49 protein-coding genes and 8 pseudogenes (2 of these 57 cut by a window edge) are annotated in these 57,671 nt (G+C 41.0%); 11 read left to right on the forward strand and 46 right to left on the reverse strand.

The genetic code is table 11. The features are described from left to right. On the forward strand, positions 1–426 hold the 3' portion of the coding sequence (locus HFD99_RS15870; protein ID WP_016820902.1) for a TetR/AcrR family transcriptional regulator. The gene continues 90 nt to the left of window position 1, outside the view; only the last 426 of its 516 coding nucleotides appear in the window; the start codon falls outside the window, past its left edge; it ends in the stop codon at positions 424–426. An 87-nt stretch (positions 427–513) separates the two neighbouring features. Here HFD99_RS15870 and HFD99_RS15875 read toward each other — a convergent pair whose 3' ends face one another. Together HFD99_RS15875 and HFD99_RS15880 are read right to left on the reverse strand one after the other, a co-directional pair. Continuing rightward, positions 514–1,401 carry a HAMP domain-containing sensor histidine kinase gene (locus HFD99_RS15875; RefSeq protein ID WP_225164884.1) on the reverse strand — a complete coding sequence of 296 codons (888 nt, stop codon included), beginning with the start codon at positions 1,399–1,401 and terminating at the stop codon, positions 514–516. Between the two features lie 187 nt (positions 1,402–1,588). Further along, positions 1,589–2,266 (reverse strand): response regulator transcription factor, encoded by a 678-nt coding sequence (locus HFD99_RS15880; protein WP_016820900.1) that lies wholly within the window; start codon positions 2,264–2,266, stop codon positions 1,589–1,591. A gap of 316 nt (positions 2,267–2,582) precedes the next feature. On the opposite strand from HFD99_RS15880, the gene HFD99_RS15885 reads away from it, so the two are divergent. Together HFD99_RS15885 and HFD99_RS15890 are read left to right on the forward strand one after the other, a co-directional pair. Further along, entirely contained in the window at positions 2,583–3,575 is a 993-nt protein-coding gene (locus tag HFD99_RS15885; RefSeq protein WP_123797226.1) for a poly(ethylene terephthalate) hydrolase family protein, read from the forward strand. A 260-nt stretch (positions 3,576–3,835) separates the two neighbouring features. Next, the gene (locus HFD99_RS15890) at positions 3,836–5,194 is read left to right on the forward strand and encodes an alpha/beta hydrolase family protein (protein WP_225164885.1); all 1,359 of its coding nucleotides are present in this window, start codon (positions 3,836–3,838) and stop codon (positions 5,192–5,194) included. 297 nt (positions 5,195–5,491) lie between these two features. Here the strand turns inward: HFD99_RS15890 and HFD99_RS15895 are convergent, their stop codons facing one another. Continuing rightward, a complete protein-coding gene (locus tag HFD99_RS15895; RefSeq protein WP_225164886.1) occupies positions 5,492–6,253 on the reverse strand; it encodes an SDR family NAD(P)-dependent oxidoreductase in 762 nt (253 codons plus the stop codon). Positions 6,254–6,395: 142 nt separating this feature from the next. Here HFD99_RS15895 and HFD99_RS15900 point away from each other — a divergent pair. Further along, positions 6,396–6,863 (forward strand): annotated as a pseudogene (locus HFD99_RS15900) (tyrosine-type recombinase/integrase); the annotation flags it as partial. A 463-nt stretch (positions 6,864–7,326) separates the two neighbouring features. On the opposite strand, the pseudogene bluB reads toward HFD99_RS15900, so the two are convergent. The 9 genes and pseudogenes from bluB to HFD99_RS15945 all read right to left on the reverse strand — a co-directional run bounded on the left by bluB (position 7,327) and on the right by HFD99_RS15945 (position 14,257). Then, positions 7,327–7,961 (reverse strand): annotated as a pseudogene (gene bluB / locus HFD99_RS15905) (5,6-dimethylbenzimidazole synthase). A gap of 92 nt (positions 7,962–8,053) precedes the next feature. After that, positions 8,054–9,286 (reverse strand): MalY/PatB family protein, encoded by a 1,233-nt coding sequence (locus tag HFD99_RS15910; RefSeq protein ID WP_225164887.1) that lies wholly within the window; start codon positions 9,284–9,286, stop codon positions 8,054–8,056. Further along, positions 9,216–10,076 (reverse strand): DUF3737 family protein, encoded by an 861-nt coding sequence (locus HFD99_RS15915; protein WP_016820892.1) that lies wholly within the window; start codon positions 10,074–10,076, stop codon positions 9,216–9,218. Before HFD99_RS15915 ends, HFD99_RS15910 begins: the two co-directional genes overlap by 71 nt. A 146-nt stretch (positions 10,077–10,222) precedes the next feature. Then, a complete protein-coding gene (locus tag HFD99_RS15920) occupies positions 10,223–10,618 on the reverse strand; it encodes a cupin domain-containing protein (protein WP_016820891.1) in 396 nt (131 codons plus the stop codon). 31 nt (positions 10,619–10,649) lie between these two features. After that, positions 10,650–11,396, reverse strand: coding sequence for an SDR family oxidoreductase (locus tag HFD99_RS15925; protein ID WP_016820890.1), 747 nt, complete (start codon positions 11,394–11,396; stop codon positions 10,650–10,652). A gap of 78 nt (positions 11,397–11,474) precedes the next feature. Continuing rightward, entirely contained in the window at positions 11,475–12,227 is a 753-nt protein-coding gene (locus HFD99_RS15930) for a carboxymuconolactone decarboxylase family protein (protein WP_016820889.1), read from the reverse strand. A gap of 129 nt (positions 12,228–12,356) precedes the next feature. Continuing rightward, complete coding sequence (locus tag HFD99_RS15935) at positions 12,357–12,890, reverse strand: NAD(P)H-dependent oxidoreductase (RefSeq protein WP_017426962.1); 534 nt, start codon at positions 12,888–12,890, stop codon at positions 12,357–12,359. Positions 12,891–12,960: 70 nt separating this feature from the next. Then, entirely contained in the window at positions 12,961–13,173 is a 213-nt protein-coding gene (gene dmpI, locus HFD99_RS15940; RefSeq protein WP_016820887.1) for a 4-oxalocrotonate tautomerase DmpI, read from the reverse strand. A 109-nt stretch (positions 13,174–13,282) separates the two neighbouring features. Further along, entirely contained in the window at positions 13,283–14,257 is a 975-nt protein-coding gene (locus HFD99_RS15945) for an aldo/keto reductase (RefSeq protein WP_016820886.1), read from the reverse strand. Positions 14,258–14,494: 237 nt separating this feature from the next. Between HFD99_RS15945 and HFD99_RS15950 the strand changes: the two genes are divergently transcribed. After that, positions 14,495–15,040, forward strand: a complete 546-nt coding sequence (locus HFD99_RS15950) for a TetR/AcrR family transcriptional regulator (protein ID WP_016820885.1) — start codon at positions 14,495–14,497, stop codon at positions 15,038–15,040. A 400-nt stretch (positions 15,041–15,440) separates the two neighbouring features. On the opposite strand, the gene HFD99_RS15955 is transcribed toward HFD99_RS15950, so the two are convergent. The 6 genes and pseudogenes from HFD99_RS15955 to HFD99_RS15980 form a co-directional block, all read right to left on the reverse strand. Beyond that, positions 15,441–16,874: a 6-phospho-beta-glucosidase gene (locus HFD99_RS15955; protein ID WP_123797228.1), complete on the reverse strand. Its 1,434-nt coding sequence runs from the start codon at positions 16,872–16,874 to the stop codon at positions 15,441–15,443. Positions 16,875–16,904: 30 nt separating this feature from the next. Further along, on the reverse strand, positions 16,905–18,773 hold the full coding sequence (locus HFD99_RS15960) for a beta-glucoside-specific PTS transporter subunit IIABC (RefSeq protein ID WP_016820883.1): 1,869 nt from the start codon (positions 18,771–18,773) through the stop codon (positions 16,905–16,907). Positions 18,774–18,959: 186 nt separating this feature from the next. Then, positions 18,960–19,841 (reverse strand): LysR family transcriptional regulator, encoded by an 882-nt coding sequence (locus HFD99_RS15965; RefSeq protein ID WP_016820882.1) that lies wholly within the window; start codon positions 19,839–19,841, stop codon positions 18,960–18,962. 248 nt (positions 19,842–20,089) lie between these two features. Further along, a complete protein-coding gene (locus HFD99_RS15970) occupies positions 20,090–20,365 on the reverse strand; it encodes an aldo/keto reductase (protein WP_080582300.1) in 276 nt (91 codons plus the stop codon). A gap of 55 nt (positions 20,366–20,420) precedes the next feature. Further along, positions 20,421–21,644: a multidrug effflux MFS transporter gene (locus HFD99_RS15975; RefSeq protein ID WP_016820880.1), complete on the reverse strand. Its 1,224-nt coding sequence runs from the start codon at positions 21,642–21,644 to the stop codon at positions 20,421–20,423. Between the two features lie 72 nt (positions 21,645–21,716). Further along, positions 21,717–22,214, reverse strand: a pseudogene (locus HFD99_RS15980) (alcohol dehydrogenase catalytic domain-containing protein); the annotation flags it as partial. Positions 22,215–22,573: 359 nt separating this feature from the next. On the opposite strand from HFD99_RS15980, the gene HFD99_RS15985 reads away from it, so the two are divergent. Beyond that, a complete protein-coding gene (locus tag HFD99_RS15985) occupies positions 22,574–23,125 on the forward strand; it encodes a TetR/AcrR family transcriptional regulator (protein ID WP_016820879.1) in 552 nt (183 codons plus the stop codon). A gap of 303 nt (positions 23,126–23,428) precedes the next feature. Here the strand turns inward: HFD99_RS15985 and HFD99_RS25715 are convergent. The 4 genes and pseudogenes from HFD99_RS25715 to HFD99_RS16005 all read right to left on the reverse strand — a co-directional run. Next, positions 23,429–23,920, reverse strand: a pseudogene (locus HFD99_RS25715) (DUF1848 family protein); the annotation flags it as partial. A gap of 44 nt (positions 23,921–23,964) precedes the next feature. Next, positions 23,965–24,195, reverse strand: a complete 231-nt coding sequence (locus HFD99_RS26080) for a DUF1848 family protein (protein ID WP_123797229.1) — start codon at positions 24,193–24,195, stop codon at positions 23,965–23,967. A gap of 854 nt (positions 24,196–25,049) precedes the next feature. Beyond that, positions 25,050–25,373: pseudogene (locus HFD99_RS16000) on the reverse strand (MaoC/PaaZ C-terminal domain-containing protein); the annotation flags it as partial. Next, positions 25,330–26,166 (reverse strand): AraC family transcriptional regulator, encoded by an 837-nt coding sequence (locus HFD99_RS16005; RefSeq protein ID WP_123797230.1) that lies wholly within the window; start codon positions 26,164–26,166, stop codon positions 25,330–25,332. The pseudogene HFD99_RS16000 and the gene HFD99_RS16005, both read right to left, overlap by 44 nt. 148 nt (positions 26,167–26,314) lie before the next feature. Between HFD99_RS16005 and HFD99_RS16010 the strand changes: the two genes are divergently transcribed. The 3 genes and pseudogenes from HFD99_RS16010 to HFD99_RS25720 all read left to right on the forward strand — a co-directional run. After that, complete coding sequence (locus HFD99_RS16010; RefSeq protein WP_123797231.1) at positions 26,315–28,051, forward strand: glycoside hydrolase family 2 protein; 1,737 nt, start codon at positions 26,315–26,317, stop codon at positions 28,049–28,051. Positions 28,052–28,204: 153 nt separating this feature from the next. Next, the gene (locus HFD99_RS16015; protein ID WP_016820875.1) at positions 28,205–28,375 is read left to right on the forward strand and encodes a hypothetical protein; all 171 of its coding nucleotides are present in this window, start codon (positions 28,205–28,207) and stop codon (positions 28,373–28,375) included. A gap of 271 nt (positions 28,376–28,646) precedes the next feature. Continuing rightward, a pseudogene (locus HFD99_RS25720) lies at positions 28,647–28,820 on the forward strand (MBL fold metallo-hydrolase); the annotation flags it as partial. A 117-nt stretch (positions 28,821–28,937) separates the two neighbouring features. Here HFD99_RS25720 and HFD99_RS16025 read toward each other — a convergent pair. The 13 genes and pseudogenes from HFD99_RS16025 to HFD99_RS16080 form a co-directional block, all read right to left on the reverse strand. Beyond that, a pseudogene (locus HFD99_RS16025) lies at positions 28,938–29,141 on the reverse strand (ATP-binding cassette domain-containing protein); the annotation flags it as partial. 219 nt (positions 29,142–29,360) lie between these two features. After that, positions 29,361–30,521: an alpha/beta hydrolase family protein gene (locus tag HFD99_RS16030; protein WP_025364918.1), complete on the reverse strand. Its 1,161-nt coding sequence runs from the start codon at positions 30,519–30,521 to the stop codon at positions 29,361–29,363. 223 nt (positions 30,522–30,744) lie between these two features. Next, a complete protein-coding gene (locus tag HFD99_RS16035; protein ID WP_039276032.1) occupies positions 30,745–31,800 on the reverse strand; it encodes a HAMP domain-containing sensor histidine kinase in 1,056 nt (351 codons plus the stop codon). 1 nt (position 31,801) lies between these two features. Then, on the reverse strand, positions 31,802–32,497 hold the full coding sequence (locus HFD99_RS16040) for a response regulator transcription factor (protein ID WP_039276033.1): 696 nt from the start codon (positions 32,495–32,497) through the stop codon (positions 31,802–31,804). 435 nt (positions 32,498–32,932) lie between these two features. Beyond that, a complete protein-coding gene (locus tag HFD99_RS25945; protein ID WP_019687308.1) occupies positions 32,933–33,064 on the reverse strand; it encodes a hypothetical protein in 132 nt (43 codons plus the stop codon). A 23-nt stretch (positions 33,065–33,087) separates the two neighbouring features. Further along, positions 33,088–35,706: a phosphoenolpyruvate synthase gene (gene ppsA, locus HFD99_RS16045; protein ID WP_167440949.1), complete on the reverse strand. Its 2,619-nt coding sequence runs from the start codon at positions 35,704–35,706 to the stop codon at positions 33,088–33,090. Positions 35,707–36,632: 926 nt separating this feature from the next. After that, the gene (locus HFD99_RS16050; protein WP_031461486.1) at positions 36,633–38,270 is read right to left on the reverse strand and encodes a glycoside hydrolase family 13 protein; all 1,638 of its coding nucleotides are present in this window, start codon (positions 38,268–38,270) and stop codon (positions 36,633–36,635) included. Positions 38,271–38,334: 64 nt separating this feature from the next. Next, positions 38,335–39,228, reverse strand: a complete 894-nt coding sequence (locus tag HFD99_RS16055; protein ID WP_016820867.1) for a carbohydrate ABC transporter permease — start codon at positions 39,226–39,228, stop codon at positions 38,335–38,337. Between the two features lie 13 nt (positions 39,229–39,241). Beyond that, positions 39,242–40,156: an ABC transporter permease gene (locus HFD99_RS16060; protein ID WP_016820866.1), complete on the reverse strand. Its 915-nt coding sequence runs from the start codon at positions 40,154–40,156 to the stop codon at positions 39,242–39,244. 63 nt (positions 40,157–40,219) lie between these two features. Beyond that, positions 40,220–41,956, reverse strand: coding sequence for a sugar ABC transporter substrate-binding protein (locus tag HFD99_RS16065; protein ID WP_016820865.1), 1,737 nt, complete (start codon positions 41,954–41,956; stop codon positions 40,220–40,222). A 324-nt stretch (positions 41,957–42,280) separates the two neighbouring features. Beyond that, on the reverse strand, positions 42,281–43,939 hold the full coding sequence (locus HFD99_RS16070; protein ID WP_167440950.1) for an extracellular solute-binding protein: 1,659 nt from the start codon (positions 43,937–43,939) through the stop codon (positions 42,281–42,283). Between the two features lie 47 nt (positions 43,940–43,986). After that, on the reverse strand, positions 43,987–45,393 hold the full coding sequence (locus HFD99_RS16075) for a response regulator transcription factor (protein ID WP_167440951.1): 1,407 nt from the start codon (positions 45,391–45,393) through the stop codon (positions 43,987–43,989). 2 nt (positions 45,394–45,395) lie between these two features. Then, positions 45,396–47,102 (reverse strand): sensor histidine kinase, encoded by a 1,707-nt coding sequence (locus HFD99_RS16080; protein WP_045244559.1) that lies wholly within the window; start codon positions 47,100–47,102, stop codon positions 45,396–45,398. Between the two features lie 598 nt (positions 47,103–47,700). Between HFD99_RS16080 and HFD99_RS26085 the strand changes: the two are divergent. Then, positions 47,701–48,881, forward strand: a pseudogene (locus HFD99_RS26085) (IS110 family transposase). A gap of 2 nt (positions 48,882–48,883) precedes the next feature. Here HFD99_RS26085 and HFD99_RS16090 read toward each other — a convergent pair. Both HFD99_RS16090 and HFD99_RS16095 read right to left on the reverse strand, forming a co-directional pair. Further along, positions 48,884–49,510 (reverse strand): HAD family hydrolase, encoded by a 627-nt coding sequence (locus HFD99_RS16090; protein ID WP_123797236.1) that lies wholly within the window; start codon positions 49,508–49,510, stop codon positions 48,884–48,886. Positions 49,511–49,584: 74 nt separating this feature from the next. Beyond that, on the reverse strand, positions 49,585–50,535 hold the full coding sequence (locus tag HFD99_RS16095) for a LacI family DNA-binding transcriptional regulator (protein ID WP_123797237.1): 951 nt from the start codon (positions 50,533–50,535) through the stop codon (positions 49,585–49,587). Positions 50,536–51,184: 649 nt separating this feature from the next. Here HFD99_RS16095 and HFD99_RS16100 point away from each other — a divergent pair. Next, positions 51,185–51,847: an ArsR/SmtB family transcription factor gene (locus HFD99_RS16100; protein WP_019687315.1), complete on the forward strand. Its 663-nt coding sequence runs from the start codon at positions 51,185–51,187 to the stop codon at positions 51,845–51,847. A 143-nt stretch (positions 51,848–51,990) separates the two neighbouring features. On the opposite strand, the gene HFD99_RS16105 is transcribed toward HFD99_RS16100, so the two are convergent. The 9 genes from HFD99_RS16105 to HFD99_RS16140 all read right to left on the reverse strand — a co-directional run. Continuing rightward, a complete protein-coding gene (locus tag HFD99_RS16105; RefSeq protein ID WP_044785998.1) occupies positions 51,991–52,479 on the reverse strand; it encodes an OsmC family protein in 489 nt (162 codons plus the stop codon). Between the two features lie 194 nt (positions 52,480–52,673). After that, positions 52,674–52,934: a hypothetical protein gene (locus HFD99_RS16110; RefSeq protein WP_225164888.1), complete on the reverse strand. Its 261-nt coding sequence runs from the start codon at positions 52,932–52,934 to the stop codon at positions 52,674–52,676. A gap of 47 nt (positions 52,935–52,981) precedes the next feature. Beyond that, entirely contained in the window at positions 52,982–53,308 is a 327-nt protein-coding gene (locus tag HFD99_RS16115; RefSeq protein WP_016820858.1) for a thioredoxin family protein, read from the reverse strand. A gap of 28 nt (positions 53,309–53,336) precedes the next feature. Next, positions 53,337–53,588 (reverse strand): rhodanese-like domain-containing protein, encoded by a 252-nt coding sequence (locus HFD99_RS25725; RefSeq protein ID WP_225164905.1) that lies wholly within the window; start codon positions 53,586–53,588, stop codon positions 53,337–53,339. After that, positions 53,579–53,989, reverse strand: a complete 411-nt coding sequence (locus HFD99_RS25730) for an ArsR/SmtB family transcription factor (protein WP_225164757.1) — start codon at positions 53,987–53,989, stop codon at positions 53,579–53,581. The genes HFD99_RS25725 and HFD99_RS25730 overlap by 10 nt, the downstream gene beginning before the upstream one ends. A 90-nt stretch (positions 53,990–54,079) precedes the next feature. After that, on the reverse strand, positions 54,080–55,186 hold the full coding sequence (locus HFD99_RS16125) for a flavin monoamine oxidase family protein (protein ID WP_123797238.1): 1,107 nt from the start codon (positions 55,184–55,186) through the stop codon (positions 54,080–54,082). A 170-nt stretch (positions 55,187–55,356) separates the two neighbouring features. Then, the gene (gene trxA, locus HFD99_RS16130; RefSeq protein WP_123797239.1) at positions 55,357–55,674 is read right to left on the reverse strand and encodes a thioredoxin; all 318 of its coding nucleotides are present in this window, start codon (positions 55,672–55,674) and stop codon (positions 55,357–55,359) included. A gap of 114 nt (positions 55,675–55,788) precedes the next feature. Further along, positions 55,789–56,751: a zinc-binding dehydrogenase gene (locus HFD99_RS16135; RefSeq protein ID WP_025364932.1), complete on the reverse strand. Its 963-nt coding sequence runs from the start codon at positions 56,749–56,751 to the stop codon at positions 55,789–55,791. Between the two features lie 440 nt (positions 56,752–57,191). Beyond that, on the reverse strand, positions 57,192–57,671 hold the 3' portion of the coding sequence (locus HFD99_RS16140; protein WP_123797240.1) for a beta-galactosidase. The gene runs 1,581 nt beyond the window's last position; the window shows 480 of its 2,061 coding nt (coding positions 1,582–2,061); its start codon lies off the right edge, out of view — the gene reads right to left on this strand; the stop codon is at positions 57,192–57,194.

The raw sequence follows: 57,671 nt of genomic DNA on the forward strand, positions 1-57,671 counted from the left end.
ATTTCAATCAGTGATCTTACCTCAACAGCACAAGTAAGTCGCGTTTCGTTTTACAGGAATTATGATGAAAAAGAAGATGTGCTGAAAGAATATCTTTATAAATTAATAGACAGTTGGTATAAGGAATATCAAGATAGTGGTGGTACATCGGAAGATGAACTTTTGGGGAGTTTGTTTGGACACTTTAGTAAAAATAGAGATTTTTATCTGCTTCTTAGCCAAAGGAAATTGTTCTATCTGCTGAAGGAAATACTCAAAGAACTATTCGGACCAAAACCAGAATATCCAAACTTCGGTGCTTATGTAGCAGCTTATTTTTCATATGGATTGTTCGGATGGATTGAAGAATGGTTTGCTAGAGGTATGCAGGAAACTTCAGAAGAGATGACTTTACTTCTGAAAAATCGTGATTTAAATAAAAATTAATCTCCTGAGGTTGTTGGGGTTTGGACATTTTCCAGAAGTGAATAATCCCATTTTCTCAATTTAGATGCTGAGAAAATGGGATTATTTCTAGGGTGAAGGAAGAATCACTTCAAAAGTTGTACCTGTGTCATCTGAGCTTACAACCCGGATCGTCCCACCATGCAGCATAACAATCTTTTGCGCAATACTTAAACCCAATCCATTGCCAGGGGAGGCGTGAGAAGGATCTCCTTGATAGAATTTATCAAATATGTGTTTTTGCTGATAGGCATCAATCCCTGGACCGTTGTTGTGAATAGATATACTAACATGTTGAATCTTCGAATTCATATCGATTGTGATCTCGGAATTCGAAGGCGAATACTTAATGGCATTGTCCAGAAGATTGATCCAAACTTGACTAAGCATATCTTCATTTGCAGTAACCATCAGTTCAGACGAATCAAACTGAAAGCTTATATTTTTCGCCGACCATTTCGGCTCCAACAATACAATAACCGTTCGGATGTGTTCGGTTAAGTTAAAAGTCGTTTTCTCAGTGATGATGGCTTGGCTTTCGATCTTGGATAACTGAAGCACATTTGTAGCAAGTTCTGCCAAACGTTCCGATTCATTGATGATGATATCCAAATACTCATTGCGTTCCTCATCTGATAAGTTTTTTCTTTTCAAAACTTTCGCGTACCCTCGTAAGGAAACGATCGGTGTTTTAAATTCATGCGAAAAATTATTAATAAAATCGGACCGCAGCATTTCAAGACTACCGAGTTCTTCAGCCATGTGATTAAAACTTCTGTTCAACTTTCTTAACTCTTTTGGCCCCTTAAGGTGAATACGGACGGAAAAATTCCCTTTGGCCAGCTCTTCAGAAGCATGTATGACTTTTCGAATGGGAGAGAGCGGGATTCGGCTAAATATCAACGATGCAAGAATACTGACCAGAATACTCACTGTTACAAAATATGTAACAAGCACTAAGCCACCTCCTGAATTTGGATCTTCGGCTGGAGGGGAAGTGTAGAGTCCGATATACACGAAAAACACGACAATGACCAACGAAAGAAAAATGGATATGAGCAAAATAAACAACACAATGAACGTAAACATAAAAGTTAGTCCAAATCCACGTAAAGATCTCTCTCTGATAAAGTTTATTATCCTTCTACTCACTATGTTTTACCGCCTTATAGCCAATTCCTCGGATGGATATGATTTCAAATTCTGGATAATCGCCAAATCGCTTTCTTAAACGGTTGATGTGAACATTTAACGTGATATCACTTGTTTCAGAGTCCATGCCCCAAATTTCATCCATTAACTGAATACGGGTAAAAATTTTATCTGGGTACGACAGCAATTTGTACAATAAATAAAATTCCTTCTGCGGCAGTGTCTGCACTTCATTCTCTCTTGACACCGATAATTCATCGTATTGCAGCGTGATTTTTCCTATTTGAAGCTTCCGTTCATTCTGGATCTTGGCTCGCCGAAGCAAAGCCTTAATCCGAAGTAGCATTTCGTCTTCGTCCACAGGTTTGACCATGTAATCGTCTGTTCCTGCCATAAAGCCTTTACGTTTGTCTGCCGGTAAATGTTTGGCACTAACCATCAGAATAGGAATATCATTTTTGCTCTCGCGGATCGTTTGAGTCAACTCGAATCCATCCATTTGAGGCATCATGATATCAAGAACAATTAAATCAATATGCTGCTTGTCTAATAATTCTAATGCCACGATGCCATTCTCCGTCAAAAACACCTCGTATCCTGCAGACCCAATGATAGTTTTCATTAATTTGGCCGTATTTTTATCGTCTTCTACAACGAGAATTTGAAACATTCCCCTCAATCCTTTCCGTTACTCTTTAGTAACTGAACTGGCATTCTATCACAATATCTGTTTGGAATGAACAACGGGCATTGTGCTTCTTGTTTATTTTCAGTTTATATAATCATGTTAGTGTAATTCTAGTAATAACGATTCATCAAACTCCCGGATGTTCTGTTGTTCCAATATTCTCATCTGCATGCTCAGTCAGTTTAAACAATCATGGAGGTGTTGGGTTATATCAAAGTGATCAATTGCTTTAAACTTAGTTTTTCAAAATCATACGCATGTTATTCTGCCCATGATTTAAGTAGTTAAGTGTTAAATAATGAAAGAAAATGAAAAGCTTAATGAGGTGGAGTTTATGAAAATAATAAAAAGAATTTTATTGATTTTAGTTGCTATCGTAATTGTTGTTATTGTTGGAGTTCTTGCGATTCTATGGTATCGTAATGCATATTATTATAAATTAGTTGAGACTGACAAGCCAATTGAAACACAGTATACTGCAATGGGGCCATATAAGGTTTCCTATCAGGAATTTGATTCAGAAAATGCTACCTTTAAGAAGAATGAGATTTGGTACCCATCCGACATGAAAGATAGTGCATCTGCACTGCCTCTCGTAATCATGGCTAACGGTACAGGCACCACTGCTTCAAAATACACAGCTGTTTTTAAACACCTCGCTTCATGGGGGTTTATTGTGGTAGGTAATGAGGATGAAAATTCAAGAACGGGGGCATCTTCATCAGCCAGTCTTAATTTTATGTTAAGTTTGAATAAAGATAGTTCTAGTGATTTTTATGGGAAGATTGATGTAAACAATATTGGAATTGGGGGACATTCGCAAGGCGGCGTAGGAGCAATTAATGCTGTAACCAAGCAGGACAACGGTAGTTTTTACAAAGCTATGTATACAGCAAGTGCCACATCAAGTTTCTGGGGACAACAAAGCGAATTGGGAACCGATTGGAGTTACGATATATCAAAGGTTGACATTCCTTACTTCATGGTTGCAGGTACAGGATATTTTGATGCGGGAGCTGCCGAAGACATAACGGCAACAGAAGGGCAAGGAATTACTCCGCTTTGGTCACTTAATACGAATTATTCCAATATTCCCGATACGGTAACCAAAGTTATGGCAAGGCGTGTCAACACGGACCACGGTGATATGCTCACCCATGCTGACGGATATATGACAGCCTGGTTTATGTATTGGCTGAAAGGTGATGTTCAAGCGGGTAACGCATTCTTTGGTGACGATGCAGAGTTACTTGAAAATGCGAACTGGCAAGATGTTATTAGAAGTCAATGAATTATTTTTATATAAAATTACAACAATGTTATATACCTGATTAAGGACTGGATTCCAGTCCTTTTTTAGTTGAGTTGGAATTACTTCGTAAGATTGCTACAGAACAGAAATATTAAGTTAAAAATATCCGTTTGTGTTTTATTTGGTTATAGGCATCATCATATCAGTTTATTTTCAGTTTATTCAGATCAGGTATATTACTTCAAGGAAAATAAGACACAAGACAGTAGACATCCTCAACAAATATCAAGGAGAATTCAATGAGAAAAATGATTAAAATAATAGGCTTGTGTATATTGATATTCATTCTTTTGATCGTGGGACTGAGAATTAAAAATATGTTATTCCCTCCAAAAGTTGATAGCAGTGAACTAGATATTGATAAGATATTTGCACAACAGGCGCAATCCCAAGAAGGATTTCATCCTCTTGAAAATATTGAGCAGAGAACCATTGATATAAAATACATCAGCAAGGACAATATAGTGGACACCCGACAAATGAGGCTCTATATTCCGAAGGATGCGGAGCAGCCGATCCCCGTCATCTATATTCCTCACTATGAAATGACCGAGGATGCTGTGGAATTGCGCAAGTATCTAGCTGAAGGGTGGATGGTTGCTTCACCGACGAAATTTGATAATAAATACAACGGTCAGCTGACCGATGATGATCTGGTTTTCAATAATGCCGCCTTATATACGCTTCGTCATATGGAAGAAGTCGATCATCAAAGAATCGCCCTCGTTGGGGGCAGCGCAGGTGGATACACGACACTGATGCTTAACGCTTTGCAAATGGGGATTAATGCTTCGATCGCGAATTCACCGATTGCTAATGTGTACTTTAATTTTTATCAGTATTTTCCCGAAGGAAACCAATTGAACAACAACAAGATGGGCTGGGTTATGCTTAAAGGATTGTTTAAAATGATCACTGCGGAGATAACGGCGAAAGAAATGCTGAAAACGATGATGGACTTACCGATTCCGTTTCTAGGTATGGTATCTGGTATGTTTGAGCCGATCTTAGATAATTTTCCGGATAAAGAAGACATCGCAAGATGGGAAGCATTCTCCCCGGTTGCACTGGCAAATCATTTTAGTAGTCCTCTGGTCATCAATCATGTTACGTCTGATGTTTTGGTTCCAATCGATCAGATTTCAAGACGATTCACCTATGAAGAAAACGGAAGTTCAATGCTGGAGGGGTTTTCGACAAGACTGAATAACAGCTATCCGGGAGTTCTCGGACATACTTTGGAAGAAGAACTGCCTTCAGACCTCACAAGAACAGTGCACATTATTATTACTGACCCGGATAAAGACAGCATACTTCCTTATGACAGTAAGAAACCGTTCAACCTGAACATTTACGACGATGGAACTGTAGAATCTTACGGGAGCCACCGAGCGACATCCGGAACAGGTGTAACCGATGATATTCCGTATCTCAGAGATATGCTCTCCCGTAGCTTGGCAGAAACAGAAATGCTGCTACCTGGAAAGCTTCTTCTGCTTTTGATCGTTATCAGGGAGAGAGTATACAATTACCTGCTCATCAAGGAATTGATGATACTGTTTATGGCTCCCTTGTCATTTATCAGCAGGAAGTCGTAGAGGAATTAAATCAATGGGCAGAAAATCATTCTCTGGATGAATTGAATCATTTTATTAAGGGATCAATCACAAATATCGATGATACCGTGTTAAAGAACCAGTACACAGCCACATGGAAAGAGATAAAGGAAAAATTATCACGAATGTAAATTAGTTATTGCAGCATCTTGTTAAAAATTTAACAGGATGCTGCAAACTTGATTTATTTAGCTGGCTCTGAATGAAGGACGAGATGTGGATACACAGAAAAGGGCAGCAGAAACAATACGTTAGCTATCCTTCCAATAAGTGATTTTATTATTTGTAATCTGCGTTTATCGTTGTTTCTTTCCATTGTTCGATGCTGACAAGCATGTTGTTAAATTTATAGGTTGCCGCATCATAGGCTTGTTGACCAAGCAACAAACGAAGTGGAGGTTCCGTTGTTTCCACGACTTTAATAACCGCTTCAGCAGCCTTTACAGGATCTCCAGCTTCTTGACCAGCACCAAGTTGAATACCTTGCAGCATATGTCCGACAATAGATTCTTTAAGCTCAGGTATGCTTGTCTCAGTCTTGGCAGAAGAACGGCCACCCCAATCTGTACGAAAACTGCTTGGCTCCATTAAAGTCACATAAATATTAAAAGGAGCCAGTTCTTGCGCAAGACTTTCGGAAATACCTTCAACGGCGTATTTTGTTGCGTGATAATACCCGAGAGTTGGGAAGGAAGTTAGACCGCCAATGGACGAGAAGTTTATAATGTGACCACTTTTTTGTGAGCGCATGTAGGGAAGTACAGCATTCGTAATATGCATGAGTCCCCAGAAGTTAATTTCGAACATCTTACGCGTTTCTTCTTCTACGCTTTCCTCAACAGAGCTAAAATATCCGATACCTGCATTGTTCACGAGCACATGATCTTCATGCCCGGCTGTAAGCTCTGTTATCTGCTCAACATTACGGGCGGTTACTACGACTTTATAACCTGCATCAATCGTTTGCTCCGCGATGTGTCGACCAAATCCTGTTGAACATCCTGTGATAAGCCATACTTTTTGTTCTGACAATGTAATCACTCCTTCAAGTTAATAATCATACTTTAAATCTTAAAGTTAACTTGAAGTCAACACTAATTTTGAATAATTAATATCAGCAGTCTATTTCATCTTTTTGTCTTTCTGCAGCTATAATTGGGTTACTTCAACAGAGTTTGTTATATTTAATCGTGAGCGTGATACAGCCATTGCTTCCTTGATTTTGGGATCTGGATTGAGACTATCCGAAGTGGTTGGCGCTAACATTGAAGATGTAGACTTGACTGAAAATTTACTACGAGTAATCCGTAAAGGCGGTAAGGAGCAGTATGTTTACTTTAGTGACTTGCATTATATGACATCAAAGAATATATAAAAATTAGAGATCAAAGGTATAAACCCAGCTCAAAGAGATAGCCTTATTTATAGCTGCTCCTGTAGGAAGAAAAGGAGGCACACGAAGACTTACTCAAAGATCCATAGAAAAGTTAATTCAAAAATATGCTAATCTTTATGGTAAAGTGATGTTCCAAAACTGAAGGATCAACTAGGTCATTTATCAGTACAGACAACGATGATATATACACATTTATCAGATGACGATCTGAAGACAGCGGTTAATAAAATGGATTTAGATTTTTTTATGCATTAACTCTAAGTTCAATTGTAATTCAGTAGATGATTATTGAAGATAAAGTTATTGCATAAAGGATGGATGATATGATTTATGCCACAACTTTATCTTCATTTTTACTTATGCAATAATCTTAAGTTCACTAATGCAATAAAGTTAACTTCAACGGACACAACTGCAGCAGAAAACTACATCTATAAGGTTCTCTTCAGACATATTCACAAAACCCGTATTTTGTACATATGTATAACATGATCTTCGGAGATAAAAATGCCTAACATAAACGTTTTTTTTAAAATTGACACAAAGTTCCCTACCAAAAATTAAAAATCCCTTATAAAACAAGGGATTTCTTGGTTGGTAATTTTATGTCATTCTACAGGAAACTTGTTTACTGAGGTTATAAGTGACTCCAAGTTCGCATAATCGTTTATGTCTTTTGCAACCTCGAATAAATTTATCTTTTTCATTTATATTTCAATCATTCCCAAGCATTATGATGTATTAGATTATTTAGATTTCGACGCCTCTCCCAATTTACTTGCTCTAGGATTGGTTTTGTAGGATAAAAATCCGTGTAACCTAATGAAATCAATGTAATAGGATCAATATGTGGTGGAATATTCAGTATTTCCCGTACGTCTGTTTTCTTGTAAAAACTCACCCACCCCATTGCTATTCCTTCTGCATAAGACGCCAACCACATATTTTGGATACAACAGGCTACGGATAGAATATCAGTTTCAGGAATAGAATTTTGGCCCAATTACATGTCCGCCACCTCTTGTTGGATCACATGTAATACAGAGCGTTATAGGTGCTTCCCTTATACCCTCTAATTTTAACGAGAGAAATCTTTTCTTTTTTTCATCTTCATAGTGTATGGACAAGGCCTGTATTTCTTTATGACATGCATGCGCCAATCGTTCTTTAACTTCTTGAGAGTCAATTACAATAAAATCCCAAGGTTTCATAAAACCAACGGAAGGTGCATGATCCAGCCATTAATATGTTGTTTAACTTATCTCTGGATATGGGTTTTCTATTAAATGATCGAATATCTCTCCTTTCAAAAATGGCTTTAAATATTCCTTTTCTCTCATAAACATTTAACAACTTAATTCCTCACTTAAAACAAAAATCCCCAGAATGCGCCAGTCTCAGATTATTATGACATGGTTTCAGGTTCAAGTGTAACCATTATTGAATCAATCATTCATTCTTTGATATGCCTGAATCCCAATCTTCAAGCGCTGCAATCCATCAGTTAGTCGTTTTTTAGGGCAGGCGTAGTTCAATCGAATGAAACCGTGTCCATTGCCGCCATAAATGGCGCCCTCCGAGACATACAGCCCCGTTTCTTTCCTTATGAACTTACACAGTTGACTTACATTAGAAGTTATGTTCCGGCAATCGATCCAGGCCAAATAAGTCGCTTCCGAATGGATAATTTGGAGCTGCGGTAGTTCACTAGCCAAATAATGTTCGAGATATTGCTTGTTCGCCATGAGATATTCCAATAAGGCTTGCAGCCAGGGTTCGCCTTCCGTAAAGGCAGAGATTGCTGCTTCAATCGCAAAAAAGTTAGGTTCGGCCACTTCATTGGTGTTAATGCCACGGTGTACAAGTTTTCGAATCTTCGAATTCGGCACGATAATACTTGAAGTTTGAATTCCCGCAAGATTGAAAGTTTTCGTCGGTGCCACACAGGTGATGCAATTTTGTGCGATCACTTCCGATACGGAAGCGAACGGAATGTGTTGGTGGCCTGGGTGTGTTAAGTCGCAGTGAATTTCATCGGAAAGGATAAGGACCTCATGTTTGACGCAGAGCGTGCCGAGTTTCTCAAGAACTTGTTTGTCCCACACTTTACCTATGGGGTTGTGCGGATTGCAGAAAATCATAAGCGTTGTGTCAGGATCGGCTAGCTTTTTCTCCACATCGTCAAATTCGATCGAATATCCATTGTCTTTGTAAATCAACTCGCTTACCAGAACTTCTCGTTGATTGTTCTTTATGGAGTTGTAGAAAATGTTATAGACAGGCGCAAGCACTAGCACTTTGTCGCCGGCTTTGGTCATATTGCGTACGATAGATGATATCGCCGGCACTACCCCCGTGCAAAACATAATCCATTCTTTTTGGATCTGATATTGATGTCTCTTTTCCCACCAATGGGCAACTGCATCATAATAAGTATCTGGTATCGAGGTATATCCATAAATATGATGGTCTAATCTCTTTTGCAGAGCATCGACTACAGCAGGCGAAGTCTCAAAGTCCATATCCGCCACCCACATCGGCAGCTCTTCTGGTTCAACATCCCATTTATAAGAGTTAGTGGCCAAACGGTTCGTCATTTTATCAAAATTAAAGGACAAATCGATCACCTGCTTTATCCAGCTCATATCGGGTGTAGGCAGCGTTGATTTCTTCGTCATTGATGATGATTTCACCGATATCCTTTGCTTTGATTTTCCCGGAGATTGGATTTTTCACGCTATCAATTGATGTCTTGGTTTCCACCTCAATGGTTGAATATTCGAATGCCAAGTCGGTATTCAGAATCGTTCCGTTCTCGATTACGAGACGGTCCATGTAGCACATTCCCTGATTGCTTTCGATAGTGCAGTTGATAAAGGTGATGTTTTTCGAATTCCATCCTAAATATTCTCCGATGATCAATGAATCATAGACGGTGACATTCTCGCAATTCCAGAAGGCGTCCTTTGAAATAATCTTCGCATTGCGAATCTCCATATCCTTAGCTCCGTCGAATGCGTAGTTCCCCGCTAATGTGAAATCGTCGATAGTGATATTTGCACTATTCATTCCAAAGTAATCACCTTTTGCGGTCACATGATTCAAGTGAATATCTTCGCAATTCCATAAGGTTTCTTGCGCGTTGGGCAGATCGACATACGTCAGTCGGATTCCGCTCGAACGCCGAAATGTCTTTGGCGCCTCTATTACGCTGTCACTGATGACAATTTGGTGTGTATACCATATTCCCGATCGGGCCATTACAAGGAAAGTGCTACGATCAACACGAATATTATTGCAATACCACAAGGGATATTTCCATTTAAAAATGCTATTATCGATAGTAATATCGTTGCTTTCCTTCAGGGGGGACTCGCCATCCGCGAAAATGGAATTAGTGACCATGAGATTCTTTCTCTTGAAAAGTGCTCGTTCTCCGGTAAGCATTTGTTGGTCGATCGTTTGCATAATACTGTCTCCAATCGCTCAGTGCTAGCTTCAAATATTTCATGACCCATAATTCGCAGAATAGCAGCAGAGGGTTCCAGATCTATTAGAAGCTTCTATATAAACGGCGGCATTAACGGCTGCCGTTTATATGTGTTAATTATTTATCATAGCTTAATATATTCTTCATCCAGTACAGGTTCTAACCAATCTGTTTGTCCTGGTGTAAGAGCTAAGTGAACAAACCAGCTTTCCTTCGTAGCCCCATGCCAATGTTTAACGTTCGCTGGAATGTTTACCACATCGCCTGTTTTGAGTGATTGAGCTGGCTTTCCTTCTTCTTGATACCACCCCTCACCGCCGGTAACTAACAACACTTGTCCAGTATGATGAGAGTGCCAGTTATTGCGGGCACCGGGAGCAAAGGTTACATTCCCGATTGCTGTATTGAGTGGTGCTGGATCGGTAAACACCATTTGTAAGTACGCGTCTCCGATAAAGTTTTTTTCGACTTTTTGACCCAATGGGAAGAGTGTGCTATGGCTTAAGTGCTCGTTCTTCATTTTTCATCTCTACTTTCTTATATTTTTAACGTTATCCAACTTGAGCTGTTGGTCGAATGATCATCTCATTAATGCCCACATCCGATGGTTGCTCGATGGCAAAGGCAATGGCACGTGCGATGCTGTCTGCATCAATTGCTATCTTGTAAAAATCATCCAAGCCCGCTTTCATTGCCGGATCGGTTGTCGTCTCCAGCAGTTCGCTGGTCACAGCTCCCGGCGAAATATTGGTCACACGAATATTTGTACCACTCATCGCTTCTTCTTGGCGCAAGCCTTCAGAGATTGCTCTTACGGCATGTTTGGTACCACAATAAACTGTCCCGCCTGGGTAGATGTTGTGTCCAGCCACGGATGAAAGGTTAATAATATGACCTGATTTCCGTTCTCTCATAGATGGAAGGACTGCCCCGATTGCGTACAATACCCCTTTGATATTGACATCGATCATTCGGTCCCATTCATCAACCTTTTTCAAAGCAAGAAAAGCCTGCGGCATGATTCCAGCATTATTGACTAAAACATCAATTTTTCCAAACTCGTTCAGCGCATACGCAGCAAGATCTTCCATTTGTTGGTGCGAACTTACATCCGTCACTTTATACACAGCTTCTCCGCCGCTTTGTTCAATTTCATCTTGTAATTTCTTTAACCGGTCTTCGCGGCGAGCGGCAAGAACCAATTTTGCACCTTTGGATGCCAGTTCTTTTGCAGCTGCTTCTCCAATACCGCTGGACGCTCCTGTAATAATAACTACTTTTTCTTGAATATTTGACATTTTAGATAAACACCTTTCTTAATTTTAGGTATACTTTCATCTATAAAAAAATCTATTTCTTCGCTTAATTTTCTTCTGCTATTCTGGAATGATCTCATTCACACAACTCAAAGCATTTAATGTTCTCGGAAAACCCATATAAGGAAGGCAATGAGTGATGGCAGTGATCATGATATCCTTGTCATTGCCTACATTCAGGTTGCCTTGCACATGTGCCTTGACTTGACTTTCACAACCGCCGAGACTACTCACAATACAGAGGGTCAGCAACTCCCGTGTTTTCAGATCAAGGCCTCCACGAGTATAGAAGTCACCAAAACAGAAGGCAGAAAGATAGTCCTGTATATGCTTTTGATTGTATGGAACATTCCCCCTGTTCTTTTCAATGATATCGCCAAAGATTTCTACCTGCACTGCAAGGCCTTTGTCTAACCGATTCTCTTCTTCAACCTGCTTTTGACTTTCGAGAGGTAACTCGATATTTCTGGATTGGAAAACCTCATTAATCTCCGCGATGGCATTTAGCGTTTTAGGGAATCCTAAATAAGGAGCACAATGGTAAATGGCCTCTTTAATTTCTACCGGAGTTAGTCCAACGTTCAGTGCAGCATGAGCATGCGCCTTGAGCTGAGGTAACGTTTGATTCGTTACAAGCACCACCAGAGTGATAAGCTCACGTTGTTTATCGTCCAACTTCCCTTGATAAAAAACTTCCCCAAAAATAAAACGGCTCAGGATGTCCTGAAAATCAGGATCAGTAGCGTATGCTCCCGGCATTCCATTACCAAATAGCTGTTTAAACGTTTCTTCACTCTTTTCAATTCGATTCATAACTGTGCCTCCTGCTTGTTTTTTTTGTGGATAAATAAGACCCACTGAAAGAATGACGATAATTGCGACGCGGTAACCTCCAATTCCCGTCTCTATGATGAAGCCAACAGGCTTAGCATCACCATTCTTCTAGACAAGTTTAGGGTTCAGCGCATAAGCCACATAATCCTTGGCACTTTGCTCTAGCTCCTCATCTGACAGGTGTTGCATTACACCATACAAGATATATGGTGTCAAATAGCGTGTTCCAATCAAGTTACTGGTTGCCTGAAGAGGTCGCAGCAGCTCGGAAACGGTGTATTTAAAATTACCGTCTGGTAAATAGTTTTCTTTAGCAGCGCCGGTAGAAACGGCAATCAGCAGCTCTTTTCCGTGCAGCTTGTCCCCTTTGCTTCCAAATGCCCAGCCATGAGTTAGGACTACATCCTCCCATTTTTTCAGCAATGAAGGCGTACTGTACCAGTAGAATGGGAATTGCAAAACGATGCGATCATGCTGCTCCAATAGACTCTGCTCGGCAGCGACATCGATCTTCTCATTCGGGTATGCCTCATAAACATGGTGAATTGTAACACCAGCTTGCTTCTTCATTTCTTCCGTTAAGCGACGATGAACACGGGAAGCAGTTAAATCAGGGTGAAAAACAAGAACAAGTGTTTTCATTTTAAATTTTCTCCATCCAAGAATATTTTTTTCTATCTTAATTGTTTAAATGGATACCAAGTTAATTATTTTACTCCTCACTTTTCAGTGGATTATTTACAGCTTTGTCTGCTAAAATCCGTCCTGCAACACCTATATTATCTAGTTCATTTTCCCTTACGAACACAAAGAATGCTTGTTCAGGTATATTCATGATAGTTGAAGCTGATGTAGTAAGGTCTTTTACTAACTTTCTTTTTTGCTCTTTAGTTAATTTAGCTGCTTCAATTGTAATTACAGGCATAATTTATTCTCCTTTATTGTGAGTTTATGTCTAATGACGACGAGCTGACACAAAAACTCATGTGCATCTCTCTTATCAAAGAGACCGTGCGACACCAATTTATATGAATTTAAAAATGACCAACGATTCGGTGCGGTACATATGGTTCTTCCAAAAACGCAATTTCTTCAGCAGTTAATTGAATAGATAGAGCAGCTTCTGCATCTTCGAGCTGGGATATTTTTGTCGCACCGACAATAGGAGCGGCTACCGGTTCTTTATGTAGAAGCCACGCAAGTGCGATGTGAACCCGGCGAACACCATGTTTCTCTGCCAAACTCGCAACCCGGTTCACCACCAATTGATCCGCATCTGTTGTTGCATCATATTTTTGTTTTGCAATTTCATCAGTTTCGGCACGATGTGTTGTTGTCTCCCGCGCCAACCTTCCTCCTGCGAGCGGGCTATAAGGAATGACCCCAATTTTTTCTTCCTTACAAAGTGGGAGCATCTCTCGCTCCTCTTCACGGTAAATGAGATTTAAATGATTCTGCATTGATACAAATCGGGTCCACCCATTCTTCTCAGCTATATGTAAAGCTTTCTCAAACTGCCATGCCCACATTGCAGAGGCTCCGATGTATCTTGCCTTACCAGCCTTAACTATATCGTGCAATGCCTCCATCGTCTCTTCGATAGGCGTGTTATAATCCCAACGATGAATTTGATACAGATCGACGTAGTCGGTTTTCAATCTCTTAAGGCTCTTATCGATTTCGCTCATGATCGCCTTGCGGGAAAGTCCAGCGCCATTGGGTCCTTGATGCATTCGTCCATGTATTTTAGTCGCGATGACAATCTCATCACGGTTCGAAAAATCCTTTAATGCACCTCCAATTATTTCCTCACTTGTCCCGTCAGCGTACACGTTTGCAGAATCAAAAAAATTGATTCCAAGCTCCAGAGCTTTTTTTATGATTGGACGAGCGCGTTCTTCATCAAGTACCCATCGATGATGACCTTTTTGTGCGTCTCCAAAACCCATACAACCAAGACAAATCCGGGATACATCCAAGCCAGTATTTCCAAGTTTCGTATAATCCATTTCATTGTTCCTCCCTTTCGTGTGGTGCGATCTTGACTTGCCTCAGCACGGGTACGCGTGCTGATCATTGAGTTTAGATAACTCCAAATAAAAAAATGAACATTGATTGTTTAATCAACTTACGTTTATAATTCTAAACGGATACAAAATGCTTGCAATAATCAATTTCTTTCGATGTGTGGATTACTCAACAAATTATCCGTAATTGCCGATTATCTCAGTAAGGGGACTTTAAAAATGACTAAAGTGGACAGAAGGGTACTCAAATCTCAAGAAGCCATAAAGAAAGCAATACTTGAACTGATGACTGAAAAAAACTTTGATGACATTACAATTCGGGATATTTCTGATAGGGCAAATGTTAATCGAGGAACAATCTATCTCCATTACATGGATAAATTTGACTTGCTAGATAAGATAATTGAAGAACATATAAACAATCTCCGTGAACTTTGCCACACAGCATCTGAAATGAGTTTCCAAGAAGGAAATTATGTCTGGTTCGAATACTTTGCAGACAATCATTTATTCTTTTCAACCATGCTAAACACGAAAAGTTCAGCTTATTTTCGTAGTCAATTTCTTGATTTAGTCGTCCAGGAGTACAAGGTTGAAGTCGATGTAACAGAAGGAATAAATCAAGGCTTAAGTGAAGATGTCATTCTTCAATTTTTTGGGGCCGCGGTCGTGGGGATCGTAGAATGGTGGTTTAAGAATGGAATGTCAGTCCCCCCTCGTGTCATGGCAGAACAAACTGGGATATTGTTAGACAGAAATTTTTAAATTGCATTCCCAACAAATCTAGTAAATCGAGTAATTTCTTGTACTGAGGTTATTTAAACAAAATTCTCATCCTAATTTCGTGATGAGGGTAGGGTTTTGAAAACTGTTCTCGCATTCGGGACTTGAACACTAGAGATAAGGCCCATACCCGGCACAGCACCGAAAACATGAAGCGGCATTCGCTCCATGTTTTCGTACTTAAACCCATAACTTTATTTCCTATTGAGAGCACGGTCCCGAATAACAAGAAAATGCTTACCACAAGAAGAACTTGCCTCATGTTAGTGAGAACAAGAGAATATATCGCATTTTAAATTAAGGGTCTTGTTTAGAAAAAGTTTGTAAGCGTCACATCTGGTCGACTGTGATTCCACCATCAACTAGCTATGTCTGTATAAACTTAGTCTAAATCTTCTCCATTGCTGTTAATTACTTTCTTATACCAATTAAAGGACTTTTTCCTACTACGGCTTAACGTACCATTTCCCTGGTCATCTTTATCCACGTAGATGAAACCATATCTTTTGCTCATTTCTCCAGAGCTTGAGCTTACTAAATCAATGCACCCCCAGGTTGTATATCCTAACAATTCTACGCCATCTTCTTTTACAGCAGTTTTAAATGCGCGGATATGTTCCCGAATATACTCGATTCTGTAATCATCCGAGATACATCCATTTTCATCAGGCTTGTCCGCAGCTCCCAACCCATTTTCGACAATAAATAATGGTTTTTGATAGCGATCATACAATGCATTTAATGTAATTCTCAACCCGAGTGGGTCAATTTGCCAGCCCCATTCACTTCTTTTTAAATGGGGATTTCGTAATGTCGGAAATAGATTGGCAGCGGTTTGAGTATTAACTGCTGGGTCAGCACTTGTTAATCGCGAACCATAGTAACTAAATGAAACGAAGTCAACTGTATTATTTTTCAGAAGCTCCTTATCACCATCTTGCATCTTCAGATGTATATTCATCCTTTCGAACATTTTTTTGGCATAATTCGGGTATTCACCACGAGATTGTACATCCACAAAGAAGTAATGCTCTCGATCCCTTGTCATGGCTTTCCATACGTCTTCAGGAGCGCAAGTATAGGGATAAGTGCTGGCACCCGCCAACATACATCCTATCTTGAATTCGGAATTTATTTTGCGTGCAATTTCAGTAGCTTTAGCACTCGCGACCAATTGGTGATGAGCTGCCTGATACTTCACAGCTTCTTCATCTTCATCTTCATCTTCATCAAACACCAATCCTGAGCTCCCGAATGGTAGGTGTAATAACATATTGATTTCATTAAAGGTTAGCCAATACTTCACTTTATCTTTGTAGCGAGTGAATAGTGTTTCGCATAGTCTTTCATAATAATCAACCATTTTACGGCTTCTCCAAGAACCGATCGTTTTTACCAAATGCATCGGCACATCAAAATGAGTGATCGTTACTAAAGGCTCTATATTATATTTTAAACACTCATCAAAAACATCATCGTAGAACTTCAAACCTTCTTCGTTGGGTAATGTATCATCCCCATTTGGATAGATTCGTGTCCATGCAATAGATAAACGAAAGCATTTGAAACCCATTTCTGCAAATAAAGCAATGTCTTCCTTATAATTATGATAAAAGTCGATGGCTTCATGGCTCGGATAGAAATGCTCATCATCACATTTCATCATTTTCATCTTGCCTTTCATTACAGAAACGCGATCCTGTCCTGCGGGTATAACGTCGACGGTTGACAATCCCTTATTCCCTTCCAAATATCCACCTTCACATTGGTTTGCAGCAGTTGCTCCTCCCCATAAAAAGTCTTTGACTAAAGTCATTTATAATCCACTCCTTGAATTTTGATATGGTTACACTATTAGGACTAACAACTCATTGTTAAAATCAGTGACTGTACTACTGTTATTAGTTAGCACATCAGCATAACTGTAAGTATTCGTAACGATCACCGGGGTTTGGGTAACATATCCTTCCTCCCTGATTTTCTCCAAATCAAACGTGATTAGTGTCTGTCCCTTGGTAATTCTCTGACCTTCTTCAACATGAGCTTCAAAGTACTTCCCATTCAGTTTAACGGTGTTCAATCCTATATGGATGAGTATTTCAACCCCATCATCGGAGAGTAAACCGATTGCGTGCTTCTTGGGAAACAACGAAACAATTTTCCCATCAAAAGGAGCGACCACTTTTCCTTCGCTTGGCTCAATGGCAATTCCTTTTCCCATTGATTCTGTGGAGAAGGCCGCATCTTGAACATCCTTCAATGGAATCATTTCCCCTTTGATAGGACTTGTAATAACCGTATTTTTAAGTGTGATGATTTTATCGTTTGTGGTGACTTTATTCTGCTCAGACGTTTCTTTCTCATATTTTAAGGTTAAAAAATAGGTAAGCACTGCAGTTATAACCGTCGTAATTAATAATGCGATGAGTATATTATAGAAATTCCAAATGTTTTCTCCAATATAAAGCGGAATAGCTGGAAGCCCTGATGAACCTGTTGCATAACGTGAAACTTCCATAACCCCTGCGTAAACCCCGCCAGCAGCGGAGCCAATCATAGCCGCAACAAGAGGATATTTTTTAGGTAAATTAACACCGTAAAGTGCTGCTTCTGTAATTCCCATTAAACCTGTAATTCCACTTGTAGTGGAGATTTGCTTGGATACTGTATCCTTTGTTCTCCAACTGACAATCAACGCGGCTACACCTTGCGAAATATTGGATATCATGGCTCCAGGTCCAATGATATTTTCATATCCCAATGTCGTGATTTGAGCCAATGATAACGGAACGATACTGTGATGAAGTCCAAACATAACAAGGATTGGCCAGAAGGTTGCAATTATGAAAATGACCACCCATGCTCCGTGCGATCCCAAAAAATCAAACCCCATTGCCAAATATGTTCCGAAGAAAGAACCTAGCGGTCCTAGTGCAGTTAAGGAAATAAATCCAACAACCAGAATGGTAAACATCGGAACAAAAATAATTTTTACAGCGTTAGGAATGATTCTTTTAAAGAATGGTTCAATGTAGGATTGCGCCCACACGGTTAATAAAATCGGAACAACCGATGAACTATAAGCAACAAGTGTCAATGGAATATTGAAAACGCTAACATTATTACCCGCAGTTCTCAATAGATCCAGATTCGGATGAAGCAATACCCCAGCCAACACAAGTGCCAGTACAGGGCTGCATTTTAATTTGTTTGCAGCCGAATATGCTAATAAAAAGGGTAAGAAATAAAAAATGGCATCCGACATGAAATTGATTACATAGTAAGTTTGTGACGCTTTTGAAACTACATTAAATAAGATCAGCAAAGCCAATAGCGCTTTTATCATTCCCGCGCCTGCAATAGCCGGAACGATTGGACTGAATGTACCTGAAATAAAATCGATTAATTTGCCAAAAACGCTTACATTTTTTTCATTAGATAATTTATCATCTATATTTTCTGCATGTTTTATATATTTGACCACTTCCTCATATACTTCTTCAACATGGGTGCCAATAACCACTTGAAATTGGCCACCGCTTTCAATCGCATCAATTACGCCATCTAAAGCTTTAATAGCGTCTTGATCGGCTTTTTTATTTTGGTTTAGTGCGAATCTAAGCCTTGTCATACAATGAGTTAGTGTTGATACATTTTCACTACCACCAATCTTCTCTACAATATCCTGAGCTAATTTTTCATATTTTTTGCTCATTAGAAAATGCCCCCTCTTCTTGTTGTTGAACAATGAATTACGCCTTTTATTTATTAAACATAAACAACTTTACCCGCTAAATAAAAAAAGTTATTTATCAGTAATATTTAAAGGCTTCATTCAAGCTGCACCTTTAAGATATCACTAGATAAATAACCTTATCCAATACCTATAATCTATGTTTTATTATGCTTGTGAGGCATACTTGATTAATTGAATTAAGTGAGAAGTAGCCTGGTTAAAAATCTTGTGTTTCTTCCAAACAATAACACAACTAAATTTGAGTTCTGGAAAAAATGGTCTGAAGCAAAGATGTTTTGAACCTGTCATCGCAAGAGCACCTTCAATACAAATAGCAGTTCCCATACCATTATCTACAAAATTAACTATGTTAGAAATTAAGTTGTATGTGGCTAGAACATGTATATTTTCATATTCATCAGCAAACCAATTAGCAATTTCATTTTGTACTGTTGGACGACTAGAAAGAAGTAAAGGAACTCCAACAAGATCATTGGGAGTAACATATTCTTTTTGAGCAAGAGGGGATGAAGCCTGTGTTAGAATTCCCCATCGTTCCTTTTGAGGCAATCTGATGAAATCGTATTTTTCAATATTTATGGGCTCTAATAAAATCCCAACTTCAAGTAATCCTTTGTCTATTTTTTCCTTTATATCATCCCCTGTTCCGCTATAAATATAATAATTAACCTGTGGATACTCTTCATGAAAAGCTTTTAATGTTTGAAATAAATAATGCGATGTTAGTGATTCGACGCTTCCTATAGAGATAGTCCCTCCAACCAGATTATTTTGATCTTTGAATTCTCTCTCTGTTTTATCCGCAATCGTTAGGATTTCTTCTGCCCTTTGACGTAAAAGCATGCCAGCATCCGTTAATGACACCTTTTTTTTACCGCGAATAAGCAATTGAGTTCCTAAATTTTTTTCTAAGTCAGCCAATTGTCTGCTTAATGTCGGCTGTGTTACATGTAGTACATTTGCTGCATGCGTAATACTTTCCAAACGAGCGACTGTAAGAAAATAACGAAGCACTCTTAACTCCATGTTTCCCCCTGTTGACAATATGTGCTTAAGAATAGATTCAATATGTCCTAGTAATTAACTTACCATCTTAAATACAGTTCTTTCAGTTTACACTTTTCACATACTTCTCTGCCATTATAACCATTAATCAATTCTATATGCATATGTTTATATGTGGAATTGAATCGATATATGGGAAGGATTTGGGTACTGTTACGTGAACATAGTGTTGTTGGATTTGAGCATTTTGTGATAAGACCTCCCCAAAATTAGTAATAAAATTTCATATTGCTGAGCCGTTCAACGTTCTCAGGATCGTGAAGAGATAAAATTAAACTCTCTTTGGAATCCAACTTAGCAATCCTCTCCATATCGTCCCTGCTCAATTCGAAGTTGAAGATATTGAAATTTTTAATAATTCTTTCCTTATGAACAAACATTGGAATCGCAACAATTCCTCTTTGTATCAACCAACGTAAAGCAACTTGATCCACGGATTTATGATGTTTCTCAGCTAAAACCGAGTATCGGCATCTCGACACCATTGTTTAGTGTAACATTTTACATTTTAGATCCTACTTAATGTTCGCTAGCGATTGGTTAAGTATTGGATTCAAAGCTATTTTTGGTGCCGGATAATTTTTTTATCCCTTTAACCAGAATGATATAGGTAATTATAGATAATAAACTTGTAGAAAAAATAATAATTCCAAAAGGTATAGCAGAATTTTCGCCTGCAATTCCCACAAGTGGAGACGTAACGGCACCTAATGCAAATTGTAAGGTCCCGAGCACGGCAGACGCGCTCCCTGCAATATGCCCCTGGGAATCCATTGCTAATGTAAAAGAGATGGGGCCAATGATCCCAATGGATAAAGCGAATAAGAAGATCGAAATAAACATAGCTGATAATACTCCATGTACTAGTACTATAAATAAGACTGCTGCAGAAGATAAAAACGCTAGTATTATTCCGATCAAAAACAGCCGCCTTTCCGTAACCCGGCCTGCAAGCAGTTTGACGAATTGAGATCCCAAGATAATAGCAAGGCCATTCAACGCAAAGAGGATTGAAAACAGTTGCGGCGACACGCCGTATATGTTTTGATAAATAAAAGGGGTACCTGCAACATAGGCAAAAACACCTGCGAACAATATGCCATTGACTAGAGCATACCCCATAAAAGACCGCTTTCGGAATAAGCTAATATAATTTTTTATCAACGCACGGGGACTGCCTGAAATACGTTGTTGTACAGGTAAGCTTTCCTCTAACCCCCATATGGTAATCCCAGTTAACCCTATGCCTAGCACCCCTAAAAATATAAATACACCTGACCAAGAGCAGTATGACATAACCGTACTTCCAGCCGTAGGGGAAATTAATGGTGCCACATTGCTGATCATTGTCAGCAACGATATAAACTTAGTCATTTCAATCCCACTAAACCGATCTCGAACAATAGCGCGCGAAATAACGAGTCCAGCGGACGCAGCAACCCCTTGTATAAATCTTAAAGATATAAACCATCCTATGCTTGGAGCAAAAACGCATCCAATAGAGGAAAGGATATATAGTATCATGGAAATCAACAAAGGCTGGCGTCTTCCATAAATGTCGCTTAAAGGTCCCATTATCAACTGTCCTAGCCCTAATCCTAACAGACTAGTGGTTAAACTCGCTTGAACCGCAGTTGCGCTTGTTCCAAAAAAAACAGCGATTTGCGGAAGTGATGCAAGATACATATCGACGGTAAACGGCCCCAACGCCGAAAATATGGCCAATAATAGAGCAAAACCGAAAGAATTTTTTTGGGTCTTCATTCTTTTAACTCCTATGATTGTTTAAATGCTTTCTTTAAGCTAACGCATATGCTTTAGATGTTATGGGTTTGCTTCTGCCCCCATAGAATAAGCGAACCTAACAGCCATGTGTCCGAGTCCACCAAGTCCAACAACGGCTATATTTTTCCGGAATTAACACCCCAATGGCGCAGCGGCGACATCAAGATTAATGCCGTCTAGAATTCTAACCACGAAATCCTCCGTTACAACGATATGGCTGGAATAACCTCCCTGCGTATATTGTCCATATCTATCGATGAATCCATAGCTACTCGTATGTCCATTAAGACAATATTGCTCCTTTCCTCTACGGCAACTCTCGCACTCTCCACAGGAACCATACAGCCAACTTCTACTCGGTCACCAACAGCATACTTTGTGACTTCCAAACCAATCTGGGCGGACAATTCCAGCAATTTCGTGTCCTGGAACGAGAGGATATTGGTCTGGCCCTCAATCGCCACGGGCAGCATGGATGTCAGAGTGGCAAATACCCGTATATTTGATCTCAATGTGAATATCATGCGGTTTAAGATCCCTGCGCTCAATTGTAAGTTAGAATGAGCGGATCTTATGGACGGCACACAGCACGTGCGCATTAGCATTAATCATATATAACCTCCAATGAATAGAATTTTTATCAGTTAGCTATTTAGAAATTAATAATGATTATCCACACTTCTTTATTAAACACCAAGTGAACACCCCTCTTTTTTAAATTTAAATTCCCCTTTTAGGTATGTATGCCACGGAGAACAAATAAGCAAAACTGGTTGTTTTATCAACTTATGTCTATTATTATAAAAAAAGAAACCTAAGTTCAATGGTTAAAAAAGCGAAATTTGTTGAAATAGCAACATCATCAGGAAAAGTGTTCATTATTTTGTTGATCAGGGGGAAAAGACAAGATGATTAAAGTGGATCGGAGAATCCTAAAAACACAAGAAGCCTTAAAAAAAGCCGTTATTGAACTGATGGCTGTAAAAAACTTTGATGACATTACCATTCAAGACATTGCAAACAAGGCAAACGTAAACCGCGGTACAATTTATCTTCACTATCAGGACAAATATGATTTATTAGATCAAATCATGGAAACACACATTAATGAATTAAAAGAAATGGATACGTGGGCATGTCAGATGGAGTGGGCTGATGCTCTTGTTCCATATTTCGAGTACTTTGAGAAAAATTATTTACTTTTTTCAACCATGCTAGCTGGATCAAAAGGTACACCTTCATCTTTTAGAACGCGGCTACTTGCTTATTTCATGGAAGGGTTCAAAGGGGAGATTGACAAAGAAAGCGGAAAAAATGCGGAATTAACCGAAGATGTGATGTTACAATATGCTGGGACTGCTTATGTAGGGGTTATTGAATGGTGGATTCGAAATGGAATGCCCTATTCACCGCAAGTCATGGCCACGCAAGTTGGCACCTTGCTAGAAAGAAGTTTTTAATCGGTAATTATATTCTGTAAAGTAAATGGCATTTTCCCTTTTCAATAAAGGTCACAGTATACAACGAAACACTAAAACAACGGCAGCCGATCGGCTGCTGCTTCTGCATGTTTTTTTCATTTTTTTTACTTGGCTGGAAGAGATCAGGTTATCTCCCATGTCGGAAGCAAACTGGAAACAGGAGAGAAAGCAGTTGCTTTCTCTCCTGTTTCCGGTAGATAGATTTCCTCACTACACTTGCATATACGCACCTGTATATACATTCATTCAAGTAGCCTCAATTGGTACCGGGCATAAGTCAAATTAATTCTTTTTCAAAAAGCTCCTCTGTGCTCCTTGTTGTAAGATATCTGTTGTCTTCAGATGCCCGAACAGTAATGGCGAATTCGGGTCATGTAGCTTATAATTTTCAGATGCAGCTTTGGGACTCTTGTTTGCATAACAATATTTGCAGCCACTCACACATGTGTCATAAGCACCAATATCTCTACTCTCAATGCAGTTACATCCTGCTCTCATACCTTTATGTTTCAAATTACGGAATTCCGTCTCATTTGCATTTCCAAGAATCTCAAGCGTCATGCAACCTGAAGCATGAATACCGTAATTGCTATAATCTTCGCTCGGTCCGCAAGTTTGAATGTAAATACCATATTTGGACGCTATAGCTCCAAACCGTTGTGCCAATTGATCCATATCTTCAGATGAGATGCGCTCCAGTTCAGGCATGTTTACTTCCAATTTTTTATACATTTCAACAAAACCAAAAATGCAACGATCAATATAAGGTGCAAGCTGACTAGCGAGACATTAAAGGTTTCAGGATGACGTTCTACCGTTTAATCTTGTGTAAGCAGAACAGGATCATACCGCCAAGCAACCTTTTTACTTCCTACAATTTTAGATAATTGGATGAGTGTTTCTACGCTATTTTCAATCGAAGGAACTCCTGGTTCAACATCTCTACTAAAAGCAGTGATGGAGTAATAACAGTAGATATTAAATTTTTCCGCAATGCCACGAATGTGGGAAAGTATCGGTGTCTTGTTTTTGAGCAAAAAACTACGCAATCAACTGCCTCAGGTGTCAGTTCATAACGAGTCACTTTATTTGTAATGAGTGCCGTAACGGAAGGTACAGCTGGATCACCTCCTTTCTATGGAGTCCATTCTGCCTGCAGGGCAGCGGGCATGAAATAAGCACTTTCACTCGAAAGGTGCGGAATTCTTGAGAGAACATAACTCTCCTCAAAACCTTTTAATAACAAAACCGCCTTGACATAATTGCATTTTTTTCACTCCTTTAAAGTATTATGCCTGCAAGAGCGTATGTTCTCATTGTAGTCTGCATTATAGTTGTATATAGTACTAATGTCAAATGAATAACATAGGTGGTTCTTTTGATCACATCGGGTGCATTCTCTCAATCCTTATTTGTGATTTGGGTGAGGGGTGTGACTTGAATTCCCTTAAAAGCTCCATAAACCAGTGGAATTATGAATAATATAATAGTTATTTGTATGGAATGTTTTCAAACATTTAAGTATTTAAAAAACGCACTGACTTGGCGGCTTAAATAAGCTCATTGTATAAAGAAAATAAAAAACATCGAAAATTATTGTACTTATCCGAATCTCATGCTAAATCTGAACATCTCGATTTAATCGGAATGGTCTTAGTGGTCAAACCGCTGATTCCTCCACCCGCGTAGCGGGTGGTTTTTGTTTCGCACGTTTCACGCACACAACTGGCTAAAGCCATAACAAAAAAGTCGCTAAAATAGCGACTTTCAATGGGACCATATTCTTTTCCCTCGACAACTAACTCATACAATCCTTGTGCAAGATCGTTTCGACCAACTGCTATGTATTACTATAGTTTCCTCTAGCTGATAGATTAGCTTCATTCCACTGCGAAGCCTTCGTTTCATTGCGTTTTTCCATAAGTTCGGTGACCTTCACAAGTGTATATAATTCGTCTCCCGGATATACAGATTTTATAAATCTGATATTGCTCATTGCTGTTTCTGCAATGACCCCATCACCATAATCACCTGTTTCAACCCACAGTTTGAACGAAAATGTTAGGGTTTGAATTCCTGATGCAATAATTCCGTTAAATCTTCCCTGTTACGCTTTGTCCTCGTTTAAGTACATATGTTGGGGATCAAATTCAGACGCGAATCTGATGATATCACCCTTGGTATCAATTGCCTTGCATTCTTCGGTACTCAATCGGAGGGAGACCATTGCGCTTTTTGAACGTTTTACTGAACTGGTATACGTCAGAATAGCCACAGGCTCTCGCGATATCTGTGACGGAATCACTTGTGAACCGGAGGCGGCGAACGGCATGCTCATTACGAAGATGATTCAAGTACTCCTTAGGACTGCACCCGTACCGAGATGCAAAGGTTCTGCGTAAATAAACAGGTGAGAAACCCGTCTGCTCCGCCAATTCGGTAATCCGCAACTCGGTAGCAAATCCCGTATCTAACTTCTCTTTGAATTTACGAAGAGCCTCTACTATTCCGTCCCCATCGTTGTGCCTCCCTCCTGCTTCCGCTGCCTCGTGTACCTCTTGTACCAAACGATACCATACTGACTTTACTCTGGCCTCTTGCACAAGATCTCCAGGTACCCATTCCCTTTCCGCTTCCCGGAATTGTCCCCCAATCCGGCCCGCACGCTCACTCTGTAGAGGCATAAGAAATGGAAGCCGCAGCTGCTCAATCGGCTTTGGGGTACCCCATTTATTCTCATTTTTCATTAGCGAAGCGCAATCGAAGAGTAGCATCGTCATTCGGAGTGGATGTGCGTCAGAGGATTTCATATAGAGAGGCAGCCCAGGCCAAAGATACACCAATGTTCCCCCACCAACCTCTATATCCTTCTCCTCACAACGAAAAGTTCCCTTGCCACTGTAAATGTAATAAAAGGTGTGCCCCGATACGGTTTGCCGAATATCTTCCCATCCTGGCAGGGGCGGCTTGGCAAGTACCCAATGGATGTGCACTACCATATTTCCCAAAGCATAGTCCATAGAAGTCCCTCAATCCTTAATAGTATCATTTATGACAAATGATCAAGATTGTTTTTACCATTGTCGCTTTCTTGCTACCAATGCTACACTCCCAACATACAGACCATCAATGATGTTCTATTGCAAAAAGATAATGGAGATGATGAATATGATCCGAACGTTTCAGCAGCATCGACTTAGGAAATCCCAACAGCTTGACGGATTATGGGATTTTGTTTTTGACAAGAATAATGTTGGTTTATCTGAAAAATGGAGCACGCACTTCCCTTCCAACCCTGATCGTATACCCGTGCCAGCTTGTTGGAATAACGAGCTCGGAAAATACGACTACGAAGGCGTAGCATGGTACCGCACCTGGGTAACCCTTGACGATCGCAGCCATCTCCGGCTACTGTTCCACGCCGTGATGGGGCATGCCGATGTGTATTGGGATGGACAGCATCTAGGGTACCATTATGGTGGATTCACTCCTTTTGACTTTACCATTCCAGATGTCTCCTCCGGTGTTCACGAACTCATTGTCCGCACAGACAGCACACTGGGGACCAATACGTTACCATATCATATTGTAGACTGGTTTCATTACGGTGGAATCATCCGGCCCGTTGAGGTTCAACTTTTGCCTGATGTCTGGATTGAGGGGATGCGCATCACCTATGAAATGACCGGAGATTCCAGTGCAGATGCCCGAATCCTACTTAAGCTCCGCTCGATGTCGGATAAACCGGTCGAAGTACCTGTCGCTCTCTATCGAAACAATGAGATGTTTCAAAGTGATAGCGTTTACCTTTCTGCTAAGGGTAGCACGGAACTTGTGCTCGAACAAGCTTGGTCAGACCTCCAGCGATGGGACACGGACGATCCTGCTCTATACATGATCAGAGCAGTCGTGGGTCAAGACGACAGGACAGATCGCATCGGGTTCCGTACCGTGGAGACGCGGGACAAGAAGATTTTACTGAACGGCAAGGAACTTTATCTGCAAGGCGTTAATCGTCACGAAGAGCACCCGGAATGGGGCTTCGCTTTTCCCAACAAATTGATGACCAAGGAACTTGGTATTATCCGACATATGGGATGCAACACGGTACGCGGGTCACATTATCCCCAGAGTGAGTACTGGATCGACCTGCTTGATGAGCAAGGTATCCTCTTCTGGAGCGAAGTTCCGATTTGGGGCGCTGCTTTTCCCGCCAAGGAGACAGATGATCCCCTCTTCGTGGAACGAGCATTGACCATGATGGATGAGATGATCGAGCGAGATTTTCACCATCCTTCAATTCTGTTCTGGTCTGTACACAACGAGATTGATACACGTTCTCAGCAGGCTTATGATCTATCTGTCAAAATGACCGAGCTCGTTCGAAGCAAGGATCAATCCAGACTGGTCACTTTTGCCACGATGCATCCTATGACAGATATCTGTCTTGGACTATTCGATGTCATCGGGATTAACTATTATGGTGGATGGTACTTCGGACATGTCGAGTTTGAGGAGATGCTTGAAGTCTTTCATGAGCGTTGCAATGAGTATGGAGCCGAGTATACCCCGGTGCTTATGACCGAGTTTGGTGGAGCTGGTATATATGGAGATTCTGGCTGGGAACCGCGCTTATTCAGCGAGGATTATCAAGCTGATTTGCTCGGCAAGTCGCTGAAGCTCTTCCGAAGCGATCCGAAGATTAGCGGCACTTACGTATGGCAATTTGCAGATACACGGGGCCAACTTCTGAGCCATCAACCGCACTTCAGAGACCGGGCACGCTCCTTCAATAACAAGGGACTGGTTAACGAATATCGCAAACCCAAGCATGCCTATCGTGTGGTGAAAGGTATTTACACCGACCACAGTAATCCGTATGACTGGGGCTCTACACTGAAATGAGTTTGTAGAGATTCTATAAGCTTTTTTCGAACTCGCACTTATATGGTCAGAGGCAATCCTTTTGAGGATAGCCTCCAAATATAAAGCCGTTTTATAAACCGTCATTCCAACGATATGAACATCATTATGGATAATCAGGAGGGCGATTTGTTCATGTTCAAGCACACTAAAAGTTTTAAAAGGTATGCTGCTGTTTTAATCGTCTCGGTACTGTTCACAACGACATTAGCCGCTTGTAGTGGCCAACAAACCGAACCAACCGAGCAAGCAGATCCGCATCACCCCTTAACGAAACTGACGTATTGGGTCGATTTGTTTCCATAAACATATCCTCTAAAAGCTATCCAAGCAAATTGTCTTAAATTTTGTCGGCGTAACAGACTTTGATAGCCAGTTTGTGGAAGGTATGTCCACGGCGGGAGACTGCGCTCCCCAAATCGAAGCCGAAGCAAACGAAAAAGCTCGCAATGCTGCGAAGAATTTCTAAGAGTATTTCGATAGCGATTGGAGGTTAGTCAATATCGTGGCTATGGTTCGTTACATAACGTTAATCCGAATAAACTCGGCATCGCCGATTTGACCAAGGGGAAGAAAAATGAAAGTATCTTATCATGGACATTCGTTGTAAAAATCGAAACCCATGGCACAATTATTCTCATTGATCCTTTTATTACAGGCAACTCCAACACCGATCTGGAAGCAGCCAACGTGCAGGCTGATGTAATCCTTCTGACCCATGGACACGGGGATCATGTTGGAAATACCGTGAAATTGCAAAACGAAGTGGGGAGCTTATTAACTAAAAAATCAAAGCGGGCGCTCTCCTTTGTTGGACGGCACCCGTTTTTGTTTTTTTGGGATTTTAATGGTTAACTTAGGAGTTAACTGAGGTCGGCTTCAGCATCGCTAAGAGCATCTTTATGGTCGTTGTCTTTCCAGCGCCATTCAGTCCTAAAAATCCAAATATCTCTCCTCGGTTCACCTCCAGCGAAAGATTATTCAATGCGATATAGTCGCCAAATTTTTTGTGCAGTCCCTCAATTTGTATGGCGGACGTTACGCTAATTTTTTCCTTTGAGGAAATACTCACAGTCTTCAACTCTTCAATAAAGAGAGAGCTTATTCAGGATTCTAAGTAGGACACTCCTGAATAAGCTCATCAGAAATCTAAATCTTTCAATATATCGAATTTTGCTTTTTCATGATAGTACTTGGTGCCTCTGGCAACCGGAAGATCGAAGCTGCCAGCATCATCCGCAATGGGATCAATTCCGATGGTCCAAATTTACTTAAAATGACGTCCTGACAATCACTTAGGACGAGGTGCGGCTGGTCCAAGTCCAATTGAGCAGAGCCAATTCAGCACTACCTCATGCAGCACGTTGATGTTGTCTACCTGACAGTGTTCTAATCCCCCAAGTCGTCTATCCTCTATCGGGAAGAACGTCTTGTTTTTCGAACCCGCTTGCTCATAATTTTTCAAGGCTTGTGTCAGCGGATTTGGCTGAACCAATATCTCTTCCGCTCCGTGCATTACAAGAAGCGGACATTCTATCTGGTGAAGCACCCCCTCAAGATCATAGGCAAAACGCGGATTACCCGCAAAGTCCTCCATGCTCTTTGCCCCCAGAATTCTCATGCCATGTGCGGCCAGACTCGGTGGCATCCATTTAAGCATTGCATCCCAATCAAAGGCATGCGTACCGCCGTCGGAGATGACGGCAGCAATTCTGTGATCGAACGAAGCGAATCGCAAAGAGTCGTAAGCCGCAAAACTCTCACCGTGCACGATAATCTTGTCGGGATCGACTTCTGGCCGCGTTAGAAGAAAGTCGATTGCTCGGGAATGGAAAGCCTCACTGTCCGCTCGTCTTCCTTTTCCCTTTTCGTACAGCGAGAGGCCGGTGCCAGGCTGGTCATAGACCAGAAAGTTATATCCACACGAAATAAAAGCGGGACCTAGCCAGAAATAGTTTTCAATTGACCACTCGTCACCACCGTTGAGAGCAAAAAGGGTCGGCTTCGGACCTTTTATCCAGGAAGGGGAGAAGAAGTAACCATCCAGCTTGACATCTTCGTAATCGACTTGAATCTTCTCCGGTTGGACATCGAAGTACTTCCCGGCAGCTTCGAAGAGTTCATTTACTTTTTTAAATACACGGATTTTCTCGGTGTCATCATCCATCACCGTATATTCTGCAATTCTGTAGTAATTGCAGGCACGAATGTAGCAGTTTCGTGCTGTATACCAGTTTCCAGCTGTTTCGGCCTCCTTGCCGTGTCTTTCCAATGCCTGAGCCGTTATGAGCCATTCCCTGTGCCACGTGTCCTTGTCTTCGGGGTCGATTTTTTTGCAGGCCTCGTAGATCTCGGTGACGTCCGTAGCACCGAGGCTTGCCATACCTAAAGCTTTGGTGACTTGATATGACATCATGTAGTGATTGGGCCAACGGCTGAACTCAATTGACATTGTAACATCCTCCTTTTCCAGTTCTAGTTATTGTAGTTTTTTTACTACAAGTAATTTTTACAACACAAAGATAAAGCTTCTTTAAAAGAAAAATAAATGTTTATAAAGAGAATATAAAAAATTATAAAATACTAAAAAAACAGAAAATGGCTGCTGCCTGGGTGTTCACAGCTGGCAGCAGCCTTTAACTCCTGTAGTAAAAGAAAATGTGCAAAAAATAAAATCAGTGTTGTGTGGCCAAGGGAAGGCTGAATCTTATCCCCAAACCGCCATATTCGGAAGGGTAGGCGTCAATTTCGCCCCTATGATGTTCAATAATGGATTTACAGCTTGCAAGACCCAGCCCCAGCCCGCCCTTTTGGATTTGTCGCGATTTATCCACAGTGAAAAATTTGAGGAACAGAGAAGATATATCCTTATCCGGCACTCCAATTCCATTATCCTCGATTTGAAAAAAGGCATACTGTCCTAGCGGGTAACCGGTCATATACACTTTCAGCTTATTTTTCCCTCCATATCTTACAGCATTGCTAAAGAGGTTGCCGAAAACCCGACGTATCATCGGTTCATTGATCATCAGCAATATATTTTCCGTGAATGAATGGCGGCAAGTAAGCTCGTTGTCAAATCCCGCCAACTCATATTCATATTCAAGGGCAATGTTTTCAAATAATTTTGATGCTTTTACAGGTTTAGCTACCATAGATTCCAACTCCAGTTTTTCTTTGGTGAAGCTGGAGAAATCATTGATGAGTTCGACCATATATCCTGACTTCTTTTGAATCAAATCATAATATTCCTGCTTTTCAGTTTCTGGTAAATCCTTGTGCATAGCCAGCAGTTCAGTAAAGCCATTAATAGATGTCAAGGGAGTTTTCAAGTCGTGGGCAATTGCCGCGATCATATCGGTTTGCTCTTTGTGCGCGAGTTGAAGCCGATGCTCCATATTATTGAAGTGTTTATAAAGTTCTCCGATCTCGTCATTACTTCTTAGAGGTAGCGGAGGCAGTGGATGTACAATATTTACTTCTTCAAGCCTGGTATTCAGAAGCTGAATGGGTTTCTCTATGCAAAAATGAATATAGATAATTAGAATAATAAATATGATGCAGGCAATTGCAAATATGGGCAGGAGCAATGCTATATATCGCGAGTCCAGCAATGAACTGCGTATAGGAGAATATACTGCAAAGACAAGCTTCAGGTACATTCCAATCGAAAACATGAATATTATAAACATCAGCAGGAACAAAAGAGGAAGCTTTATTTTCAGTTTCATACTATTGCTCTCTTTCCGTGTATTTATATCCTATGCCCCATATTGTTTTAATAAAGTCATATTCAGGACCAAGTTTCTTACGGATATTTTTTATATGAACCGTTACGGTATTTATTTCTCCGTATTCGTCTCCCCAGACGTTTTCATATATCTGCTCACGAGTCAATACATTATTGGGGTGGCGCATGAGGATAGACAGAATCTGAAATTCCTTCGTTGACAAGTCGAGCTTCCTGCTATTCAGGAATGCTTCAAACGTCTTATCGTTCAGAATGAGCGGAGAATCCGCCTTTTCGTTACTGGGACTAAGTTCATCCCACTCTTTAAAAAGTCTGTCCATTTTTCTGAAATGAGCCTTTATCCTGGAGACAAGCTCCTGAATACTAAAAGGTTTGGTCATGTAATCGTCTGCTCCTATTTCGAGCCCAACGATTTTATCAATGTCCTTATCACGCGCACTTAAAAACAGAATTGGAACATTATAAGAATTTCGGATACTTCTGCAGACATCAAGTCCATCCATATCAGGCATCACTATATCAAGAACGATGAAATCAATATGATTTTCTTCTAATGCGGATAAGGCATATTTCCCAGAATATGCCGAAAGTGTTGCAAATTGCTCGTACTTCAAACTCTTTGTGATGAGTTTTACGATTTCTTCATCGTCGTCTACAACTAATATCGTTTTTAGCATATTTATACCTCCCAGCCGCTTTAAATGGACTGAATTTATAAAACAAAAGCCGCATGGACTTCTCGCTTTGAAAAAAGTCGCGCTCAAAGCGTCTCTCCAGTCCCGGATAAGCTGGAAAAAGAGCTTGAGCAACGACCTGGGCAATGCTGGCTTTAACAAACTGGTATGCTCTTCAATAGCGTTCGAGCTATGTACATATTCCAGCTTGAAGGCCTGCACATAGCTTTTGACGTAATGTCCGGGAGTGTGTCTAATCAAAAGACAGTGTGAAAAGGAGCAAGAAAACTATCACAAGTTTTGGTTTTCAGCCTTTTCCGATAAAGTCCATCCGAGCTACGCACTCCACATGACTTGAGTGTCGGTCACTTTGCAGTTATTAATAACTTCTTGCAAGTTTATCATACAGGAGAATTGAACACTAATTCATGCAGGAAATCACTTTTGGATGATACTACCGCTAGTTAGCGGAATCATGGTATTGCCCTGTGGGTTAGGTGAAACGAATGCTAGGCCTGTATGTGTTTGAATTAAATGCAGCGGCAAGCTTAAATGACCGCCACTGCCCATAATTACCCCCCCTTAATTATCCATTACAAAAATTCGATATACCCTTCTGTTCCATGCACGCGAATTCGTTGGCCATCTTTTATCAGTTTGGTCGCATTCTCCACTCCGACAACGGCTGGCAAGCCATATTCACGTGCGATAACGGCTCCATGCGTCATCAGTCCGCCCACCTCAGTAACCAAGCCTTTTATGGATAAAAACAATGGAGTCCAGCTGGGGTCAGTAAAGGAGGTGACTAGTATGTCGCCATCTTCCAGATCAGCCCCTTCTATATTCAGGATCACACGAGCTCGCCCCTCTACAACGCCCGAAGAAACAGCCAGGCCTACAATAGCTTCAGCGGGGATATTTTCTCGTTTGTACTGACCTGTAATGATTTCGCCATCAGATGTGATAACACGTGGGGGAGTTAATTTTTCATATAATCTGTACTCATTTTTTCGTTTGTCGATGACCTGGTAATCCAGTTTATTGGTGCGTATAGTTTCCTGCAATTCTTCAAAAGAGAGATAGTAAATATCTTCTTTTTCATGAAGAACGTTGGCTTGTACGAGTCGTTCCGCTTCCTTTAGTAAAGCCTGTTTATAAATGAAGTAGCGACTAACAATGTCGTATTTTGGATATTCACGATAACCGATGAAATTCCGGATCTGGTCGATAATTTGTTTTGTCTCTTCGGCTTTTTGTTCACCACCTGGTAATTGTTTCAATCGGGCTAATAAGTCCTGTTCTTTTTTCAAAGCCTCCTGTCGCCCTTGCTCAAATTTTCGTTTACTGGCGCCAGGCTCAAGGTTTTTGATGTTACTGAGGATCATAGGCACCAGTATACTTGGTTTTTCACTCCAGCGTGTTCTTGTAATATCGATCTCCCCGGCACATCGCATGCCATATTTGTCGAGATAAGTAGCGATAGCATCACGCACCTGCTGCCCACCTTCAAATTGAACCAGTTCATCTAAAAAATTATCATCCTTTACCTGTTGTAAATACTCAACTATTTTCGGATAGGGACGAATCACATCTGCAACATCCAGTAGCTCCATGCCCATTTCAGAAGTGACGTTATTAGGTACAGATAGGGAAAGTGTGTCTGCTACATTTTTTTCACCTAACCATTCATTCATTTTTTCATTGATCCATGCTGAAGCATGGATGGCGGACATAATTACACTCAAATTTTTCAGATCTGATGCACGCTGCCTCCGTTGCTGCATATCTTCCAGAATACAATCAAATACATCCAATCCTGATTTCGTTTGGATGTTACGTTTTAACGCTGATAACGATGTCTCACTACTCTTAATCAAATCAGCAACAATTGCCGGGTCATTTCCTGCCTCTTCCAGAATATCCGCAGACGACATACCCTTATGGCTTTTAACAGGCCCCGGTTCGCTTTTGTCAGATGGGTCCAATTTTATAAAATCTCCCCGCTCTATGATGGTAATAAGCGCGTCTTTTATGAGCGGATCGGAGTGTCCTAAAACATCCAATAAATTCTGCCTCCCATCCAGTGAAGATAGGCCCATCGTGATATCCACAAACAGCCTTCCACCACCAGTTTTAAACATGGGTGTAGCACCTGTTAACATCCAAACAGATATCCCCAGTGGTTTAATAGGATCAGTCATCATTTGCTGATGGCCGACAGATACATACACGTGATTCTCCTGGTCATTTGCTTCAGGAATGGGATATAAAGTGGTGATCGGCCGACTCTGAACAATATAAAATGTATCATCAGCCAAACACCATTCAATGTCTTGTGGGCAGCCGAAATGTTCTTCGATCTGTCTTCCAATGCGTGCCAGTTGTAAAATTTGTTGATCCGTAAGGGTTTGCGTCTTTTGCTGATCAGGACTGAGCTGCTTGGTCTCTGTTCCGCCTTCTTTTCGTCCATAAATAGCCATTTTCTTGGTTTCCACCCTCTTGTTGACGATTACCCCATCCTGTACTTGATAATAATCGGCAGATACCAAGCCGGAGACCAGCGCTTCTCCAAGTCCGAAACTAGCATCGATAGAGAGCAGCTTTCGGTTGCAATTGATGGGATCAGCGGTAAATAAAATCCCTGAAGCCTGTGGAAACACCATCCTTTGAACGATAACAGATAAATAAACTTGTCTGTGATCAAATCCATTCTGCATTCGGTAAATTACCGCGCGTTCTGTAAATAAAGAAGCCCAACATTTGCGGATATGCTCCAAGATGGATTCTTTGCCGATAATATTTAAATAGGTGTCTTGTTGACCAGCAAAAGAAGCATGCGGCAAATCCTCAGCAGTCGCACTAGAACGCACGGCATAAGCATATTCATTTCCAAACTGGGAGAGATAGTGGGCAACTGCTTTCACAACATCGGAAGGAATGGCTACTTCCATAATGGCCTGTCGAATCTTTTTGCTGACTTCATCAATTTGTTCTCGATCTTCTACTTTAAGCGTAGTTAGCTGATCCAACAAAGCATGAACCATTTCGTTTTGTTCGAGGGCTTTTTGATATCCCACTGTTGTAACACAAAACCCTTCTGGCACTTGCATTCCTTCCATTTTGGCTAATGTCCCTAAGTGCAACCCTTTTCCACCAACAAGCAAAAGCTGAGTGTTATCCATTTCTTGAAAATCAAGAACCAGTGAATTCATTCAACATCTCTCCTAACCATTAATATAGAGAAAAAAGCGAACAATCATGATCATGCCTAGTCACCACTGAAGTAAGTCGTCGTGTACTTCTTCTCAAAACCGCTTGAGGATGTACCCAGCCTGATCGCACATTCCACCATCCTTTTCTATTTTTTTGGGGGCAAAAAAAGCATTGACAAATCAAAGTTCTAGATGTATTATGAAAATAGGGATAATAAAATTATTTTCATTTATATGATTTGTCAGTAGCGTTATAGATTATATCATAGCGTTTATTCGTGTTCAATTGTTTTATATAAAAAGAGATGATCCTTGAATTTATTAGGGTTATCTCTTTTTGTGTTCAGTTGAACCATCATGTTAGTTTAGTTAGTCATTCTTGATGATTTATCGTCCCGCTGCCTCTTAGATCTATTATTGGCTTGTTAGTGATGATGCTTCCTTCTTGGGAACTGTTTCATTTCCTCTATTGACATGGAAGTTATAAGTTCGTTCTCAATCTCTTGTGTCAATCCGCTTGTCTGTTGCACCATCTCATTCTCTATATCTGTTAAATAAATTCCTTATTAGACTGAGCCTAGAAATTGAAACAGCGACAATCAAGGACGAGAAAATAAAGTCCTAGACTGTCGCTGTTCCATATCTGTAAACAACCGATTTCCACTCACCCGCCGCTTCCAAGCACCAAGATGTTTCTTCGGAGTTGCTCTTTTTTGATTCAAGGGATACCCAATCTATTCACGTATGGTTCTTACCTGTGACAAAAACGTCAGATGCTATTAGCTAGTTATAATGGGTGAATTCTTGCGAATATGCAAATCCCGTTAATGAAAGGGCAATCATAGATGGATATGATAACGCAAACTCAGTCACCACTTGCCCACCGATGGAATGTCCGACAATATACATTTGTGGGATAATCATTTTCATTTATTGAGTGTATCGATAAGGTACATTCTCGCTTCATAAGGGCGCATTTCTACATCAGACATGTTATTCGGATAATTGGATATTAGCAGCTGTTTAGTCTCTGCCAGCTCTTTCTGAAGTGGGAGATCGGTTGTGTATTTTTGAAAATTACATACTACAAGTAGTTTAGCCCCTTTCAGCGTTCGAGTGTACGCGAACAAATCTTTATTCTCGGGATACATCAGCTCATAATCCCCATATATGATCACTTCATGATCTTTCCTTAATCGGATTAGTTTCTGATAATAATGGAATATGGACTCAGGGTTATTTAAACTTTCTTGTGCATGGATATCCTTATAATTCGGGTTTACTTTAATCCAAGGATTCCCTAATGTAAAACCAGCGTTGTCTGAAGCGTCCCACTGCATTGGTGTTCGAGCGTTATCACGACCCTTTGCAAAGATTGACTCCATAACTTTGTCTTCGGGGTATCCTTTCTCAATTCTATCTTTATAGAAATTTAGTAACTCAATATCCCGATAGTCTTCAATTGGATATTGAACATTCGTCATTCCTAATTCTTCCCCCTGATAAATGTATGGTGTGCCTCGCATGCCATGAAGAAGGGTTGCCAACATTTTAGCCGATTCTATCCTGTATTCTCCGTCATTTCCCCAACGAGAAACGATTCGGGGTAAGTCGTGATTATTCCAAAACAAACTGTTCCAGGCATCCCCCTTCAGCTCTGTCTGCCATTTGGACAACACTTTTTTTAATTCTAGAAAATCTAGAGGCTTAAGATCCCACTTCCCTTTTCCCTCTTGTTCATCCAAACTAATATGTTCAAATTGAAATACCATTGAAAACTCACTGCCGTCCGGGTTGCTATACAATTTGGCGATCTCTGGCGTAGCGCCCCATGTTTCTCCAACCGTCAGCAGGTCTCCAGCTTTTTGAAACGTCTCCTTGCTGAGTTCCCTGATATACTTATGCAGATTTGGCCCGTTGCTGGTAATTTTCAAATCTGGTTCTTTTCCGATTAAGTCAATTACGTCAAGCCGAAAACCGCCTACACCCTTGCTTATCCACCAATTGATCATTTCGTAAATCTCTTGTCGGACTTTTGGGTTTTCCCAGTTGAGATCCGGCTGTTTTACAGAAAAAAGATGTAAATAATATTGTCCTATTTCGGGTACCCATTCCCAAGCTGAACCACCAAAGGTGGAACCCAAGTCGTTTGGTGGCATTCCTTCAACGCCATCTCTCCAGACATAATAGTCATGGTGCGGATTTTCTTTACTTTTTTTTGCTTCTTGAAACCAGGGATGCTCATCGGAAGTATGGTTCAATACCAAATCCATTATGATCCGAATGTCACGTTTCCCAGCTTCATGAATTAACATCTCCATATCATCCAAAGACCCGAACATCGGATCAATATCCCGATAGTCCGAAATATCATAACCATAATCATCCTGAGGGGATTTACAAACTGGTGATAGCCAAATTGCACCGACACCGAGTTGCTGCAAATAGTCCAGACGGGAAACAATTCCTTTCAAATCGCCGATTCCATCACCATTACTATCTTGAAAGCTCCGTGGATATATCTGGTATACAACAATTTCTTTCCACCAATTTTTATTTTCCATTGTTCATTACAACCTTTCCAATAGACGAATAGTGTTTTTATCTTAATCAAGTCACATCATACAATTACTCTTTTACCGATCCTACAACAATTCCAGTCACAAAATATTTTTGAAGCAGCGGATAAATCAGCAGCAGCGGGATGACAGCGACTACGATTTTGGCCGCATTTAGATTTTTGTTTGAAATTTCAGTCAAGTTGCTGAGTTGTGCTGAGTTGGTCCCGGATTGAAGAAGTTCCGCAATATTCACGTTAAGGGACTGAATATAAGTCATTAGTGGATAATTGCTGACTTGAGTCATATAGATCAAACCGCTGAAGAAATCATTCCACGTTCCCACGATACTGAATAGTGCTACCGTCGCCAGCGCAGGGATGGACACGGGAACATACACTTTGAACAGGACCTGCAGCGGACTCGCCCCATCGATGAATGCTGCTTCTTCTAGGGCCTTAGGTACAGCAGAGAAGAAGTTCATGACAAGGATGACACTGAATATAGGGACAGCTCCTGGTAGAACAAGCGACCAAATTGTATTGAGCATATTGAGGTTTTTGATCAATAGATAACTTGGAATCATCCCACCGCTGAACAGCATGGCAAAAATCATGACGTTCATATAAATGTTTCTGCCCCTGAATTCTCTTTTCGACTTGGAGAGCGGGTATGCCATTAGAACAATAAGAATCATGTTGAGAAGAAGTGTGAGCACAACACGTAGAACAGATATGCCAAAGGAACGCCAGAACTGAGCATCATCGATAATTTTCGTATACGCTGCGGTTGTAAAATTGACCGGTACGAGACCTACAGCATTAGCTGACACGGCCTCACTGCTGCTAAATGAAATCGCAACGATATTCCATAATGGAAGAAGGCAAATCAATGCCAGCAAAATGACGATGGCATAGATGATTAACCCGCCAATTCGACCTTTTTGGTTTACAAAATAGGACACAGGCTTGACCTCCTTAAAATATTTTTCGGTCAGTGTATTTTTTGGCCAATTGGTTGGCGGACAATAGCAAAACAATACCGATCACTGACTTGAACAGACCAACAGCCGTACCAAAGCTATACTGTCGCCCGACAAGTCCAATCCGATATACATAAGTATCCAGAATATCTCCCGACTCATAGACAACGGGGTTATACAGATTATAAATTTGATCGAAGCCGGCACTCAAAATATTGGTCAGACTCATCACTCCCATGAGCAGGATAATAGGCAGCATGCCTGGCAACGTAATATGCCATACTTTTCTCCACCAGCTGGCTCCATCCATTCCTGCCGCTTCATACAGGCCCGGATCAATCGAAGTAATTGCAGCCAAATAGACGATGGAACTGTAGCCGAACTCCTTCCACACGTCTGTCCCAATAATCAGCGGCTGGAACCAGGTGTTGCTGCCGAGAAAATTAATATTCTGCAGACCGAAAAAAGCCAAAATTTGATTCACAATTCCATCCAAACTGAACATGTTAACAACCACGGACGCTAGAACTACCCAGGATAGAAAGTGTGGCAGATAAACAATGGTCTGTACGGATTTTTTAACGAATTTGATGCGGATCTCATTTAACAAAATGGAAAAAATGATAGCCATGATTGTTCCCAATAGAATCTTGGCAATGGCAATCACCAACGTATTACTAAAAACCTGTGCGATGTCCGGCAACTTAAACATATAAATAAAGTGCTTCAGCCCTACAAATTTGGAGCCTAACATTCCTTTGGCTGGTATATAATCCTGAAACGCCGTAATGACACCGACCATCGGAACATAGCTGAATACCAGCAAAAATAAAATACCCGGAAGCATCATCAGATGATATATGGCACCCGTACCGAACGGGCTCTTTGCTTTATCATTTCCCTGTTTCATGGATGGACCCCTTTCCTAAAAGCAGGGCTGCGTATCGCAGCCCTATAAACAGTTCAAGATTGTTTATTTTTTGGATGCAACCTCGTCTTTAATTTCCTGAATTACCTGATCACCGCCTTGCTTCTTCCAATTGCTAACGAATGTATCGAAGTAATTCAGAGGTTCAGCACCAGTCACAATTTTGATGAAAGATTCCTGCTCCATCTTGGTCAGATTAGCCCAGGTCTGTTTCATGCTTGGTGTAGTTCCAGAGTAAGCAGGTGTCATCCAAACGAATTTGTTTTCCCTTGTCAGTTTGTCAATAAGCCCCACTCCGTTGATACGCGAGTGATATTTCGACCAGGCTGTTACGTTATCCGTATCCATATCACTCAAGTAAGTTTGGATACTCTTAATATTGTTTTTTGATTCTGTTGTCCGGACCTGATCCAGACTAATCTCTCCTTTAATCCCGCGAACGATGTCAGAGTAGTCATCTAGTAACGAGGTCGCCGAGTTGACTTCAATATTAAACGGTCTGGTAGAACCGTCTACGCCGTTCTCTTGATACTTGGCAGCTTCTGGCATAGATGTTCCCACATTTTTATCATTTGCTAGTTTATCGTAGAAAAGGTTTACTATTTTAACAGCGAGTTCCGGGTGTTCGTATCCTTTTCTTACAACGATAAACTGATTAGCTGGATTGGCGTGTGCCACGTTTACCTTTCCATCTGCATCCTCCAAAGTGTAAGCCGTGAATTTCGCATTCTTATCCTTCTGCTTCACGTTGCCCAGACCCCAGTCGGGAATATGCCATGGTCCAAAAGCAATGCCGCATTGGCCGTTGGTGTACAGTGCCGTGATGTCATCAAATGTGCGTGTTCCAAATTGCGGATCGATGATGCCTTTCTTGAACCAATCTGCCATGACGCCTAGCATCTGCTTGGTTTCCTTTGTTGTCGAGCCATAAACAATGCTACCGTCTTTACCCTTCATCCAGTACTGAGGGAATGAACCCTTTGTTGAGGCAACTCCGAGCATGGTATAGGCAGAACCATTATAGTCAGTTGTATTCAGGGTGTTCACAAAGGGTATGCCTACCGGTTTCCCGGTTTGACCCGGATCTCTTTTCAAGAATTCCTCGGCCGTTTTCTCCACATCGTCCAGCTTGATGGCACCATCTCCGTCTGCGTCAAGATGGATTCCCAGTAGATCCAGCCAATCCTGACGAACCCAGACCATGGTTGGTGCGGAATCTAGGGAAGTAGCCGGAAGCCCCATTAAACGTCCATCTATCGTCGCATTGTCTAATGCACGGCCTTCATAAGAGTCGTAAATATTCTTGATATTATCCGTGGCATACTGTTTGTAAATTTCCGTCATATCTTCAATCAGATCATTATCAACCAGTTCTTTGAGTTCATCCTTGGAATCGACACGCATCATGTCAGGCAGTTCTCCAGAGGCGATGGCGAGAGAAACCTGACGGCTGTAATCTTCTCCGTTGGCTTCAAATTGGTCTTTAATCTGAGCGTTAAACGCTTTTTTGACCAGTCGAGTATACGCATTGTTCTCATACGAATCTCCAGCCGGCAGTTTTGGGTTGGCTGTAGTCACACGCCCCATCGTGACCGTTATTTCGTCTTTATAGGCACTGAATGGGTCTCCCGGTGTTACCTCATATTTCCCCGCTTCCTTCGCAGTGGGAGGGTTGGATGAACCCCCACAGGCTGCAAGGGTTGAAATCATCAGGGCAGATATCGACAGTACAGCCAGACGTCTCGTTAACAGTTTGCTTTTTATGGACCATTTAGTTCTCATCACATTTCGATTCCCCTTTGTTGTGAATATTTCTTAATCATTGTTGTTTACGCTTTCATTATAAAACTTGCTGAAGACAAATCGAGATAGGGATTTAACGTCTGTTTGGATAGAAAAATGTATGCGGTTTCATGTCAGACCATGAGGTCATAGTTAGCTTGTAATCATTTATCCTACCTATCGACATACATCTGTCTATCCATACTTACTAATCAAAGTGAAGAACAAAAAACCGGCAGCTCCTGAAACAGAAATCTGTCGGCTTGATTAATGGAATTATAAAAGTGTCTTATAGAATTTATCGTATCACATTCATGATGGTCTTCAGCGATGATTATGGGGTACAGTCACCTCCACAGTCATTTGGTCGCCCCCTTGTTCCTTCCATTCCTCGACAAATTGATCAAATAAATCTATCGGTTCAGCGCCTAAAATAATTTTTAAAAATGTATCATGTTCCAGTTTTGATAGTTTACTCCACGCCTTCTCCATCGCTGGAGTTCGTATATAGGTAAGGCTTCGAACTTTATGAATGTTTGGATCAAAAAAATTTCTTCCACCTACAAGAAGCGAGTAACCCCGCATAAAGCTGTCGCTGTGTTTATTCCAATAGGAAATACCATATTGATCATAAGGCTTCAATTTGGTTTGTTTTATTGTCGAAACCAAGTTTTCCAGCAATTTGTATTCAGACTTGTCCTTGAAATCGGCGGGTGTTTTGGTTCCCATCAGAATGTCCTGCGCGGCCTTCGATTCATATCGTGCTTCATCTGCCGGAGCAAAGAAATTGCGGCCCAGCATAAAACGCGTACCGTACTTGAACTCATCACGAAGGTACAGATTGTTAATTTTAATAATCGCTTCGGGATGAGCATATCCTTTTCGTACCACCAAGAATGAACTTGACGGATTATCCACCTTCACATGGTATGCTCCGTTTGCATCCAGCGGGAGTGCGTATGCTTGCCAGTTCGCCTCCGGCTCGTTCTGCCAAGCGCTCGGAAGGGGCCAGTACCCAGCATAGAAACCTTGAAAGAACATCCCCGCCTGACCGTTAATAACTGTTTCTTCCGCTTCTTTACGGATACCCAGTTCTGGATTGAGAAGGCCTTTGGCGTACATTTCACGCAGTTTGACCAAGGCGTCCTTCGTTTCCGGTAGTATCGAACCGTATACAGGTTTTCCATCTTTGCTCAGCCAATATCCCGGGAAAGATCCATATGCTGCGAAGATTGGCGTTAGATCAAAAGAAAAAGCACTGTTGTTGAAATCGTTATACAGTCCAGTGCTTGAAGCAAGGCCAATCGTATCCCGCTTACTGTTTCCATCTGGGTCATTCTCCACAAAGGCCTTGGCGATAGCTTCCAGATCATCTACCGTTTTCGGCGGCTTCAGTCCAAGACGGTCCAGCCAATCCTGTCGAATCCAGAGCATGCTGAAGTCTTCCGCTGTCACAGAAGGAACAGCCATTATCTTACCAGCGAAGGTCACTTGTTCCATAGCCAATCCGTTTGTGCTATCGATAATTTTTTTTATTTCTGGTGATGCGCTATTATTGTATGCCTCGGTTAGATCTTCAATTTCTCCAGCCTTGACCATCTCGTTCAGCTGCAGCTGATTTACAATCATGGCATCCGGCAGATCATTGCTGGCGATAGCCAGATCGATTTTCTGACTCAGATTTTCCTTCGATACCTGCCATAATACCTGGATATCAATGTTAAGGTTTTGTTTAATCATCGTTTTCCATATATTCTTCTCAAGCGTTTCTCCTTCGGAGAGATCCGCGCCTGTTGGGTCTACCACATATCCCAGTCGGATGGAAACGGGATGTTCATATTTCCCCAATGGATCAGCAGCGGCAGTGTCCGAGATTGTTTTCGTTGGTCCCATTGGCGATTCACGGAAGTATGGGCTGCTGAAATATACGGTCACTGCAATTAAGCTGACGACAAGAACACATGCAGCCATCTTCTTAATCATCGCTTTCCCCTCTTTCGCCTGGTTTATTGGTCATCTGGGAAAGTACGCTATTTATCCCCTCTGCCAAGCTGTCGATATTCACTTGGCAACAGACCTGTCAATTCGCGAAAAATTCGGCTGAAATATTTTTCATCCGTATAACCCACTCGCTCCGCAATCCAGAAAATCGTGTTGTTTGTATTCAATAAATACTCTTTAGACTTCTCTATTCGTATAAATCGGGAGTAGTCATTAAAGGTTTTCCCCATCAGATCCTTGAAGCATTGACTGAAATAGCTTCGGCTGATGTTCAGTTGCTGGGACAGACCAGAGGCTGTAAAAGCTTGGCTCAAATCATTTTGCATGATTATAATCGCTTTTTTCACGGCGTCTACAATTTCCTGTGAATACGAAGTCTGTTCATCTGACTTACGAATGCCCACAGAGGTCTGCTTGATCCAATCTTCTACCTCGTACCAGGATTGAAAAGAATGGATCATTGAGATTCTACCCAGCGTAGTCTGGGCAAAAAGGTGATTCCATTCCATAACTATCGAGTATAGCAATCCCATCAGCTGGCCTTTATTCAGTCTTAGTGATTTGAGTTGTTCAATCATTTGGTTGTAATAACTGTCGTTGTGGGTCCATGGTGATAGGAACCAACTTTGCTTAATACGATCCATGTCTTCATCCTTCGGTTCTATTGGAAATGAGTCCTCCACATTCATCGAAACGGTAATAACAGGATCATAAGGGTTGTATGCATAGAATAACGACGTTTCTGTATAATTCATAATCCAGTTTTGGATTTGCGACCATGTTCGGCCTTGTACATCGGACATAACCAGCAAGGCGCCTTGGGGAACTTGATCCAGGGATTCCTTCAGTTTATGGAACAGCTGATCCTCTACGTCCATGGGTGCCGCCCACATCCAGCAGTTCCGTTCAACCTCCCATCGGATCTCGTCTACATTGAATGTCAGTTCAATCGGCCAGCTCTGTCCTGACTTGCGATCCAGTGATACAAGTGCATACACATGGCGATAATGGACATTGGTCTCACTTAGCAGTGGCAGCTTTGGTCTTGTATTCGCCAGTTCGTCAATCCGGGTATGTATTCGATGCAGCACATGTTCGAATTGCTCCTTCTCGAGCTGAACTTTGGCTATATAGTCGATGGCCCCAAGCCTGAGCGCTTCCTGGATATAATCGAAATCTTGATGCAGTGTTAATACGACAATATGTAGTTCTGGATAGAGCTGCCTTGCAGCTCGCATCAGTTCAATACCTGACATCATCGGCATCGCGAGATCCGTCAACATCAGATCGACCGGTTGGGATTTTAGAAAATCCAGTGCTTTCAACCCGTTACTTGCTTCTCCTACAACCTCCATATTGAACTCGTTCCACGGCATCGCGGAGCTTATTCCTTTTCGTACTAATTTATCGTCATCCACTATCAATACCTTAATCATCCTCAGACATCTTCTCCTTTGATCGGAAGTATGAGCAGTATACTTGTCCCTGTACCTAATTCACTTTCGATCACCAGTTGTGCTTGATCTCCGTACTGTGCCCTCAACATGCGGTGGACATAATTGAGTCCGATGCCCATCCCTACTTTTTTATGTTCAGTTATACGATTGTTCAGAAGTCTTTGAATCGCTTCCTCGGTCATGCCTGCTCCATTATCCTGTATTAAAATATTCAGCGTTTTGGCAAGTGTAACTTCAATTTGAATAAAACCTTCGTCACTCAGTCCATGATAAAGTGAATTTTCAACCAACGGTTGCAAAATAAAACGAGGCACAGGTATTTTAAGCACTTGATCATCCGCTGAAATACGTACGTCAAATTCAAAGTCATATCGAATTTGCTGCAGGATTAGATACTGTCTTAGCGCATCAATTTCCTCTTCCATCGTGGATACTTGCCCTAATTTACCCAAGTTGTAATACAACAGCTTGTTCAAGGATTGCACCAACTTGTCAATCTCCCCTTGTCCGTTCATGACGGCCAGCCAGTGTACAGTATCCAGTGTATTCATCAGAAAGTGAGGATTGATCTGATATAACAATTTTTCCACTTCCAAATCTGCACGAATCTTCTCTTTCTGCTGCACTTCCTTGAACAGGTCGCCGATTTGATGCTGCATATTTGAGAATTCCCCCAACAGAAAGTCAAACTCAGGAATTTGAGTGCGGGTCTGGCTGCCTGCCTTTTGTGGATTCTGAGACATTCCGTTAATTTCCGAATGGAAAAGACCGAGTGGTTTGTAGACCATCTTCCACAGAAGCCAAGCAAGGAATACGGTAAAGCCGAGAAAAAATAAAGCGACCAGTAATATTTGAAGCAACCACTGGTTTTTCTCCTGTTGATACTTAGCCTGCGAAATTACCGATATGACGCTCCAATTCTGAGCGGAGTCCTCCTTAAACCAATGGTAATCACGGGCTATTCCATCTTTTGCAGCACTTTTTGATAAGCTGGAGAAATTCTCCCCGACTTTCATCACTTCTGGAATTTCACTGTACACAATTTTGCCCTCACCATTCAGGATCAAATGCGATAAAGCTCCTTGGTATTGATTGTAACCCAGTATATCCTGTGTAAGACGAAAGCCGGATTCGACGTAAATATATACATCGTCCCTTTGAGGCAGCTGTACCTTTCGCATAGCAGATAAAACAAGCTGATCATCAAATCGGTTCATACTCATATGGGGACCATAGTACGCAATGCCGTATGATTTGGTAAGCACAGGCAAAGACTCAGGAGAAAAACGATCTTTGATGGGAAAGTTAGCGAACTGTGTAGTGCCTTCTTTCTGGAAATAGTACAAGGTTAGACCTATATTCGGATTAGTAAACGTTACGACATTTAACTCATTCTTTAATTCATCTCTAGCCTCAACCAATTCAAATATATTGGAGGAAGGCTTCAAAACTTCATCCAGTTTTTTGCCTAATGTACCACTATATGATAATTGCTGAGTAACATGATTCAGGTTGGTAATTGAATTTTCCAGTGATGAAGTTACCTGCTGTAGATTGCTTCTAATTCCATCATTGATTTTATTCGCAAAAATGGAATCAATGGTATAATAAGAAATTGTAAATATACTGATAAAGGGAATAAACGCGCTGAGAAAAAACAATAAAAAGATTCTTTTTTTAAGTGTCATTTCGACCATTCTCCTTAGGTAAATAAAACAGCAAGCCCCTGATTATGGAGCTTGCTGTTTATTGAACAACAGCTCTATCAATTATCGTATTCCTGATAGGCAACAACCCATTAAAAAAACAGGTAACATCATCATCTGATTCAGACTGAGAAAAGTCAGGATTCTTCCCTCTCGGTGAGGTGAAGTCTGCTCATAATTATAGATTGATATTCCAATATGTCAAACGCTTACATGGAATTTATTTTCCCTTCCTCTTTACATACATCGACTTGCCGTTTTTTAATTGCTGATTGTAGTCATTCCGTTCATCACGTACCCCAAAAAAGCGACATCGTTCAAAATCCTAACCAAGGTTTTTCGTATTATTAGGTCAACCAAAAATTTGGTTGGCCTATTTTAATAGGTGTTTTAAGATGACGATAGCCGGGAAGAACTAGGTGGTTTTAGGGAAATAAATAACCCCGTCAAGAAAACTGTTCTCCCACTATCACCAACGACCATGTTTGAGCTGGTTGGGGCATGCGATCCCGTATAACAAGCGAAGCTATGAGGTTGGAATCATTGTGGGGACACTGGTGGTATTCATAGGAGGGGAATTATGGAACCAGTTATTGGACTAGACGTATCCAAAGGAATGAGTGTACTTCAACCCTTTATGCAAAGAAATGAGCCGTTAGCAAAGGCGGAAACGATCCTCCATGAAGAGCAAGGCTTTCGTCGTATACGCGAAGTAGTTACAACAACTACAGGAACGCACAGGAAAGGCTCCAGTTGTTGTTTTAGAAGCTACAGGCCATTATCATCGTGGGCTTGTTGCATTTCTCATACGAGAAGAAATCGCACATCTCATTGTGAATCCCTTGCAGTCTAAGCGAGCTCGAGGGACTACGCTGCGCAAAGTTAAAACAGATGCAGCAGATGCATGGCACTTGGCTGAAATGTTCTACCGCGGTGATTTAAAGCCGCACCGGGAATGGGATGAAGCCCACACGGAGCTTCAGAATGTGACCAGACAGCATGAATTTATAACATCATTATATGTGCAAGCCAAGCTAAACACTCGGGCTTTGTTAGATCAGGTATTTCCCGAATATGAACCCGTATTTTATGACCTTTACTCGGTAACGGCTCTAAAAGTCCTACAAGCTTGCCTTCAGGGCAGGGTGGAAAATGCCTCTCAGGCTTTGTTTGAGCATGCCAAGCTCTCTCACTCTAAGAAGTGGATTAACGATAGAGCAGAGCTGCTAGACATAGCGCTGAAGCAAAAGGCCAAAGTAAGCCGAAGCCTCTCTCAACAAACCGTTTTAGAAGGAATGATTACTTTATTACTTGCTTTTCAGTCACAACTCGAAATATTAGAGACACAAATGGAGGACATTTCCATGAATCTTCCGGAGGTCTATTTGCTCAAATCCATTCCCGGGATTGGTGACAAACTCGCTTCTACTATCGTGGCTGAAATCGGAGATACGAAACAATTCGTGGGGCCGAAACAATTGGTTGCCTATGCAGGCCTTGATCCAGAGAGTGTATAGCTCAGGTAAGTTCACAGCAACGAATAATAGGATTACGAAACGAGGATCAAAGAGACTACGAAGAGCCATTTATTTGGCCGTTCAATGTGGACTGCGACAAGGAGCAAATCCAAAAATAAAGGACTATTACGAAAAGAAAAAGAAAGAGGGCAAGCCTTACAAGGTAGCTGTGATCGCCTGCGCCAACAAGCTTATACATCACATATACGCCATCCTTAGTAAAAACGAGCCCTATCACCTATAGAATTATTGAGGATTTAATAAAGAAAGTACATCTTTCGGATGCTCAAACTTAAATTTCGCCGGAATAAGGTCGGGTTGCTTACATCCCCAAAGTGCGAGTCCAAACTCTACACCAGCGTCTCTTGCACATTCATAGTCATAAATGGTGTCGCCAATATAGAGGGATGACCCCTCTCTCGCACCTGAAATCTGAAGGAATTTCAGCAACGGCTCTGGATGAGGTTTGTGCAATTTCGTATCATCTGCACATACAATGTGTGGTAAATTGTGAGCGAGACCAAATGGGACAAAGTCATTTTGAAATTCTTGATTTGTCTTTGAAGTGACCACTCCAGTTGTAATTGAAAGCTCCTTTAGGGTGCTAAGCAATTGCTGGATACCTTCAAATACATGAATGGTCTGGCGATAATCCGTCATGTAATTGTTCCAATAACGATTCCCAAGATCAAAATCGGCTATCCCGAGTTGGGGCAACGACACAGCTCCAGGGATCCCCAGCACGAATGTGAGGTCATGTCGGTCAACATTCCGATTAAAGTGAACCTTTAGCATTTTTTGCAAAGACCCTAGGACTGCTTCTTCGGTATTGATTAACGTGCCATCTATATCGAAAATATAGGTTGAAAACATGAGCATCATCCCCTTTAGTTATTGGTAACGCTAAGGGATATGTTAAAGTATGAAATCCATTTCAAGTCAACACTTTAAGTGGATTGTCTAACGATAATGCGATATGGAATCTCTAGCTTATCCGTTGACTTCTGTATGGCAAGATTAAACGCTTGTTCACCGACCTGAACCAATCGATGATCCACTGTTGTTAGACCTAAACCGACGCCGACAGGCTGATTTTCTTGACCAATGATCGCAAAATCGTCAGGCATGAGTAGCTGCACGCTCCTGACGTATTGATAGATCCCCGTCGCAACCTCATCTCCGTTGGCATATACGGCAGTTGGCCTATGTTGTGTATTCAACAATTGTTGCGCTGCGCGAATACCGTCATTGATGTTGTAGCAATTACTGACGTGGTGCTCGGGCAGCAAATTTCCAAAAACATGCTGATATGCTTTTATCGTTAGCCTTGTACTATTGCTTTCTTCACCTCTTGCCGTTGTAAAAGCGACGCGTGTATGCCCTTTATCCTTTAACAGTGAGAACGCTTCTACGAAGGACGCGTATCGATCCATGTAGGCACAGCCAATCTCGGGGTGTTCGGTGAACTCACAGGCAACAATTGTTCCATAATTGGCAAAGGGGGTAAGCAACTCCCAAGGGTTCGAGCGAGAGGTAATGATGATTCCATCCAGTTGCTTACTTTTAAGCATGCTCATGTAGCTGAGCTCTTTGTCTGCATCGTATTTTGTAGGTAGCACTATCACGGTGTAGCCAAGCTCAACCGATTGATTTAATATGCCATGTAGCATTTGATCAAAAGCTTGATTGTTATTGTGGGGAATGATTACACCGATACTTCTCGTTTCCTTACGTATTAAATCGACAGCAAGTCGATTAGGCGTATAATCCATCTCATCAATCACACGCTGAACAGCCAGCCTCTTGGATTCCGATACATACGGATTATGATTTAAAACTCTTGATACTGTCGATACAGAAACGCCTGCCCGCTTTGCAATATCGTTTATATTCGCCAAGTAGCATACTCCTATATTCCAGCCTTTTCATTAAGTTTTACATGACTTCTGCTTTTAAAACAAGACTTCCATCACAATGACAGCCTAGACTTTGGACTTTCGGCCCCTGCTTTTTTGGGTGGGAGTCAAATATATGGAATTTGATACTCGACCTATTAGACATCATATCGTTCAGTTTATAGAAAAATACGCTATGTCCTTGGCGTATAGTTTCGTTAAAATATTGGTGGTACCCCTTGACAAACATTAGCTGGTTTTCTTGTCTTTACGTGTTTTCTTCTGTTTCCGCTACCAAGCAAAGTCTTCAGCCAGCCCAAATGTCAACCACTTTTAACAGCACATCCACAAACCTCACCACTCTACCTGTTCACGTTTTGCATCACAAGCTCTTTGAATGGGTGAAACGCTGCGTCACTGTACATTTGTGTCCCATCCTCATATTATCCATTAGTTCAGGGGCCCTTGACTTCGTCTCTCCACATGTTAAAATTCTATTCATCAATTGATATAGTGCCCTATTATGAGGAGAATGCTGGATTCAAAGGGTTTTTCAGTGTATAAAAAGTATTTTTGATTTGCCATATTGGTCAAAATATAAAGTGTAGAATCCTTAACATATGTCACCAAGTTGAAATGAGGTTATAAATGAATGGAAGATATGCTAAAGTGCGCAAAGCTTTTCAAAGAAGATCTATATAAGCAACTGGCTAGAATAGGTAAATGTCTATCAAGTGACAAACGTCTTGAAATCTTGAATGTACTATCACAAAGTCCCAGAACAGTGGAGAAACTAGCGACATGTACGGATATGAATATAGCTAATGTTTCTCGTCATCTGCAGGTGTTACTGGACGCTAAGCTTGTTAAGTTTACAAAGAAAGGAACTTACGCCATATACTCGCTAGCAGACCCGGAGATCATTGACTTTCTCTCTTCACTGTGGAAGATTAGTGAGAAACAAATTCCTGATATCGGGAAAATGAAAGATGACTTCTTAAACAACTTGAATGACATTCATACCCTATCCATGGATGAAGTAAAGAAAAAACTAGATGAAAACTCCATTATCTTAGTTGACTTGCGTCCCAAAGAAGAGTTTGAAACAGGACATATTCAAGGAGCCATTTCAATGCCTATGGAAGACCTAGACGTATTAATGGGAGAGTTACCAGAGGAAGCTGAAGTGGTCGCTTATTGTAGAGGGCCATTTTGCGTTTATTCGGCACTTGCTACGCAAAAATTGCAAGTTGAGGGATTTAAGGCGTATCGTATGGAAGACGGATTGAATGAGTGGCAGGAACATTTTCACTAACAGTAACCAATCTAAGCATCAAATAAAAAAGACTTCGAAGCCCACATATTTGTGACTTTGAAGTCTTTTTGTGAATAATGCAAGCCTGCACATTATGCACTTCATTAGATTGAAAAATACGACTTAAAAATTGGTGCTTAAACTTACCATTCCAATCCGTGTTCTGCAATATAGCTACTAGTAAGATCCTCTCCAGAATCAATGGTTACTTTTCCTTGAGTTCCTACGGAGACGCCGGCCTTTATTAGTAATTGACCAATATGGCAATTTTCTTCTGCTTTTTGTATAAAATCTTCCGTCATGCTTACGTCTTCATGGGTTGCTCCTGGATTCAGAACAACATGCGGGCGGTGGGTAATACTTAACTGATCACCTTGAGTTATGTTACCTTCTGTATCCATAAAGAATCCAGTCACAGGAAGTTTATTTTTATCTAACATATATGCTAAGGTCATCGTGTAACAAGCCACCGCAGAAGAGATAAGAAGTTGTTGTGGTTCAGCCCCTTTACCACTTCCCCCTTTTGGGACTGGAATTGCAATTTGAGTTTGGAGATTGTCACTTTTAATGCGTCCATCGCCCTTTGCATCTTTGTACCAAACCGTATTCATGTTAATTATCTTTTCTGCCATATTAACATCCCCTTTTTGGTATTGTAAGTCCAAAACTTCGTTAAGATTAAGATCCTCAATCAATGCACATAATTCTACCAAAACTTATGGTTTGCTCTATTTAACGAAAGAAACCGACATTACAGCTGTGCTCTGTCGGTTTCTTTCCTGATTTTAAACCTAATTGAAATAGTCAGAGTGTGCTAAATCAATTTCTAGAATGTGCTATAAATCCGGATTTCTGGCTCAGCTTGAAGCAGGTCTTTGAGTCCAACAACAACATCATTATTAAATAGATCACTTTCGAGATAAGCCTTGGCATCGCTTTCACTGTTAAAGCCATGCAAAACTTGGACATCCTCATCACGCACAAGCAATTCTTTAGAAACCGCACCGGGAATACCAGACAGGAAAGGCTCTTTATAAGTTGTATAAACCTTTGCAGCTGCCTCACGTTCTGGTGCATTAATTTTCAATGTAATTTGAAGATATGCTTTTGCATCGTTTGTTTTTCATCGAAAAATTAAACTTCATCGGACAATAACTGTAATTGTTTTTTTAGTTGTTCAAATTGAACAAAACGCCCTTCGCGTAGATATTCTCTCCCATCAAGAAAAACCAAGATTGTCGGTACAGAAAAAATCAAAAATCTTCCTGTGATTTCCTCCACTTGACTAGCATTAACACGAGCAAGAGCCAATTTAGGATATAGTTTAAGCATTGTTTTGAGCTTGGGGTAAATGGCATGGCATACGTTACAATCTTCTTGGGATACGTATAACATACTCAAAGGATTAATTTCGATAAAGGAATCTATTTCTTCTATTGATGTCAGTTCCACTACACTCATAATAAAACTGCTCCTCTCTTAAAGAAACTTATGACTCCTCACACACATTCCAATCATGAATTCCTTCTTCAATTCGATAAGCCATATACCCTTGCTTCAGCATATAATCAACCGCTTGAGATGCCAGCGAACAGTATGGGCCTCTACAGTATGCGGCAAGTTCTATAGTACATTTATCAACTGTCTTCAGGTAATTCTCAAGTTGGTCTAATGGTATTGAAATGGCATCTGGAATATGAGAAGCATCATATTCATCTGTGGGACGAATATCTAGAAGAATAACAGTCTTTTTTTCATTTTTTCTAACAAATCATGTTTGGTGATGGTTTGAACCTCTGGATATTGTAATTCCAACTCAGTTTTAATTTGCTTTATATCAGATAGTCGATCTTCACATATTTTCCACAAAGAAGATAGAAATTCAATTACTAAAGGGTCACCTATACTGTATATGACGTATGTCCCTTTTTTGCAGCACTTGACCAATTTAGCATCCAGTAAGATTTGTAGATGACGAGAGACATTTGCAACGTTCATACCCGTTTGTGTTGCTAAACCTTCAACTGATTTTGGACCATTGGACAAAATGTCCATGATCTCTAAGCGCTTGTCACTCGATAAACATTTCCCGATTCGAGAAAATTGTTGATACAATCGATCTTTGATATCTGTTTCTTTCATTTTGAAGCCCCCAAACTTTATCTGAAACACTTCATATTCAATAGCATGTTAAGTTAGCGAAGCATGACCGTTTTTTTACAACTATCTGTACTATGCTTCATCAAATCGTTCTAAAAATCTTGCTACGATTCGATCAGCTGATTGAATCGCCCCTTCCAAATGTCCTCCCTGTTGATCAGCCGTCTCAGTGCCCGTAAAAAATATGCCCTCTCCCCAAGGATCTCCGTAAACAGGGCCATAATTTGGATAGTGACGAAGTGACTCGGCGTCTTCCTCAACAGCTGTATCGGTGTCGCTTGACCAATCTTTAAATAGTAGTGTATTTACATTCTCGGCAGCAGGCCCATAAAGTCTAGCCAATTGTTCCAACACAAGCTGCATGAGTTTATCTTCGCCCAAAATCTTCCGCTTTTTTGCCTGTAAACCAAAAAAGCCAAATAGCGCACCTGTTCCTGTACCTGGTGAAGCATCATGAATTTCTTGTAAAGGGCCCACCCAACTTGATGCAAAACCGGAGAGTCCAGCTTCACGCCAAAATGGTCGGTCGTAAATGGCAATCACTTTAGCTTGACCGGCCATCCATGTTGGTTTATCAATTAAAAAAGACTTCAGTTCATAAGGAAGTTCTGGCTCGAATTTAATATTTTTTTCAACCAGCCGTGGTGGAATAGCGATAATCACTGCAGTTGTGTAAAATTGTTTTCCATTGGCTTCTAAGGAGATTGTACCGTCTTCTTCTTGATGAATCGAAGTTACACGTGTATTGAGCTGGATTGCTCCTGACGGCAAAGTAGCACTAAGCGCCTCAATCAGAGACTGTACTCCACCAACAAATCTTAGCGAGGGCTCCATTGCCCCCTCTGGCAAAAGATGCTGTTGTGGTGTTTCATGTTGGGAGCGTTCTAGGAGCATTCGTCCTTCGTTAAATTGATTAAAAGTCTCCAAACCCAGTTCTTTCGTGAGCTGAGTAATAATTTTCTCAGAGCGTGGCCAGAACCATGTGGGTCCAAGATCGAATTTTCCGAGTTCAGGATTGTCTAAAACCTCTAAAGTCAAAACTCTACCACCAATACGATCTCTCGATTCTAAAACAATGCATTCTATACCGTGAGCGGTGAGTAACGATGCTGCGCGAAGTCCACTCAAACCTGCACCAACGATGATTACCGGAGCATTTTTTTTAACTTGGTTTCTCATTGTTTCTCTCCTTCTCCATGTTTCAGCAGGGAGTCACATATGTTAAAAGATTATCTTCTTTATATGATGATATTGAGTCACTCTCAAATTGTATCCGCTACGTTGAAAGGGGCGCTCTAAGAGCAAAAAATCGACAACATTATTTCATTATAATGTTGTCGATTTTCATATCAATTAGCCAATTTAAGAATTTTGTCCTTAAGAACATTTTTTTGATTCACACCAACCATGGTATCAACGAGCTTACCATCTTTAAACAGCAACAAAGTTGGAATACTTCGAATGCCAAATTGTGAAGCTAATTCGGTTTCTTCGTCGACATTAACTTTTGCCAATGTCGCCTGTCCTTTCAGTTCATCAGCTAATTCTTCCACAATAGGAAGCTGAATTTTACAAGGTCCACACCATGGAGCCCAAAAGTCTACCAAGGTCACACCGGACTGGATTTGATTTGAAAACGTATTTTTTGTCAATACAGTTGCTCCCATTAGAAATACCTCCAATAAATATAATATTCATCAATTATAATATTCAATTGATTAATTGAATTATAAAACTGTACTCTTTATCTGTCAAGAGTGAAGAGATTTGCGAAGGATTTATCATTTGGTCATGCTCAACACGGCACGGAATCGTGTCTTAGCCGACATCATTTTTTCATATGCTTCACTAGCTTGTTCCAACGGGAAAACTTCGATCATAGGTCGTACATCGGTCAGTACACTAAATCGAACTGCCGCATCAATTTCCTTCGATTGTCCTGTAAACGAACCCCGAACAGTATGGGGTCCCTTCAGAAAGTCCATGGCAGACAGTTCTAAACGTTCACCAGAACCGGCTACAATAATGAGCTCTCCATCTTTTCCTAACCCATCAATTAATGTGGAAATGACTTTTGCATTTGGTGCTGTAGCAAGAATAACTTTTGCTCCCCCTAGCGCTTGTAAAGCTTTAGCAGGATCTTCTTTTTCGGAATCAATATAATAATGTGCCCCAAGTTCCCGAGCAAGCTTCTCTTTATCACTACCACGAGATACTGCTATGGTCTGATACCCAGCTTTTTTTGCGTATTGTACAGCCAAGTGACCAAGTCCACCAATTCCGGAAATCGCAACGAGGTCCCCTGGTCGGGCTGAGCTATTTCGCAGTGCACTAAATGTAGTTTCTCCTGCGCACATCAAAGGAGCTGCTTCTTCAGAAGACACTTCATTAGGTATGTGGGTCAGACTATCTTCAAATGCTACCATGTATTCAGCATAGCCTCCATCCATAGTCAGGCCGGTAACATGATCATGTCCTCCATGCCATCCAATACCTACTCGTTGTCCGATTTCCCATCTGGTAGATCCAGATCCTAACTCCGTCACGATTCCGATCACTTCATGGCCTGGTATCCGCGGATATTCTGGGGAAGCACCACCAATGGCCATGGAATCACCGTTACATACGCCGCACGCTTCTATACGGAGAAGTACTTGCCCTTCTTCAGGTACAGGAATAGGAATTTCAACTAATTTCATGGATTCGCCTTTAGCAGGAACTTGTATCGCTCTCATCATAGTCATAAGATTGACCCCCTTAGATTCTGTTATAGAACTTTCTTAGTATATGATAAAGTTTAATATTACTCAATTGTTTAATTGAATAATAAAATTATTTTGGTTGCATTCCGCTTATTTTTTGGGCAAAGCTGGTATAATATAAGGAACAAGATCCTGTCCTCAATATGGTTTAATAACTTTTTCCGTTGAAACAAAAAAGACGCTAAATAGCGCCTTTTCCTTGCAATAATATATGTGTAATTATTAATATATTATGAAAATGACAAAGTAAAAAGCTACAGTGCTGAAAAAATACGTACTGTTAGACCACCCGAATATCCCTCTAATGTTGCAGTCAAATCTGCATGATTCACTGTTGGCTTCCATTCCCCCTTCACACTCTGGTTAACAATATGTATATGGCACTTCTCACCTCCTGATGATTTGTGGCGTGAACACGCCTATTAAACGAATAACTCTAAAATGATGACTCCATAAGGCGGCATACTAACCTCGCCTTCTATCCATGTATCAGTCAAAAGATCTTTACTCGACTTCTTCATCGTGATGATGACCGATTCACCCGAGTAATTCAGCAAAAAGAGATAAGAGGTTCCGTTTGAAGCTCGAATCCCCACTTCAACTTCACTCGGTACATCTAACCAGTCAGTAACCGGGGAAGTTAAGCCCAATTCATCTATAAGGGAATCAACTACCGGTTCGCTATAGGCAGCACCATAATACCATGCTTTTCCAAGACCGACTATGCGTCTTGTTAATGCAGGCTCACCTTTATAATATTCAGTTGAGTACGTTGCTACAATGTCCACTTCGGTTTTCTTTACGCTGAGAATTTCATTAAAACCAACAGCCTTTGTACCTAAAGGTAACCGGCTGCCCTCCCAATGCAACTCTGCTGGAAGAACGCTACCCTTGATTAAAGT

It is taken from the genome of Paenibacillus sp. EKM301P (assembly GCF_011800295.1).
GTDB classification, from domain to species: Bacteria; Bacillota; Bacilli; order Paenibacillales; family Paenibacillaceae; genus Paenibacillus; species Paenibacillus polymyxa.

Excerpts from the sequence above, each read along its gene's own strand:
- HFD99_RS15965 (WP_016820882.1), bottom strand. The coding sequence starts at position 19,841 with ATGGAGTTAAGAGTGCTTCGTTATTTTCTTACAGTCGCTCGTTTGGAA.
- HFD99_RS16030 (WP_025364918.1), bottom strand. The coding sequence starts at position 30,521 with ATGTCAATTGAGTTCAGCCGTTGGCCCAATCACTACATGATGTCATAT.
- HFD99_RS15910 (WP_225164887.1), bottom strand. The coding sequence starts at position 9,286 with ATGACGAAGAAATCAACGCTGCCTACACCCGATATGAGCTGGATAAAG.
- HFD99_RS16080 (WP_045244559.1), bottom strand. The coding sequence starts at position 47,102 with ATGACACTTAAAAAAAGAATCTTTTTATTGTTTTTTCTCAGCGCGTTT.
- HFD99_RS16105 (WP_044785998.1), bottom strand. The coding sequence starts at position 52,479 with ATGGCAGAAAAGATAATTAACATGAATACGGTTTGGTACAAAGATGCA.
- HFD99_RS16010 (WP_123797231.1), top strand. The coding sequence starts at position 26,315 with ATGATCCGAACGTTTCAGCAGCATCGACTTAGGAAATCCCAACAGCTT.
- HFD99_RS15915 (WP_016820892.1), bottom strand. The coding sequence starts at position 10,076 with ATGCAAACGATCGACCAACAAATGCTTACCGGAGAACGAGCACTTTTC.
- HFD99_RS25945 (WP_019687308.1), bottom strand. The coding sequence starts at position 33,064 with ATGGGCAGTGGCGGTCATTTAAGCTTGCCGCTGCATTTAATTCAAACA.
- HFD99_RS15890 (WP_225164885.1), top strand. The coding sequence starts at position 3,836 with ATGAGAAAAATGATTAAAATAATAGGCTTGTGTATATTGATATTCATT.
- HFD99_RS16075 (WP_167440951.1), bottom strand. The coding sequence starts at position 45,393 with ATGATTAAGGTATTGATAGTGGATGACGATAAATTAGTACGAAAAGGA.
- HFD99_RS15950 (WP_016820885.1), top strand. The coding sequence starts at position 14,495 with ATGACTAAAGTGGACAGAAGGGTACTCAAATCTCAAGAAGCCATAAAG.
- HFD99_RS15925 (WP_016820890.1), bottom strand. The coding sequence starts at position 11,396 with ATGTCAAATATTCAAGAAAAAGTAGTTATTATTACAGGAGCGTCCAGC.
- HFD99_RS15955 (WP_123797228.1), bottom strand. The coding sequence starts at position 16,874 with ATGACTTTAGTCAAAGACTTTTTATGGGGAGGAGCAACTGCTGCAAAC.
- dmpI (WP_016820887.1), bottom strand. The coding sequence starts at position 13,173 with ATGCCTGTAATTACAATTGAAGCAGCTAAATTAACTAAAGAGCAAAAA.
- HFD99_RS15945 (WP_016820886.1), bottom strand. The coding sequence starts at position 14,257 with ATGGATTATACGAAACTTGGAAATACTGGCTTGGATGTATCCCGGATT.
- HFD99_RS16040 (WP_039276033.1), bottom strand. The coding sequence starts at position 32,497 with ATGCTAAAAACGATATTAGTTGTAGACGACGATGAAGAAATCGTAAAA.
- HFD99_RS15975 (WP_016820880.1), bottom strand. The coding sequence starts at position 21,644 with ATGAAGACCCAAAAAAATTCTTTCGGTTTTGCTCTATTATTGGCCATA.
- HFD99_RS16060 (WP_016820866.1), bottom strand. The coding sequence starts at position 40,156 with ATGAAACAGGGAAATGATAAAGCAAAGAGCCCGTTCGGTACGGGTGCC.
- HFD99_RS15880 (WP_016820900.1), bottom strand. The coding sequence starts at position 2,266 with ATGTTTCAAATTCTCGTTGTAGAAGACGATAAAAATACGGCCAAATTA.
- HFD99_RS16090 (WP_123797236.1), bottom strand. The coding sequence starts at position 49,510 with ATGTTTTCAACCTATATTTTCGATATAGATGGCACGTTAATCAATACC.
- HFD99_RS16115 (WP_016820858.1), bottom strand. The coding sequence starts at position 53,308 with ATGAGTGTAGTGGAACTGACATCAATAGAAGAAATAGATTCCTTTATC.
- HFD99_RS16065 (WP_016820865.1), bottom strand. The coding sequence starts at position 41,956 with ATGAGAACTAAATGGTCCATAAAAAGCAAACTGTTAACGAGACGTCTG.
- HFD99_RS16100 (WP_019687315.1), top strand. The coding sequence starts at position 51,185 with ATGGAAGATATGCTAAAGTGCGCAAAGCTTTTCAAAGAAGATCTATAT.
- HFD99_RS15960 (WP_016820883.1), bottom strand. The coding sequence starts at position 18,773 with ATGAGCAAAAAATATGAAAAATTAGCTCAGGATATTGTAGAGAAGATT.
- HFD99_RS16125 (WP_123797238.1), bottom strand. The coding sequence starts at position 55,186 with ATGAGAAACCAAGTTAAAAAAAATGCTCCGGTAATCATCGTTGGTGCA.
- HFD99_RS25730 (WP_225164757.1), bottom strand. The coding sequence starts at position 53,989 with ATGAAAGAAACAGATATCAAAGATCGATTGTATCAACAATTTTCTCGA.
- HFD99_RS15920 (WP_016820891.1), bottom strand. The coding sequence starts at position 10,618 with ATGAAGAACGAGCACTTAAGCCATAGCACACTCTTCCCATTGGGTCAA.
- HFD99_RS16035 (WP_039276032.1), bottom strand. The coding sequence starts at position 31,800 with ATGAAACTGAAAATAAAGCTTCCTCTTTTGTTCCTGCTGATGTTTATA.
- HFD99_RS15885 (WP_123797226.1), top strand. The coding sequence starts at position 2,583 with ATGAAAGAAAATGAAAAGCTTAATGAGGTGGAGTTTATGAAAATAATA.
- HFD99_RS16015 (WP_016820875.1), top strand. The coding sequence starts at position 28,205 with ATGTTCAAGCACACTAAAAGTTTTAAAAGGTATGCTGCTGTTTTAATC.
- HFD99_RS15930 (WP_016820889.1), bottom strand. The coding sequence starts at position 12,227 with ATGAATCGAATTGAAAAGAGTGAAGAAACGTTTAAACAGCTATTTGGT.
- HFD99_RS16135 (WP_025364932.1), bottom strand. The coding sequence starts at position 56,751 with ATGACTATGATGAGAGCGATACAAGTTCCTGCTAAAGGCGAATCCATG.
- trxA (WP_123797239.1), bottom strand. The coding sequence starts at position 55,674 with ATGGGAGCAACTGTATTGACAAAAAATACGTTTTCAAATCAAATCCAG.
- HFD99_RS16070 (WP_167440950.1), bottom strand. The coding sequence starts at position 43,939 with ATGATTAAGAAGATGGCTGCATGTGTTCTTGTCGTCAGCTTAATTGCA.
- HFD99_RS15935 (WP_017426962.1), bottom strand. The coding sequence starts at position 12,890 with ATGAAAACACTTGTTCTTGTTTTTCACCCTGATTTAACTGCTTCCCGT.
- ppsA (WP_167440949.1), bottom strand. The coding sequence starts at position 35,706 with ATGAATTCACTGGTTCTTGATTTTCAAGAAATGGATAACACTCAGCTT.
- HFD99_RS16005 (WP_123797230.1), bottom strand. The coding sequence starts at position 26,166 with ATGGACTATGCTTTGGGAAATATGGTAGTGCACATCCATTGGGTACTT.
- HFD99_RS15970 (WP_080582300.1), bottom strand. The coding sequence starts at position 20,365 with ATGGTGTCGAGATGCCGATACTCGGTTTTAGCTGAGAAACATCATAAA.
- HFD99_RS16050 (WP_031461486.1), bottom strand. The coding sequence starts at position 38,270 with ATGGAAAATAAAAATTGGTGGAAAGAAATTGTTGTATACCAGATATAT.
- HFD99_RS15985 (WP_016820879.1), top strand. The coding sequence starts at position 22,574 with ATGATTAAAGTGGATCGGAGAATCCTAAAAACACAAGAAGCCTTAAAA.